This is a genomic window from Dyella subtropica, from assembly GCF_026283965.1.
GTDB lineage: Bacteria > Pseudomonadota > Gammaproteobacteria > Xanthomonadales > Rhodanobacteraceae > Dyella_D > Dyella_D subtropica.
On the sequence record NZ_JAPDPD010000012.1, the window covers coordinates 57,066 to 114,736 of the forward strand.

48 protein-coding genes (2 of these 48 cut by a window edge) are annotated in these 57,671 nt (G+C 63.1%); 24 read left to right on the forward strand and 24 right to left on the reverse strand.

The genetic code is table 11. The annotated features are described in order from the left end of the window. Together OUZ45_RS11890 and OUZ45_RS11895 are read right to left on the reverse strand one after the other, a co-directional pair. A protein-coding gene (locus OUZ45_RS11890) for an ABC transporter permease (RefSeq protein WP_266170316.1) crosses the window boundary here: on the reverse strand, positions 1–195 show its 5' end (the start). 582 nt of this gene lie to the left of the window's left edge; only the first 195 of its 777 coding nucleotides appear in the window; the start codon lies at positions 193–195; its stop codon lies beyond the left edge, outside the window. After that, positions 192–1,187 (reverse strand): ABC transporter ATP-binding protein, encoded by a 996-nt coding sequence (locus OUZ45_RS11895; RefSeq protein WP_266170317.1) that lies wholly within the window; start codon positions 1,185–1,187, stop codon positions 192–194. Before OUZ45_RS11895 ends, OUZ45_RS11890 begins: the two co-directional genes overlap by 4 nt. Positions 1,188–1,280: 93 nt before the next feature. On the opposite strand from OUZ45_RS11895, the gene OUZ45_RS11900 reads away from it, so the two are divergent. The 3 genes from OUZ45_RS11900 to OUZ45_RS11910 all read left to right on the forward strand — a co-directional run bounded on the left by OUZ45_RS11900 (position 1,281) and on the right by OUZ45_RS11910 (position 3,438). After that, positions 1,281–2,027 (forward strand): ferredoxin--NADP reductase, encoded by a 747-nt coding sequence (locus tag OUZ45_RS11900; protein ID WP_266170318.1) that lies wholly within the window; start codon positions 1,281–1,283, stop codon positions 2,025–2,027. A gap of 285 nt (positions 2,028–2,312) precedes the next feature. After that, complete coding sequence (locus tag OUZ45_RS11905; RefSeq protein ID WP_266170319.1) at positions 2,313–2,663, forward strand: hypothetical protein; 351 nt, start codon at positions 2,313–2,315, stop codon at positions 2,661–2,663. Between the two features lie 481 nt (positions 2,664–3,144). Further along, positions 3,145–3,438: a hypothetical protein gene (locus OUZ45_RS11910; protein ID WP_266170320.1), complete on the forward strand. Its 294-nt coding sequence runs from the start codon at positions 3,145–3,147 to the stop codon at positions 3,436–3,438. A gap of 19 nt (positions 3,439–3,457) precedes the next feature. On the opposite strand, the gene OUZ45_RS11915 is transcribed toward OUZ45_RS11910, so the two are convergent. The 4 genes from OUZ45_RS11915 to OUZ45_RS11930 form a co-directional block, all read right to left on the reverse strand. Continuing rightward, the gene (locus OUZ45_RS11915) at positions 3,458–4,402 is read right to left on the reverse strand and encodes a fimbrial protein (RefSeq protein WP_266170321.1); all 945 of its coding nucleotides are present in this window, start codon (positions 4,400–4,402) and stop codon (positions 3,458–3,460) included. After that, the gene (locus tag OUZ45_RS11920) at positions 4,399–7,179 is read right to left on the reverse strand and encodes a fimbria/pilus outer membrane usher protein (protein ID WP_266170323.1); all 2,781 of its coding nucleotides are present in this window, start codon (positions 7,177–7,179) and stop codon (positions 4,399–4,401) included. The genes OUZ45_RS11915 and OUZ45_RS11920 overlap by 4 nt, the downstream gene beginning before the upstream one ends. Continuing rightward, positions 7,176–7,919 carry a fimbrial biogenesis chaperone gene (locus OUZ45_RS11925; RefSeq protein WP_266170324.1) on the reverse strand — a complete coding sequence of 248 codons (744 nt, stop codon included), beginning with the start codon at positions 7,917–7,919 and terminating at the stop codon, positions 7,176–7,178. Before OUZ45_RS11925 ends, OUZ45_RS11920 begins: the two co-directional genes overlap by 4 nt. Positions 7,920–8,034: 115 nt before the next feature. Next, positions 8,035–8,568, reverse strand: a complete 534-nt coding sequence (locus OUZ45_RS11930) for a fimbrial protein (RefSeq protein ID WP_266170325.1) — start codon at positions 8,566–8,568, stop codon at positions 8,035–8,037. A 477-nt stretch (positions 8,569–9,045) separates the two neighbouring features. Between OUZ45_RS11930 and OUZ45_RS11935 the strand changes: the two genes are divergently transcribed. Genes OUZ45_RS11935 through OUZ45_RS11960 form a run of 6 tightly spaced genes read left to right on the forward strand, consistent with a single transcriptional unit; the run spans position 9,046 to position 15,193 of the window. After that, positions 9,046–9,651: a hypothetical protein gene (locus tag OUZ45_RS11935; RefSeq protein ID WP_266170326.1), complete on the forward strand. Its 606-nt coding sequence runs from the start codon at positions 9,046–9,048 to the stop codon at positions 9,649–9,651. Positions 9,652–9,667: 16 nt separating this feature from the next. After that, positions 9,668–9,886, forward strand: coding sequence for a helix-turn-helix transcriptional regulator (locus OUZ45_RS11940; protein ID WP_266170327.1), 219 nt, complete (start codon positions 9,668–9,670; stop codon positions 9,884–9,886). A gap of 13 nt (positions 9,887–9,899) precedes the next feature. Then, complete coding sequence (locus OUZ45_RS11945) at positions 9,900–11,483, forward strand: alpha/beta hydrolase (RefSeq protein ID WP_266170328.1); 1,584 nt, start codon at positions 9,900–9,902, stop codon at positions 11,481–11,483. Next, positions 11,480–12,214, forward strand: a complete 735-nt coding sequence (locus OUZ45_RS11950; RefSeq protein WP_266170329.1) for an ABC transporter ATP-binding protein — start codon at positions 11,480–11,482, stop codon at positions 12,212–12,214. The genes OUZ45_RS11945 and OUZ45_RS11950 overlap by 4 nt, the downstream gene beginning before the upstream one ends. Next, the gene (locus OUZ45_RS11955) at positions 12,211–13,416 is read left to right on the forward strand and encodes an ABC transporter permease (RefSeq protein ID WP_266170330.1); all 1,206 of its coding nucleotides are present in this window, start codon (positions 12,211–12,213) and stop codon (positions 13,414–13,416) included. Before OUZ45_RS11950 ends, OUZ45_RS11955 begins: the two co-directional genes overlap by 4 nt. 58 nt (positions 13,417–13,474) lie before the next feature. After that, positions 13,475–15,193 (forward strand): dipeptidyl-peptidase 3 family protein, encoded by a 1,719-nt coding sequence (locus OUZ45_RS11960; protein ID WP_266170331.1) that lies wholly within the window; start codon positions 13,475–13,477, stop codon positions 15,191–15,193. Positions 15,194–15,657: 464 nt separating this feature from the next. Here the strand turns inward: OUZ45_RS11960 and OUZ45_RS11965 are convergent, their stop codons facing one another. The 4 genes from OUZ45_RS11965 to OUZ45_RS11980 all read right to left on the reverse strand — a co-directional run bounded on the left by OUZ45_RS11965 (position 15,658) and on the right by OUZ45_RS11980 (position 19,284). Further along, positions 15,658–17,541 (reverse strand): aspartyl protease family protein, encoded by a 1,884-nt coding sequence (locus OUZ45_RS11965; protein ID WP_266170332.1) that lies wholly within the window; start codon positions 17,539–17,541, stop codon positions 15,658–15,660. Positions 17,542–17,614: 73 nt separating this feature from the next. Further along, on the reverse strand, positions 17,615–18,421 hold the full coding sequence (locus tag OUZ45_RS11970; RefSeq protein WP_266170333.1) for a helix-turn-helix domain-containing protein: 807 nt from the start codon (positions 18,419–18,421) through the stop codon (positions 17,615–17,617). Positions 18,422–18,531: 110 nt separating this feature from the next. After that, positions 18,532–18,777, reverse strand: coding sequence for a helix-turn-helix domain-containing protein (locus OUZ45_RS11975; protein ID WP_266170334.1), 246 nt, complete (start codon positions 18,775–18,777; stop codon positions 18,532–18,534). Further along, positions 18,778–19,284, reverse strand: a complete 507-nt coding sequence (locus OUZ45_RS11980; RefSeq protein ID WP_266170336.1) for a DUF2975 domain-containing protein — start codon at positions 19,282–19,284, stop codon at positions 18,778–18,780. A gap of 143 nt (positions 19,285–19,427) precedes the next feature. Here OUZ45_RS11980 and OUZ45_RS11985 point away from each other — a divergent pair, with 143 nt between their 5' ends. Next, positions 19,428–20,333 (forward strand): ABC transporter ATP-binding protein, encoded by a 906-nt coding sequence (locus OUZ45_RS11985; RefSeq protein ID WP_266170337.1) that lies wholly within the window; start codon positions 19,428–19,430, stop codon positions 20,331–20,333. 4 nt (positions 20,334–20,337) lie between these two features. Continuing rightward, a complete protein-coding gene (locus OUZ45_RS11990; RefSeq protein WP_266170338.1) occupies positions 20,338–21,123 on the forward strand; it encodes an ABC transporter permease in 786 nt (261 codons plus the stop codon). 59 nt (positions 21,124–21,182) lie between these two features. Here OUZ45_RS11990 and OUZ45_RS11995 read toward each other — a convergent pair whose 3' ends face one another. Together OUZ45_RS11995 and hemH are read right to left on the reverse strand one after the other, a co-directional pair. Continuing rightward, positions 21,183–22,034, reverse strand: a complete 852-nt coding sequence (locus OUZ45_RS11995; protein WP_266170339.1) for an alpha/beta fold hydrolase — start codon at positions 22,032–22,034, stop codon at positions 21,183–21,185. Then, positions 22,031–23,095 (reverse strand): ferrochelatase, encoded by a 1,065-nt coding sequence (gene hemH / locus OUZ45_RS12000; protein ID WP_266170340.1) that lies wholly within the window; start codon positions 23,093–23,095, stop codon positions 22,031–22,033. The genes OUZ45_RS11995 and hemH overlap by 4 nt, the downstream gene beginning before the upstream one ends. A gap of 123 nt (positions 23,096–23,218) precedes the next feature. Here hemH and OUZ45_RS12005 point away from each other — a divergent pair, with 123 nt between their 5' ends. From OUZ45_RS12005 to OUZ45_RS12025, 5 genes are all read left to right on the forward strand, one after another. Further along, a complete protein-coding gene (locus tag OUZ45_RS12005) occupies positions 23,219–23,908 on the forward strand; it encodes a lipid-binding SYLF domain-containing protein (protein WP_266170341.1) in 690 nt (229 codons plus the stop codon). A 67-nt stretch (positions 23,909–23,975) separates the two neighbouring features. Next, the gene (gene tatA / locus OUZ45_RS12010) at positions 23,976–24,200 is read left to right on the forward strand and encodes a twin-arginine translocase TatA/TatE family subunit (RefSeq protein WP_266170342.1); all 225 of its coding nucleotides are present in this window, start codon (positions 23,976–23,978) and stop codon (positions 24,198–24,200) included. Positions 24,201–24,219: 19 nt separating this feature from the next. Beyond that, positions 24,220–24,582 carry a Sec-independent protein translocase protein TatB gene (gene tatB, locus OUZ45_RS12015; RefSeq protein ID WP_266170343.1) on the forward strand — a complete coding sequence of 121 codons (363 nt, stop codon included), beginning with the start codon at positions 24,220–24,222 and terminating at the stop codon, positions 24,580–24,582. Next, positions 24,569–25,336, forward strand: coding sequence for a twin-arginine translocase subunit TatC (tatC, locus tag OUZ45_RS12020; RefSeq protein ID WP_266170345.1), 768 nt, complete (start codon positions 24,569–24,571; stop codon positions 25,334–25,336). Before tatB ends, tatC begins: the two co-directional genes overlap by 14 nt. A gap of 11 nt (positions 25,337–25,347) precedes the next feature. Next, positions 25,348–25,806 carry a cupin domain-containing protein gene (locus OUZ45_RS12025; protein WP_266170421.1) on the forward strand — a complete coding sequence of 153 codons (459 nt, stop codon included), beginning with the start codon at positions 25,348–25,350 and terminating at the stop codon, positions 25,804–25,806. Positions 25,807–26,287: 481 nt separating this feature from the next. Here OUZ45_RS12025 and OUZ45_RS12030 read toward each other — a convergent pair whose 3' ends face one another. Continuing rightward, a complete protein-coding gene (locus OUZ45_RS12030; protein WP_266170347.1) occupies positions 26,288–28,387 on the reverse strand; it encodes a TonB-dependent receptor in 2,100 nt (699 codons plus the stop codon). A gap of 366 nt (positions 28,388–28,753) precedes the next feature. Between OUZ45_RS12030 and OUZ45_RS12035 the strand changes: the two genes are divergently transcribed. After that, on the forward strand, positions 28,754–29,956 hold the full coding sequence (locus tag OUZ45_RS12035) for a murein hydrolase activator EnvC family protein (protein ID WP_425601689.1): 1,203 nt from the start codon (positions 28,754–28,756) through the stop codon (positions 29,954–29,956). A gap of 123 nt (positions 29,957–30,079) precedes the next feature. Further along, positions 30,080–31,444, forward strand: coding sequence for a S41 family peptidase (locus OUZ45_RS12040; protein ID WP_266170348.1), 1,365 nt, complete (start codon positions 30,080–30,082; stop codon positions 31,442–31,444). A 555-nt stretch (positions 31,445–31,999) separates the two neighbouring features. Here OUZ45_RS12040 and OUZ45_RS12045 read toward each other — a convergent pair. Together OUZ45_RS12045 and OUZ45_RS12050 are read right to left on the reverse strand one after the other, a co-directional pair. Further along, complete coding sequence (locus OUZ45_RS12045; RefSeq protein ID WP_266170350.1) at positions 32,000–32,761, reverse strand: phosphatase PAP2 family protein; 762 nt, start codon at positions 32,759–32,761, stop codon at positions 32,000–32,002. A gap of 18 nt (positions 32,762–32,779) precedes the next feature. Continuing rightward, positions 32,780–35,068 (reverse strand): TonB-dependent receptor, encoded by a 2,289-nt coding sequence (locus tag OUZ45_RS12050; RefSeq protein WP_266170351.1) that lies wholly within the window; start codon positions 35,066–35,068, stop codon positions 32,780–32,782. A gap of 389 nt (positions 35,069–35,457) precedes the next feature. Between OUZ45_RS12050 and gltB the strand changes: the two genes are divergently transcribed. The 6 genes from gltB (at position 35,458) to OUZ45_RS12080 (ending at position 47,881) form a co-directional block, all read left to right on the forward strand. After that, positions 35,458–39,903 carry a glutamate synthase large subunit gene (gltB, locus tag OUZ45_RS12055; protein WP_266170352.1) on the forward strand — a complete coding sequence of 1,482 codons (4,446 nt, stop codon included), beginning with the start codon at positions 35,458–35,460 and terminating at the stop codon, positions 39,901–39,903. Next, positions 39,900–41,312, forward strand: a complete 1,413-nt coding sequence (locus OUZ45_RS12060; RefSeq protein ID WP_266170353.1) for an FAD-dependent oxidoreductase — start codon at positions 39,900–39,902, stop codon at positions 41,310–41,312. Before gltB ends, OUZ45_RS12060 begins: the two co-directional genes overlap by 4 nt. Positions 41,313–41,963: 651 nt before the next feature. Further along, positions 41,964–44,789 carry a TonB-dependent receptor domain-containing protein gene (locus OUZ45_RS12065; RefSeq protein ID WP_266170354.1) on the forward strand — a complete coding sequence of 942 codons (2,826 nt, stop codon included), beginning with the start codon at positions 41,964–41,966 and terminating at the stop codon, positions 44,787–44,789. A 196-nt stretch (positions 44,790–44,985) separates the two neighbouring features. Continuing rightward, positions 44,986–46,215: a nucleoside recognition domain-containing protein gene (locus OUZ45_RS12070; protein WP_266170355.1), complete on the forward strand. Its 1,230-nt coding sequence runs from the start codon at positions 44,986–44,988 to the stop codon at positions 46,213–46,215. 23 nt (positions 46,216–46,238) lie between these two features. Continuing rightward, a complete protein-coding gene (locus OUZ45_RS12075; protein ID WP_266170356.1) occupies positions 46,239–47,123 on the forward strand; it encodes a methylglyoxal synthase in 885 nt (294 codons plus the stop codon). After that, entirely contained in the window at positions 47,114–47,881 is a 768-nt protein-coding gene (locus OUZ45_RS12080; RefSeq protein WP_266170357.1) for an NRDE family protein, read from the forward strand. Before OUZ45_RS12075 ends, OUZ45_RS12080 begins: the two co-directional genes overlap by 10 nt. 12 nt (positions 47,882–47,893) lie before the next feature. Here OUZ45_RS12080 and OUZ45_RS12085 read toward each other — a convergent pair whose 3' ends face one another. The 9 genes from OUZ45_RS12085 to OUZ45_RS12125 all read right to left on the reverse strand — a co-directional run. Beyond that, positions 47,894–48,304: a YchJ family protein gene (locus tag OUZ45_RS12085; protein WP_266170358.1), complete on the reverse strand. Its 411-nt coding sequence runs from the start codon at positions 48,302–48,304 to the stop codon at positions 47,894–47,896. A gap of 108 nt (positions 48,305–48,412) precedes the next feature. Continuing rightward, positions 48,413–49,003: a DUF938 domain-containing protein gene (locus OUZ45_RS12090; RefSeq protein ID WP_266170359.1), complete on the reverse strand. Its 591-nt coding sequence runs from the start codon at positions 49,001–49,003 to the stop codon at positions 48,413–48,415. A gap of 6 nt (positions 49,004–49,009) precedes the next feature. Beyond that, positions 49,010–49,207, reverse strand: a complete 198-nt coding sequence (locus OUZ45_RS12095; protein WP_266170360.1) for a hypothetical protein — start codon at positions 49,205–49,207, stop codon at positions 49,010–49,012. Positions 49,208–49,295: 88 nt separating this feature from the next. Continuing rightward, entirely contained in the window at positions 49,296–49,871 is a 576-nt protein-coding gene (locus tag OUZ45_RS12100) for an NnrU family protein (protein WP_266170361.1), read from the reverse strand. A gap of 265 nt (positions 49,872–50,136) precedes the next feature. Further along, entirely contained in the window at positions 50,137–50,706 is a 570-nt protein-coding gene (locus OUZ45_RS12105) for a HutD/Ves family protein (RefSeq protein WP_266170362.1), read from the reverse strand. After that, complete coding sequence (gene dinG / locus OUZ45_RS12110) at positions 50,703–52,805, reverse strand: ATP-dependent DNA helicase DinG (protein WP_266170363.1); 2,103 nt, start codon at positions 52,803–52,805, stop codon at positions 50,703–50,705. The genes OUZ45_RS12105 and dinG overlap by 4 nt, the downstream gene beginning before the upstream one ends. Positions 52,806–52,925: 120 nt before the next feature. Beyond that, the gene (locus tag OUZ45_RS12115; protein ID WP_266170364.1) at positions 52,926–53,579 is read right to left on the reverse strand and encodes a DsbA family oxidoreductase; all 654 of its coding nucleotides are present in this window, start codon (positions 53,577–53,579) and stop codon (positions 52,926–52,928) included. Positions 53,580–53,731: 152 nt separating this feature from the next. Next, complete coding sequence (locus OUZ45_RS12120; RefSeq protein WP_266170366.1) at positions 53,732–56,521, reverse strand: TonB-dependent receptor domain-containing protein; 2,790 nt, start codon at positions 56,519–56,521, stop codon at positions 53,732–53,734. A 438-nt stretch (positions 56,522–56,959) separates the two neighbouring features. Next, a protein-coding gene (locus OUZ45_RS12125) for a TonB-dependent receptor (protein ID WP_425601691.1) crosses the window boundary here: on the reverse strand, positions 56,960–57,671 show its final stretch. Its footprint extends 2,321 nt past the window's final position; the window shows 712 of its 3,033 coding nt (coding positions 2,322–3,033); its start codon lies off the right edge, out of view — the gene reads right to left on this strand; the stop codon is at positions 56,960–56,962.

The following is a 57,671-nucleotide window of genomic DNA, read 5'->3' on the forward strand; positions in this document are numbered from 1 at the left end:
CACGATGTACTGCATATAGGTGAAACCGCCCTCGATGGTGCCGATGCGGCCGCCGATGAGCTTGCCGAAGATCACGAAGTACAGCGTCATCGTGATCGCAGGCGGAATCAGCGTCTGCGTCCAGATGCGCATGATGCGCATGATCTCGCGGCGAACAATGGTGTGGAGTGCGACGAGGTTGCCGGCAGCGTTCATGCGACTTTCTCCACGGCCTTGCCGGTGGGGCCTTGGTTGTTGCGGCCCTGCTCTTGTCGACCATTCTCGACCAGGCGGACGAACAGTTCTTCCAAACGATTGGTCTTGTTGCGCATCGAAGTGACCGTGATGCCATGCGCGGACAGCGCCGTGAACAGCGAGTTGAGATCGTGGGCGCGGGACATTTCCGCTTCCAGGGTGTGGTCGTCGATGCGGCGCAGGGAAACGCCCGGCAGGTTGGGCAATTCGCCCGGCACGCTGCCGACATCGAGCACGAAGGTTTCCACGTCCAGCGTGGAGAGCAGCCGCTTCATCGTGGTGTTTTCGATGATGGTGCCGCGATCGATGATCGCGATGTTGCGGCACAGCTGCTCGGCCTCTTCCAGGTAATGCGTGGTGAGGATGACCGTGGTGCCGGCGGCATTGATGCCACTGATGAACTGCCACATGGAACGGCGGATTTCGATGTCCACGCCCGCGGTAGGCTCGTCGAGGATCAGCAGCTTCGGCTCGTTCATCATGGCGCGGGCGATCATCAGGCGGCGTTTCATGCCGCCGGAAAGCATGCGGGCCTGGTCCTGGGCCTTGTCCCACAGGCGCAGTTCCTTGAGGTACTTCTCCGCGCGCTCGATCGCGATCTTGCGGGGGATACCGTAGAAACCTGCCTCGTTCACGCAGATGTCGAACGGCTTCTCGAACTGATTGAAATTGATCTCCTGGGGCACCAAGCCGATCAGCTGCATGGCCTTGCCGCGCTGCTTGTGGACCGAGACGCCGAAGATCTGCGCGTCGCCGCCGCTGGCGTTCACCAGCGAGGACAAGATGCCGATCAGGGTGGATTTGCCGGCGCCATTGGGGCCGAGCAGGGCAAAGAAGTCGCCGGGCTGCACGGTCAGGCTGATGCCTTTGAGGGCTTCAACGCCGTTTCCGTAGGTTTTGCGCAGGTTGTCGACGACCAGGGCGGGGACAGTAGAGGAAGGCTGGGTGGGCATGGGCTGCACCGAGGGGGCTAGCCTCTTATTATAGCGGGCTCGTTCCCGCCGGCCGGTTCTGCCGGGCGCACTCACTGTTTCCCCCGGATTCCCATGGCCGACTACTTCACGCTCCGTCTCGTCGACAGCTACATGCTTGCGCCCGCAGTGCGCCATCTCGTGTTCGAGCGGGCCGACGGCCAGCCGCTGGCCTTCGTGCCAGGGCAGTTCCTGCAGGTGCATTTCCACTACGACGACGGCACCGCCACCAAGCGCAGCTATTCGGTGGGGACGGTGGGCGATGGCAGCTCGCCGGTGCAGCGCATCGAAATCGCGGTGAGCTATGTGGAGGGCGGCGCGGCCACCAAGCTACTCGGCGACCTGCAGCATGGCGAAACCATCGAGGCCAGCGGTCCTTACGGCCGTTTCTGCCTGCAGGCCGGCGATACCCACCCGCGCTACCTGCTGATCGCCACCGGCACCGGCGTCACGCCTTACCGCGCCATGCTGCCGCAGCTCCAGGCACTGCTGGCCAAGGGCGATCGCGAAGTGGTGCTGCTCTACGGTGCCCGCAACGAAGGCGAGCTGCTGTACGGCGAAGAATTCGAAGCGTTCGCCCAAGCCAACCCTGGCTTCACCTTCCACGGCTGCCTCAGCCGGGAGGCCCGTGCCGTGCCGCGTCCGAACGACCGCAACGGCCACGTTCAAGGCGTGCTGGCCGAGCTGGCACCTAGTGCGGAGCGTGACATCGCCTACCTGTGCGGCAACCCGAACATGGTCGATGCCGCCTTTGCCGCACTGAAGGAATACGGCCTGCCGGTGCCGCAGATCCGCCGCGAGAAGTACATCTCGTCTCGCTGAACCGACGGGCCGGATGTTCGTCCCGGCCCATCGCTGCCCGCCCGCTGCCCGGCGCCTTTTCGATATCCCGGCGCGGGCCAAGCGGAGACATTAAGGCGGTGCTAAGTCACTGATCTGGCGGGGCGGCTAAAGGGTATAGCTACGCACAAGGGCGACCGCCGTCTCCTATCTTTGTGATGCAAATCACATCTCGGCCACATGCCCGGGATTCCGGCTAAAGGCCGGCAAACAGCTGCCGACAGTACCTGAAAGCGCTCATCCGTCATGGGGGCGCGGGAGGGCGGTATGCGGTGCTTGATTCGCAAGACGCTGGCGGGTTGTGTGGTCGTTGCGGCGCTGTTGGCGTCGTCTTCCGCGTTTGCGGACGGCGGTGTCGTCGTTTTCTCCGGGGCCATCACCGAGCCCACATGTTCAGTGGGGCAGCAGCGCATCAGCGCAGCTGAGGCGTCGGCTAACACCGCCCAGCGATACAACTGCACCGAACGGGCCGATGCCAGCCCGGGGCAGGCCGCGCAATCCTACGCGCTGTCGGTGACGGCGCTGACCGAAACGCCGCTGGCCTCAGATCACTTAATCGTCTACTTCGCCCATTACTTGAGCGCGCAGCCCAAATTGGTGACTCAGACCTATGAGTGACCGGGGTTTGGGGGACGGCGGATGCTCGCCATAGCGCTCCTGTCCCTGGCAGCGATCGTGCCAAGCACACGCCGTCCCGCATGGCAAAGACACGGCTGCGTCCAAACGTGATGAGGGCCGCATTCGCATATCACTCGCACTACGTGCGTAGCGTGATCGAATTCAAAATTTCTGCACACTGACGCGCAACGACACGGGGCGTGATGGAAGTCGCGCTTAGTCGCCCAATCTGTTTAGCGAAGTTCGTGATCACTTGCAAAGCATCAACGTGCTGAGCCGTTATCGCAGGCAAGCGTGATGAAAACCTCGCTTTCTCGCCTGACAAAACACATTTTGTAGACACGCCCTAGCGTCTGATAGAAAACCCCCAAAAGCTAAACCCGCAGAGCCCAAAGCCGTCCATCTGTGCGTGGACGTGGGAGGCGATATGCGAGGTTTGAATCGAAAGACTCTGGCGGCTTGTGCCGTCGCTCTGACGCTCATGACGCGCGCCGTACATGCCGATGGCGGGCAGCTGGTTTTCTCCGGCGCCATCGTGGAGCCCACATGCTCTGTCGGGCTGCAGCGTGTGCATGCCGCCGAGGCCGAGGCGGTCACTCCCCGGCGTTACAACTGCACCGAGCAGGCTGGGGCAGGTTCAGGGCGGGCCGCGCAAGCCTATGCGTTATCCGTGGTCAGCGTGGCAGGAACGCCGCTGGCCTCGGATCGGTTAATCACCTACTTCGCCGATTACTCGAGCGCGCCGCCCAAGTTGGTGACGCAGACTTATGAGTGATCACGCTTTTGCAGCGCGATTATTGGTAGGTGAGGGTGAAGGTAGCTGTGGCGTTGACCGTGCCTGCGGAAACCGGGCTGGCGGTCTGGTAATAGCGCGCATAGTAGGAAAGGTTTAACGGCCCGTTCGGTGTGGCGCCGACCACCGCAGGAGTACCGAACGTGATCGGTGCGAAGCTCTGATTGATCAGCTGTACGCCGATGTTCTGCGCTCGGCCGGCGCCGGAGGCGGGTGCGATGACGCCGGGGGCGCCGCCGAACGGTGCCGCGGTGTCGAACTGGATGGACATGGTGCTGCCGGCGGAACAGTTCAGCGAAATGGCGAATGCGGTGGCGCCCGCCACCGAGCCCACGCCGTTGAAGCCGGTGTTGGACACGGTCGGCAAGACCACGTTGATCGCGCTGTTGTTCACCGTGCACGAGGGGTAGACGAAGGTCAGCGAGCTGGCCAGATTGAAATCCTCGGCCTCCAGGCCGCCATAGTTCCAATAGGACAAAGTGCCCGCATTGAGTACGGCGCCATTGGCGATGGTGCCGGTCTTGACCAGCTCGAAGGCAGAGGCCACCGACAGGGTGTAGGTGCCGGCGGGAATCGAATTGCCGGGGTAGGGCGTCAAGTAATTGGACGAATCGGGATGGGCTATGCGGTAGCCCAGGCCGGGAACGTTGGTGGGATAGATCGTCGAGCCGGCCGAAGGATTAGCGCCGACCAGATTCTGGACGCCGTAACTAGTGGTCCTGGTGCAGTTGAGGTCATCGACCGGCGATGGAACGACGGGCGAGGAGGTGGCCAGCGTGGTACCGATCGCGGCCGTGGGATTGATCGTGATGGTGGAGCTGGCGAAGGAGATGTTCACCGCCAGCGTGCTGCCGTTGGTGAGCGAACATCGGGCGCCGGCTAGCTGCGGCAGCAGGGATAGCGCCACCAGCAGTAACAAAGCGGTGGCGTGGCGGATGCGCGTCATGAGTCGTTCCTGGCGATGGCGGTCGGGCTGCAGGTGGCCTCGATCTGCTCGTAGGCAGCCTGGCCCTTGGCGGGCGCCGGCAAGCGGTACGGGAAAGAACAAGTCATTGGCTTGTCGTCCTCAGTCTTCCATTGCACGGTGAGCTGGCCGCTGTCCTTGGCGCCGCGCACCAGAATACGTCCGGCCTGACCAACCACACCCAGGGCATGGTTCTGTTCGTCCACCACTTCGGCGCCGAACGGCACGACCTTGCCGTCGCTCTGACGCACCCGAGCGATTACCGAGCGGCCGCTGGTGGTCTTGAACTTCACCATCACGACGGAACCTGCGTGCGGTGCCACCTGAGCGCTGGTTGATTCGAGCTGTACAGACAGCGGCAGACCCTTGGGATCGATCTCCAGGGTGTTGAGGTTGTAAGGCGTGAGGTAAGGCACCAGGGCATAGCCGGAGCGGCTGATGCGCACGCCGGAGGCGTTGATCACGCGCGCGCCGGCTGCGTCAGGCGCAGCCACGATCGCCACGGTGTCACCCATCGGCTCGCCGAAGGTGATGCCGCCCGCATGAGCCACGATCGCGCCCGCAACGCTCAGCGAACCTTGCGAATAACCCTTGCCCGAGCCATAGCTGGCATTGAGCTGCGCATACGGGCTGCGATAACCGCCATAGACCGTGCCGGAGTTGCCGGTGCTACCGCCATTGCTGGTGCCGCTGTCATGCGACGCGGTGGCGCCGTAACTGAACTGGTTGTCGACACCGGCGGTGCCGCTCAGCGTGGCCTGTTCCAGCGTGCGCCCGGAGCTGTCGCGATTGATGTTCGCGCCGATCATCGGTGCATGCAGGCTGTCGCCCAGCGGCAAGGTGAAGCTGGCGAAAAACTGGTTGCTGTAACGGCCGTAGCTATCGCGCACGCGGGTGGTCGACAGGTTGTAGCTCAGGCGGTGGAAGGTGTTGTTGTAGCCGAGCTGAAACTGCACGTCGGTGCCGCTGCGATTCCAGTAATCCACCGTCGAGCCAGTGGCGTAGATCGAGCCGCCGCGCTCGCCCAGGCGCTGGCTCAGATTGATGTCGAAACGGCTGCGTTGCCGGTCGAGCTGGCTGGTGTAGGCGGTGAAGTTGTTGGCGTTGGCGCCCGTCAGCGCCTTGCGCTGGTCCGCTGTCAGCACGTTGTTCACAGTCACGCCGTCGATGGTGGTCACCGTCGTCGGGTCCACATAGCGATAGCCGCGGGCAAGGTCGCGCGCCAGCATGGCGTCGCGCAGGCTCAGGTAGCCGCTGGTGGAATAGCGGTACGTTGCAAGCGTGAACGAGGTATCGCTGCTGGGCAGAATCTTGCTGTAGCTCAGGCGCACGCTCTGTCCGTTCTGCGTCGTCTGCCCGGGGATTTCCGTGCGCGCCTCCGTGATGTCCATGGCGAGCGCGCCGTAGCGCGTGTTGAGCGCGCTGCCGAGCAGCACAGCGCCATAACCGGACGAAGCCACCATGCCGGCATAGCCGGTCAGCAGGTTGCTGAAACCACGCTGGATCGTGGCCTGCGCCAGCGCGGGGTGAGAGCGCAGCGAAGCATCGTGCAATTCGCCGGCCGCCACCGAGAAGCGAGTGACGCCTGGACGCAGCAGCTGCTGCACCGAGGCGTAGGGTACGGAGAACGTGCGCACGCGGCCATCGGCTTCGGTCACGCTCACATTGAGGTCGCCGCCGTAGCCGGTGGCATAGAGATCGGAGATGGTGAACGGACCCGGCGACACCGTCGTTTCGTACAGCACGACGCCGTTCTGGCGGACAGTGACTTTGGCATTGGTTTCGGCCACGCCGCGTACTGTCGGGGCATAACCGCGCAGCGAGTCGGGCAGCATGCGGTCGTCGGTAGTTACCTGCACGCCGCGAATGCTCACGCTGTCGAACAGCTCGCCGCTGGTATAGGAATCGCCCACAGTCATCTGCGCGTGCAGCGAGGGCAGGTCGCGGCGCAGATAGGTATCGATGTTGTGCCAATGCTTGTGCGAAGGTGTGCCCGCCGCGCCGGACTGCATCAGCAAGGTGGAGTCATGGCGCAACTGCCAGCCACCCAGGTTGAGGCCCGCATTGAGGCCCAGGAACGACGAAGTCTGGCTGACGCCGTTGCTGCGGCTGCGGTAGCTGTTGAAGCTGTAGTTCAGCAGGCCGGCGTTGATGCCGCGGTCCCAGTTTTCCGGGCTGACATAGCCGCGCGCGCGTGTGCCGAGCCAGGCCTGCGGAATGCTCACGTCCAGTCGCAGGTTGGGCTGGTCGAACGTCATCGTCGCTGCCGGGATCACGCTGCCGATATCCAGACAGCCTTGCGCGTCGGCCAGCTTGGTCTGCTGCTCGGCAGAGAGTTTCTGCAGCGGCAGGCCAAGCTGGTCGAACATCGCCTTGGTCAGGCAGGGGATGGCGTTGGCATCCGGCGTGGGCGAAGCGAAGCGCACATCGGTGTGGCCTACCCAGGCGCCATTGAGAAAGATGTCCGTGCGATAGATGCCCGGCACGATGACGGCGCCGCGCTCAAAACGGGACAAGTCACCGGTGTTGCGGCCAGCACCCGAAAGCAGGCTGCGGTCGAAGCTGGCTTCCAATGCCGCTGACGCATCAGCACCTGACGGCGCGGAAGCGCCGGACGCAGCGGCATTGGCTGCCGCTGCGAGTGCGGATGCATTCCAGCTGCCGAGCGCACCGGCAATTGCCACGCACAGCGACACCCGGCGGCAAACGGCATGGCCGTTGACGCGAGCGCGGCCATGACTGGCGCGCTCGACGTTCACGGTGCGATGGTGCTCTTGAAGGCGTTAGCGGCGCCGTAGTCGTTGATCGTAGTGAAGCTGACCGCGCTGCCAGTAGCCGGCTGCTGCGTCATGTCGTGCAGTGGCAAGCGCAGGTCGGACAGCGGTGCGACCATACCGATCTCGGCCGCTACGGTTTTGCTGCCGGCGCTCAGCGAAAGCTCGGTGATGGTGATGTGGAACGGGGTGGGGTTATGCGCCACCAGGGTGTAACCCTTGCCGTCGGGCACCGCTTTCCAGGTCAGCGCAGCCGGAGCTTTGAGCGGATCGCCTTGAAGGCCAGCGGGACGGTAGAACAGTTTCAGTCGCGAGCGCAGGGCCAGCTGCAGCAGGTTCTGGCCCTCGGCCTGCGGGCCAGTGGGCTTCGGTGGCACTTCCAGCACGTTCAGCCAGAACAGCGACTCGCGGTCGGCCGGCAACTGCTCGTGGGTATAGACGATGCGCAGGCTCTGTTCCTTCTTCGCTTCCATACGGAATAGCGGAGGGGTGATGAGAAACGGCACATCGACGGATTCGGGGGTGGAATGCACATCGCCGCGGTCGATCCATGATTCCACCAGGACCGGACGGTCGTTGTCGTTGGTAAGACGGACGGTGACTTCGCCATCCTTTGCGGGAAAGACCACACGGGTGCCGCCGATCAGCACATTGGCCTGCGCTTGTGGAGCGCCAAGGCATAAGGCCAACAGGCCCGCGCCAAGGGCGCAGACAAACTTCCTCATGGGATTTCCTCGCTATCACCAGGGTCGCTGCCGTGCCGCAGCGGTGCGCCGGAACCATTCCGGTTCCGGCGCTGCTTGCCACTTACTACTTACGACTTGCCAAAAACTTCGGGTCTTACTGGTACAGCATGGTGAACTGCACGGAAGTCGTCACGTTACCGGCGCCCGCAGCAGCGGTTGCGTAGTACTGGGCGTAGTAATTGACGGTGCCGGCGCCGCTCGTCAGAGCGAACTGCGGCTGCGAGGCGGAGTTGGTGAAGAGGTTGATGGCGGTGAAGCTGGAATCCAGCAGCTGCACTTCCACGCCGGTGGCGCTGCCACCGTTATTCTTCAGATTGCCGTCGGCCAAGATCGTCGGACCCGGCTCGAAGAACGTCTGAGCCTTGGTCAGCGCGCCGCAACCGGTCAGCGCGATGCTGAAGGGGGTGCGGCCAGCCGTGGCGGCGACGGCATTCAGCGCATTGGTCGATACGGTCGGCAGCGTCACGGCGATAGAAGCCGGGCTGTTGGCACCGTTGATCTTGCAGGTGGAGCTGTTGATGGTGCCGGTGACGGTGATGGTGCCGTCAGCAGCAGAAGCCGAGTTCGGGGCCAGGGCAGCGAAGCCGAGGGCGGCGATCAGGGCGGTGGTGACAAGAGTCTTCGTCATATGGGCCTTTGTCCTTCTGTGTCTTTTTATGGATGGGTTACAGCGGATGCGACGCAATCATCTGGACGCGGGCTCGTGCTATTTCCCCCTGCGTCTTGTCGGCTCTTTGAGGATACGGACACTGCCCGTGACACCCCTCAGATCGCTTGAGGGGGTTATAAGCAGAAGTCATGCCAAGCCGAAACAAACCATGATCTCCCTCATAGCTTGTGGTGAGAACTATCTCACAGAATTATTTGACGGTTTGTTGCTCGGCGTCAAAAAACCGACGATGCCGAAATCGGGTCCAAAAGTGACTATTTTTTGCCAAGCCCTTGCAAATACTTAGGAAAATTCCCCTTGATGGGTCTTGTCGGGTTTTTGATGTAAAGCACGCTTGACAAAATGGCGTGCACCTCCCTAGGCTTGATGTCAAGCAAGCTTGACACGAGCCCCTCCTGGGGCGACATGGCCGGGGGAACGGGGATGGAAAGAGTCATGGAAAGTCTGACCAGGCGCATGGCCCGATGGCCGGCCTGGCAGCGCTGGGTCCTGATGCTGATAGTGCTAAGTGGGTTGTGGGGAGCGCTGATGCTGTCCGCCCGGACCACCAGTGTGACCCTGCGCTTGCTGTATCTCGCCGTAGCGGTCGCAACGATGCCCTTGATGATCCATGTGGGTCGTGCGGTGACCTGCGAGGGCCGCGACCCCATGCGCCGCGAAGATCGCCGCTACGTGCGCGAGTTCACTCTGGGCATGGTGACCTATGTGCTGACCATGATGTTCGTGTGGCCGCTGCTCAGACAGGTTGAGCCGGTCTGGCTCAAGGGCGTGATTGCATTCACGCCGGCCATTCCGGTCGCGCTGGTGATCCTGGCCATGGTGCGCTACGTGCTCGGCAGCGACGAGTTCATGCAACGGATGCATCTCCAGGCGCTCGCGGTCGCGGCCGGCGTGGTGGGCTTTGCCAGCATGGCCGTGGGGTTCCTGGTGGCCGCGGAAGTGCTTGCACTGGACGGCAGCATGCTGCTGTACGTCTACCCCGCGCTGTGCGTGGTGTATGGCGTGGCGTTTGCCTGGTCCAAGCGCCGCTATCGCGACTGATGGAGAGCGGCGACTGATGGAGAACCGGGTCCGCGAATTACGTGGTGAGTGCAGCTGGTCGCAGGCCGACCTGGCCGAGCGGTTGGACGTGTCGCGGCAAACCGTCAATGCCATCGAAACGGGCAAATACGACCCGAGTTTGCCGCTGGCTTTCAAGATCGCACGGCTGTTCGGCCTGCCGATCGAAACGATCTTCCAGCCCGATAAAACCGCGGATAAAACCGAAACCGAGTGAGGAAAGACGAGACATGACCATCAAGGGACGAACCGCTATGCGGATCGGGGCCGTCGTCATCGGGCTCAGCGCATTGGCGTGGAATCAGTTTCATCCGCGAGAACACACCGACGACACGTCCAAGGACACGGCGGCGCAGAGCGTGTCGGCATCAACACCAAAGACGCCAGCCAAACCTGAGACCTGGAAGCTCGGCTCGCTCACGTTGACGCCGTGCGAACTGGGTCAGCCGAACAGCGGGCTCTCCACCGCGGCGTGGTGCGCACCGTTCGAGGTGCCGGAAAACCGCGACGATCCGCACAGCCGCAAGATCAAACTCAGGCTGGGTGTGATCCGCAGCAGCGCGCAGTTGGCCAGCCAGGACATGCTGGTGCTGCTTGCCGGCGGCCCCGGCCAGGCGGCCACAGAAACGTGGCCTGGCGTGGCGGGCGCATTGCAGCCGCTGCTGGCGCATCGCCACGTGCTGCTGCTCGACCAGCGCGGCACCGGCGGTTCGAATCCGCTGACCTGCAAACCGGCAGAGCAAAAGGCCGGCAATCATGATGACGAAGGTCCCTTCGACGCCGACAAGCTGAGCGATGAGGCCACGCATTGCCTCAAGCAACTCGAAGGCAAGGCGGACCCGCGCTACTACACCACCACCGTCGCGGTGCAGGATCTGGAAGACGTACGCCAGGCACTCGGCGCGCCGACTTTCGATCTGGTCGGCATTTCCTACGGCACACGCATGGCGCAGCAGTATCTGATGCGCCACCCCGCCGCCGTGCGCAGTGTCGTCCTCGATGGTGTCGTGCCCAACGAGTTGGTACTCGGCGAGGACTTCGCGCAGAATCTGGACGCCGCCCTCAAGGCGCAGTTCGCGCATTGCACCGCGGACCCAGCCTGCAAGCAACGCTTCGGCGATCCGTATCAGACGCTGTACCAGTTGCGCGATGCGTTGCGCGCGAATCCGCACAAGGTGAGCTTCCGCGATCCGCAGAACTACCAGACCGTGCAGCGCATATTGAGCGAGTATTCGCTGGCCAGCGTGGTGCGCATGTTCGCCTACTCGCCGATCACCACCGCGCTGCTACCGATGTCGATCGACGCCGCCGCGCATGGTGACGTCGGCCCGCTGCTGGGCCAGGCCAAGCTGCTGTCGGGTGACCTCTCCGACACGATGAACGGCGGCATGCAGTCCTCGGTGATCTGTGGCGAGGACGCCGACCTGCTCACGCCGCGCCCGCAAGACGCCCATACCATCCTTGGCACGCGCATGATCGACGCGCTGCAGGCGGTGTGTGCGGTGTGGCCCAAGGGCACTCGGCCGGACGATTTTCACCAGCCGATCAAGAGCGACAAGCCGGTGCTGCTGCTCTCCGGCGAATACGATCCCGTGACACCACCGCGCTACGGCGACGACATAGTCAAAGGGCTCAGCAACGGGCGTCACCTGGTGCTTAAGGGTCAGGGCCACAACGTGATCGCGGCTGGTTGTGCGCCTGATCTGGTCAAGCGCTTCGTGGAAGACACCGCGCCCGCCAAACTGGACGTGAAGTGTCTGGACCGGCTGCAAGCCACACCCCCATTCATTGATTTCAACGGAGCCGCGCCATGATCGAAGTGAAGGATCTGCACAAGGCGTTCGGCACAGTGAAGGCCGTGGATGGTGTCAGCTTCAAGGCGCGCGATGGCGAGATTACCGGCCTGCTCGGCCCCAACGGCGCCGGCAAGACCACCACGCTGCGCATGCTCTATACCTTGATGACACCGGACCGCGGCCAGGTGCTGGTGGACGGCATCGACGCGAGCGCCGATGCGCTCGCCGTGCGCCGACAACTTGGCGTGCTTCCCGATGCGCGGGGTTTGTACAAGCGACTGACCGCACGCGAAAATATCGACTATTTCGCGCGTCTGCACGGCCTGCCGGAAGGCGAGTTGGCCGCGCGTCGCGAAGCGCTGATCCAGGCGCTGGAGATGGAAGACATCGGCGACCGCCGCACCGAGGGCTTCTCGCAAGGTCAGCGCGTGAAGACCGCCATTGCCCGCGCGCTGATCCACGACCCGCGCAATGTGATCCTCGACGAACCGACCAACGGCCTCGACGTGATGGCCACGCGTGCGCTGCGCCAATTCATGCAGAAGTTGAAAGCGGAAGGCCGCTGCGTGCTGTTCTCCAGCCACATCATGCAGGAGGTGGCTGCGCTGTGCGATCGCATCGTGGTGATCGCGCACGGTCGTGTGGTCGCCGATGAATCGCCGCAAGCGCTGCGTGAGCAGACCGGTGAGAACAACCTGGAGGATGCGTTCGTGAAAATCATCGGTAGCGAGGAGGGCCTCGCCGCATGAATGCCGTGACTGCCAAAGCAAAGCGCGCGAATGCGTTCCTCACTGTGTTCCTCAAGGAGGTGAAGGAAAACCTGCGTGACCGCCGCACGCTCATCAGCGCCTTCCTTACCGGCCCGCTGTTGGCGCCGATGATGTTCGTGATGATGATCAACATCAGCCTCAACCGCGAACTGGACAAAGCGGAGCAGTTGTTGAAGGTACCGGTGATCGGCGCCGAATACGCGCCCAATCTGGTGAGTGCATTGAAGGCCGGCGGCGTGCTGCCGCAACCCGCCATCGCGAATCCCGAGCTGTCCGTGCGCAAGCAGGAGGCGGACGTGGTGCTGCGCATCGCCGAGGCTTATCCCAAGGCCTGGCGCAAAGGCGAGCCGGTGCAGGTGGAGCTGATCTTCGATTCCTCGCAGCGCGATACCCACACGGCGGTGGAGCGTGTCACCAAGCTCGTGGAAGGCTATGCGCGCCAGCAGGGGGCGATGCGCCTGGTGGCGCGCGGGCTTTCGCCCGGCACGGCGTGGCCCATCGGTGTGGCCCAGCGCGATCAGGCCACCGCGCAATCGCGGGCCGTGCTGATGTTCAGCATGTTGCCGTACTTCTTCGTGTTGACCATCTTTCTTGGCGGCATGTATCTGGCGATCGACCTCACCGCCGGTGAACGCGAGCGGCAATCGCTGGAGCCGCTGTTCGCCAACCCGGTGCCGCGCTGGAAGATCCTGGCCGGCAAGCTGGCGGCCATTTGCACCTTCTCCGCGGCGAGCCTGTTGATCAGCCTCGCCGCGTTCGGTGTGGTTGGCCGTTTCATTCCCACCGAAAAGCTGGGCATGGAGGTGAACCTCGGCCTGCACTTTGCGACTCACGTCTTGCTGCTGATGCTGCCGTTGATCGCCTTGCTTGCCGCTTTGCAGTCGATGGTGGCGGCGTTCGCCAAGAGCTACCGCGAGGCGCAGACCTACCTGTCGCTGCTGATGTTCGTGCCGATCGTGCCCAGCGCCATCCTGATGATGCTGCCGATCAAGCCGCAGGACTGGATGTATGCCGTGCCGCTGCTCGGTCAGCACCTGGGCATCATGGAGTTGTTGCGCGGTGATGGCCTGCACTTGTACCAGCTCGGGCTGTGCCTGGCGGGCAGCCTCGTCACGGCCTTGCTCGCCGTGCTGGTGACGGCGCAGCTGTACCGCTCCGAGCGGTTGGCGATTTCGGCCTGACGGCCGGCAAACCCATACCCGGGATAACATGGGGTTTTCCATCTGCGAGGAAGACCCCATGCGTCGCCACCTGCTTGCCCTGAGTCTCGTCGCCGCCCTGGCCGGCTGCAGTTCGTCCCATCAGGAGGCCGCCGCGCCGGCTGGCGAGGCCAAGCCCGCACCGGCGAGCACCGCAGCGGCGGAACCGCCGCCGGCATCGACCGATGCGGAACTGGCGAAGAAGCGCATGGCCGACTACGCCTCGGTCAAGCTCACCGTCGATCTGTCGGGCTTCGATGCGCAGCAGAAGCAGATGATCGCGCTACTGATCCAGGCCGCCGACATCACCAACAGCCTCTACTGGCAGCAGGCCTGGGGCGACAAGGCCGCGCTGATGCAGCGTATTCCCGACGAAGACACCCGCCGTTTCGCCGAGATCAACTACGGCCCATGGGACCGTCTCGCCAACGATCAGCCCTTCGTCGCCGGCGTGGGTCCGCGCCCACTGGGTGTGCAGTTCTATCCGGCCGACATGAGCAAGGACGAGTTCGAGAAGGCCGACCTCAAGGACAAGACCTCGCTCTACACCGTGTTGCGCCGCGACGCTCAGGGCAAGCTGGTAACGATGCCTTTCCATGAAGCCTATAAAGCCGACCTCGAAAAGGCGGCCGGCTTGCTGCGCGATGCGGCCAAGCTCTCCGCCGACAAGGACTTTGCGCGCTACCTCAAGCTGCGTGCCGATGCGCTGCTGAGCGACGACTATCGCCCCAGTGATTTCGCCTGGATGGCGATGAAGAACAACCCGGTCGACATCGTGATCGGTCCCATCGAAACCTACGAAGACCAGCTGTTCGGCTACAAGGCTAGTTATGAGAGCTATGTGCTGCTGAAGGACCAGGCGTGGAGCGCCAAGCTCGCGCGCTTCGTGAAGTACCTGCCTGAGCTGCAGCGCGAGCTGCCGGTGGAGGCGAAGTACAAGGCCGAGAAGCCCGGTTCGGATGCCGACCTCAACGCCTATTTCGCCGTGTACTACGCCGGTGACGCCAACGTCGGCGCCAAGACTATCGCCATCAACCTGCCCAACGACGAAGAGGTGCAGCTGAAGAAGGGCACGCGCCGGCTGCAGCTGGAAAACGTCATGCAGGCGAAGTTCGACAAGATCATGCTGCCGATCGCAAAGGAACTGATTGCGGATGACCAGCAGTCGCATCTCACGTTCGACGCATTCTTCGAGAACACCATGTTCCATGAAGTGGCGCACGGCCTGGGTATCAAGCAGACACTCACCGGCAAGGGTATGGTGCGCGGCGCGCTGAAGGATCAGGCATCGAGTTTCGAGGAAGGCAAGGCCGACATCCTCGGCCTGTACATGGTCACCAAGCTCGCCGAGAAGGGTGAACTGGACAAGGCGAAGTTGATGGACAACTACGTCACCTTCCTTGCCGGCATTCTGCGCTCAGTGCGCTTCGGCGCCAGCGATGCACATGCCAAGGCGAACATGGTGCGCTTTAACTTCTTCAAGCAGCAGGGCGCGTTCAGTCGCGACCCGGCGAGCGGGCGCTATCGCGTTGACTTCGACAAGATGACGGCGGCGATGAATGCGCTGTCCGCGAAGTTGCTGACCATCCAGGGGGATGGCGATTACGAGGCGGCGAAGCAGCTCACCGACGGTATGGGCAATGTGGATGCGGAGTTGGCTGGCGATCTGAAACGCTTGCAGAGCGCGAAGATTCCGGTGGATATCACGTTTGAGCAGGGGTTGGATGTGTTGGGCCTGTCGGGCGCGACTACGCCTTGAATCATTCTCCCTCTCCCCTTTTGGGGAGAGGGTTGGGGTGAGGGGCGGGTGCTTGGTTCACCGTCGCTACTTCGTCATTCCGGCGTAGGCCGGAATCCAGTGGCGTTGCCGTTCGATATTCGCGCTATCGCATCCTGGCTCGCCTGCGGCGGGCTTTCGAACCGCTGCCGCGGTCCGAGTCACTTTTCTCTGTTTGGCCAGAGAAAAGTAACCAAAAGAGAGGCCACCCCGGTTACGCGCCCTCCGGCTTCGCCTGCGGGTCCGTGAGGTCTGGCCGGGCTTTTCGACACGACGTCCCTGTCGTGTCGAAAAGGCGCAGGCATCCGTGCCTGCGCCCCCTTCGGGGCCTGATCGTCCAGCCCTCACCGCTGCACAGGGGACCCGAAGATCAAGAGCGATAAGCAAAGCTGCTTCGTAGGGTGAGCGCATGCGAACCCCAACATCATTGCATCGCTAACGAATGCTTACTTCGGCGCCATGTCCCGCAACTTCATATCCAGCGTCCGCCCATCGCTCAGCGTCAGCTTCAGCGGCGTTCCTTCCGGTAGCAGCATGTTTGCGTCGCGCAGTTCGCCTAGGCCGATGGTTTTCGCTGCTTTGCCGTTGACTGCGGTAATCGCATCGTCCTTCTTCAGCCCGGCTTGCTCGGCGGGGCTGCCGGGTATGACCCAGCTGATCACGTAGCGGTCGGGTTGCTCTTGCGGTTTGTCGGCGCGGAAGCCGGCCATGGCGTAGTGCCGGGTGATGGTTTCGGTGCGGGGCATCAACACCATCTGTTGGCGGCGGTAGTCGAAGTGGACGTTGTAGCGGGAGAGCACGTCCTGGCCGATGTTGCCGGCTTCGCTGGGGTTGCCGGTGGCGGCGGCGTCGGCGCGGGTGAGCATGGCGACGACGTTGTCGAGTTTCTGTTCGCCGAGTTTCAGTGAACGTGTATGGGAGAAGTGTGCGGTGAACTGGCCGCCGACGCCGCCGGTGGGTGCGGGGGTGCCTTTCGTGTAGCGATCGGCGATACCTGTGCGTTCGGCCCATTGCGGGAACAGCAAGACCAGGCCGGAGTTGCCGGTGTCGATGCCAAAGGTGCCGCGATGGTCGTCGAGCTCTGCATCGGTCAGCGGCATGTCGTCGGTGAAGCGCAGCGGCAGCACGTTGCCCTGGCGTGCCGCTGGCGCTTGTCCTTGGTCGTAGGGCTGCAGGATGAGTTGCTGATGGTCGTAGTCGAAGGTGACGGCGAAGCGCTCGAAGATTTCCAGGCCGAGAATGCCGGCGACGGGTTCGCGTCCTTCGCCGCGTTCGCACATGGCATAGGGATACGGCATCACCAGGAAGGTCTGGTCGCGGATGTCGGCGTCGCCCATGCCGAGGTGGTCGACGTGCGTATACGCCGTCGTCATCGAACCGGGGCCGGAGCCGGTGCTGACGCCCTGACCCTGCGTGCTGAAGCCGAGCTTCTTCGCGGCCTCGATGGTGAGGATGGCGTGGCCGCCGGTATCGAGGATGAAGGGCAGCGGCCCTTTGCCGTTGATGCTCACATCGACCAGCAGGAAGCCGCCTTCGAGATGCATGGGCACGACAGCCTGGCTGGCGCCGTGGGCCATCGTCACGTCGCGCACCTTGCCGTCCGGGCGCTGCAACGCTGCGGTGGGGGCGGTATCCAGCCACTGGTAGCGACTGACGATGTCCGTGCTCGCGTTGTCGAGGCCGCCGGCCGCAGTGGCCGCGCCGCTGCTGATGCGAAAGGGAAGTTGCACGCCGTTCACCGCGCGGTAGTCGCTGTATTGCTGGGTGAACGTAAGGAAGGAGCTTTGCCAGGAGACGTGATCCAGACGATGCGTGGTGGGGTCGATCCACAGTGTCATCGCGCGTCCACCGGCAGGCGTCGCTTCGAGCCGTGCAAAGCGGTGGCCTTTTTCCTCGGCATCCGGCAGGCGGCGATAGTTCACGTCGTCCGTCCCGGTCGACAGGAAGCCGAAGCGGCGTAGCCAGTTCTCGCTGATGGCGACCGTGGTGGCTTCGTCGGAGTCGTTGGGATGGATAAGGCCGGAGATGTCCTGATGCCAGCGGCCTTGCGCGTCGTAGCCGTCCGCGCCGGTGAAAACGGGGTTGCGCGCATGCTCGGCGAAATGGCCGTTGCGCAGGTCCACGGTGAGGTTCCAGCTGCCGCTGAGGCCGTCGGACTCCTCCTTGCCCTCTGCAACGAGGGCGGCATGGTGCTGCAGGGCCGCAGCGCCATGCGCCTGCTGCAACTGGCGCAGCAGGTCATGCGCGTCGTCCGCGCTGGCGAACGTGGGCAGCAGCAAGCTGCCGATCAACAGGAGACGGGAAAGAGGGCGGAGCTTGAGCTTGATCATGCCGGCGATTCCTTGGGAGGCGATCGCATGCTGCCCGAGTGCTCCCTGGCCGGTCTAGGACGAGATTGATGCTTTAGGACGCGTGTTGCAGTTTGTGCCGAAAGTCACGTGGTGTTTGTCCCGTGACCCGTTTGAATACCCGCGCGAAATGGCTCTGGTCGGTAAAGCCGGCTTCGACGGCGACATCGGCGATGGAGCGCTCATCGCATGCCAGTGTTCGGCAGGCCAGCTTGATACGCAGCGCGCGGCGGTATTCGCCCACCGACATCCCCTGCGCCTGCTGGAAGCGGCGCGCAAGATGCGCGGGATGCACGCCGGCCAGGGCGCCCAGTTCCTGCAGCGACAAGCTGGCCAGCGGGTCGTCCTGCAGGCGCTCGAGCACCTTGCTCAGCCAGGCGGGTTGGCGCTCGCCCTGGTCGCTCCGGCAAGCCAGCGCGACCAGTTCGAAAATCGCCGATTGCAACGCCAGCGGTGCGGCGTCGTCGGTGGCGGCCAGCTCGCGTTCGATACGCGCCAGCAGGCGTGGCGCGTCGGGCAGGTTCAAGGCGCGATGGTCGCCAAGCAGGCGTTGCATGCTGTCGCTGGCGGTGAATTCATGCGAGGGGAAGATGCTCAAACAGCGCGCGCCCAGCGGCGAAAAGCGATTGGCGTGGCGGTGCCCTTCGGGGTGCACCAGCAGCAGGCCGGATTCGCAGGCGGTATCGCGTCCGCTCGCCTGCTGCACATACGCGCCGTCCGCGACCAGGCAGAGGTAAGCCTCGTCATGCTCGTGCAGGGGCAGGGAGGCATCGCCTTCATAGCGCGTGGCGTATACCAGCATGCCGCCGATCGAGCGAAGCTGTTGCGGGGAACCGTAGTTGGCGCGGCCGAGGTGTTGCATGACTGCAGTTTACGCAGTACCGGCAGGGTGCCACGTGCCGTAGGTCAGGGGCTGGTTTGGTCGGGGCCCCATTCCGTGGAGGACTGCTTTGCTCGCGCCCTCGGAGCGGATCAGGCCTCGTCTCCGGATTCGGACGCTGCCAGATCCGTATCCGAGAAGTCGTAGGCCATCAAGTCGCCCGGCTGGCATTCGAGGATTGCGCACAGCTTGGCCAGTGTGGAAAAGCGCACTCCGCGCACCTTGCCCGATCGGAACAGCGATAGATGTGTTTCGCTGACGCCGATGATCGCAGCCACCTGTTTCGCTTTCATGTTTCTCGCCGCGAGCATGTCATCGAGCGTGATTCGAATCGGCATTCAGAAGATCTCGTCTATTTCCGCTTGCAGTTCGGAAGCGCGCTGCAATACGCGCCCGATGATGTGGAGCGACAGTCCGACCGCCCCGAGCACCAGGCCGGAAACGTCAAAGGCCACCCAGTATCCCGGCCCGAATCCCAACATGTAAGTCGCGGCGGGAACCAGGAAGACGCTAATGAAAGCGCCCGCAGCCAGCATCGCACCGACACGGCCGAGCATCTTCGTGATGGTGGACGTATAGAGCTCACCTCGCGCAAATGCGGCCAGTGCTTGTCGAATCCACCAGAGCGACAGCAGATAGAAAACCTCCGGGCAGGCGGCAACCAACTGATCCGCCAAGCGCCGCAACGGTTCTCCGTCAAAACCATGGGTAGAAAGCTGGATCGCGACCGCGCCGAAGCGTTCGAGCATCAGCAAGACCCACAACGCCGCCAATAGGCAGGTCACAAACTGCCGCAGGCGCGCGCTGCGACGCCGGATGTCCGCCACCGTGGATTTGCCGACCATGTGCACCTCAATAATTTAAGTTTTACTTAAATTTCTTTCGTGATAGTTTAACTCTTACACCAAGTTTGGCAAGAGTGTCGGTCCAGCCCGACCGGGGGCCCATACGCCTCGCCAGCAAGCCTCCACTCGGCCGGACATGCCGTATGCATTGCCTCGAAACGACCCATCTCTTTCATCGTTACTCCAATGGCGATATCGCCCTGGAGGACATCAATCTCCAGGTGCCCGAAGGCGCCATCTATGGCTTGCTTGGGCCGAACGGCGCAGGAAAAACCACCACGTTACGCTTGGTCCTGGGGCTACTGCGAAAGCAACAAGGTGTGATCTCCATCTTCGGCAAGCCGTTCGACACGCATCGGGTCGAGATTCTGAGAGGCGTTGGTTCGCTGATCGAAAGCCCATCGCTCTACGACCATCTCACGGCCACTGAAAACCTGGCGCTGCTGCAGAAAATCTACCGGGTCACTAAGACGAGAATCGGCGAGGTGCTGGCGTTGGTCGGGCTAGCCGACACCGGGGGCAAGAAGGTCAGCCAGTTTTCCCTTGGCATGAAGCAGCGGCTGAGCATCGCCATCGCGATGCTGCATCGTCCCGCGCTGCTGATTCTGGATGAGCCAACCAATGGGCTCGATCCCCATGGCATGGTCGAGATCCGCGACCTATTGATGAAGCTCAATCGAGAGGATGGCATCACTATCGTGATTTCCAGCCACCTGCTATCCGAGATAGCGCGGCTGGTTACGCATGTAGGCATTGTTTGCAAGGGCAGGATGTTGTTTCAGGGCACGCTGGGAGTGCTGCTGCAACAGCGCCGGCAGGCAGGAGCTGTGGGGCTTTGCACAAGTGACGATGAGCGGGCGCTGCGCATTCTCTCAGCTGACGTTCCAGACGCTCATATCGTCGACGGAAAGATCGTGATGCCGGCGATGTCCAACGAACGCATTGCTAGCATCAATCGACGTCTGGTCGGGGAAGGCGTGGGCGTTCATGCGCTTGGCGCTTTAGGGGGCGACCTCGAAGCCATCTTCATGGACATGGTCGGGGGCTGAAAACATGACGATCGATTTCATCCATGCACTTCATGGCGAATGGATCAAGAAAAAGCGTAGCCTCGCTTCGTGGCTGATTGTGATCGGTGCTTTTTTTACACCACTGATTGTCATCGTTGCCCGGCTGGTGAATCACAACAAGCTCCAGGCGTTGTATTCGGCGGATACCTTCTGGAATGCATTGTGGAAGAGTTCCTGGGAATCGATGGCGATCTTCTTTCTGCCGTTGAGTGCGATTCTGGCGACCAGCCTGATGACGCAGCTCGAGTACAAGAACAACGCATGGAAGCAGGTGCACACGCTTCCGCTGAGCGTGACCGTTATTTTCTTTGCGAAACTCACGGTCATCCTTTTGATGATCGTGCAGTTCTTCATCTTGTTTAATGTCGGCATCTATCTTTCGGCCCTCATTCCCTATCTGTTGGTCTCTGGGACGCCCTACCCGAGTGAGCCGTTGCCGCTGCGCTCCTTTCTTGCGCAGAACGCGCTGTACTTCATCGACTGTCTGCCGATTGTGGCCATCCAGTATCTCTTGAGTCTGAGGTTCAAGAATTTCCTGGTGCCCATCGGCTTCGGCTTTCTGACCTGGGTGGGCGCGCTGGCCGCGCTGTCGTGGAAATTCGGATATGTCGTGCCATATGCGTACAGCATGCTGAACTATTTGAAAGACAGCCCATCAGCGCGGGTGGCCGCGGGCACGGCAAACCTTCACTGGCTGGCGCTCGGCTATTTCCTCCTGTCGATGGTCGCGGGCTACTGGCTCTTCATTACGAAAACGCAGAAGGGCTAAGGCACATCGCGTACCCGCGACGCGCATCGCCGGCAATGACAACATCGATGCAGGACGGGTCAGGAGTCGCCGAGGTGCTGACTCGCCCAGCCCGCCACGGACTGGGGATGTTCCAGATGCAGATGGTGTCCGCCGTCCATGTGGCTCACGACGATGTCGTCCACGCAGGCCGCGCGCCGTTCCATCGGATGGCTGGGTAGATAGGAGGTGGCGGGTTGGGCCAGCAGCAACGCCGTGGATGCGCGAATGCCTCGCAGCAGCGCGTGGATCTGGCTCTCGGCGAGCCGCAGCGGCGAGGTGCGGGTGAGGCGCGGGTCGCTCCGCCAGCACCAGCCGTCGGCGACTTCCATCAGGCCGCGCTCCACGATCGGTCGCGCCAGCTCGGCGGGCAATCCGCCCGCGATGGCGCGCGCCGCCGTGGCCTGCTCGACGTTGCGGAATATCCGCAGTCCTTTGTTGTTGATGGGTGCCGCGATGCCATCGCGGAAGCGCTGCAGCGTGTGCGAACCATCGTCACCGAGCGGACCGAGCCCTTCGATCAGCAGCAGTTTTTCGATGCGCTCCGGTACCGCGGCTGCCGACAGCGCGGCGATACCGGCCCCCAGCGAATGGCCGAGCAAGGCGAAACGTTCCAGACCCAAAGCATCGGCGGCACCGAGCACGTGCCGCACGTAATCGACGAAGTGATAGTGCGTGCCCGCCGGCAGGTGGTCGGAATGTCCGTGGCCCGGCAGTTCCAGGGCGATCACGCGCCAGCGGTCGGCGAGCAGCGGTGCGAGCCGGGCATAGCTGCCGGCGTTGTCCAGCCAGCCATGCAGGGTGAGCAGGGGCGGTAAGTCGTCCGCACCCCAGATCTGTGCGTGCAGGGTGAGTTGCGGCAGTTCGATGGAGCGTTCGGCCGGCGTGCTCATGCAAGGCTCGCCGCTGTGCCGTCGCGTTCCGGCCAGCCCTGCATGTGGCGCAGGGCCAGATCGGCGAGGCTGGTGATCTGGTCGCGGCTGTCGTTCAGAGCGGGGATGTAGCGCAGCTCCTGGCCGCCGGCTTCGACGAAGAAGTCGCGATTTTGCATGGCGATCTCCTCCAGTGTTTCCAGGCAGTCCACGGCGAAGCCGGGGCAGGCCACGTCGAGACGCTTCACACCCTGCGCCGCCAGTTCGCGCACGGTAGCGTCGGTATACGGGTGCAGCCAGCGTTCGCGGCCCACGCGCGACTGGAAGCTCAGCAGCAGCTGCGTTTCATCCAAGCCCAGCCGTTCGCGCAGCAGCTGCACGGTGGTTCGGCATTGCTGGAAATAGGGATCCCCGGCCGCCACGTAGCGTTCCGGAATGCCGTGGAACGACAGCAGCAATTTGTCACCACGGCCGTTCGCCGCCCACCAGCGTTCGATGCTTTGCGCCAACGCTTCGATGTGGCCCGGGTCGTCGTGGTAGTCGTTGACCACGCGCAGTTCCGGCGGCCAGCGCAGGGTCTTGAAGCTGTCCGCCACGGCGTCGATCACCGAGCCGGTGGAGGTGGCGGAATATTGCGGATACAGCGGCAGTACTAATAAGCGGCGGACGCCGTCGCGCTGCAATTGCTCGATCTGATGCGCTACGGATGGCTGGCCGTAGCGCATCGCCAGGGCTACACGGACCGGGCTGGGCGCGCGTTGATCCAATTCCGCCTGCAGGCCCGCGGCCAGCGCTTCGCTGCCGACGCGCAGCGGAGAACCTTGCGGCGTCCAGATGCGTCCATACGCATGCGCCGAGCGTGGCGGCCGGATACGAAGGATCACGCCATGCAGGATCAGCAGCCACAACCAGCGCGGATACTCGATGACCCGAGGATCGCTAAGGAACTCCGCAAGATAAGGACGCAGCGCTTTCGCCGTTGGAGCTTCGGGTGTGCCCAGGTTGACCAGGAGTACGCCAGTCTTAACCGGACGGTCATCGGAAACGCCGGCCAGGCCGGTATAGTGGCTGCTGCGTGGCATGGTGACCGTCGTGGCGAGAGTTAACGTCAGAGAAGCGCGATGAAGTCTGCCACAAGCCGTCCGGGGCACTGCATGACCCGCTGTCGCAGGCCGCCCTATCGAACTCGGTTACAGGAGTCATCCATGATCAAAGCATCGCTGCACCGACTGTTGCTCGCCGCCCTGGTTCTGTTGCTGCCGGCCATGTCCGTTCACGCCGAAGATCCGCCGCTGGTGCGCGCGCAGAACTCCGTGCGCGTGCTGAAGGAAATCATGGAGGCGCCGGACAAATCGATTCCGTCGGATCTGCTGAAAGAGGCCCACGCGATCGCAGTGATTCCGGACATGATCAAGGCCGGTTTCATTTTCGGCGGCCGTCGCGGTGAAGGTCTGATCTCGGTCAAGAGCCCGGACGGCACCTGGTCCAACCCCAGCTTCGTGACCCTGACTGGCGGCAGCGTCGGCTTCCAGGCCGGCGTGTCGTCCACCGACGTGATCCTGGTGTTCCGCACCCAGCGCGGTGTGGATTCCATCGTCAACGGCAAATTTACCCTGGGCGCGGACGCCGCCGCCGCGGCCGGCCCGGTCGGGCGCACCGCCACCGCCTCCACCGACAGCCAGTTCAAGGCCGAGATCTACTCGTATTCGCGCTCGCGCGGCCTGTTTGCCGGCGTGTCGCTGGACGGCTCGGCCATGCGCATCGACTATGACGCCAACGCCGAGATCTATGGCGCCGGCATCACGCCCCGCCGCATCTTCGAGGGTGGTGTGAGCAAGGTTCCGGGACCGGTCGTCGATTTCCGCGACCGCCTGGAGGAGTACACTCAGCGCTGAGTCGGAAAGGCCGGCGCACGGCGCGTGCGAACGTTTTCCGGTCCACTTCCGCTTTTGAGGCAACCCTATGAGCATTACCCATCTCATTCTTCTATTGGTTGTTGTGGTGCTGATCTTCGGCACCAAGAAGCTGCGCAACATCGGTGGCGACCTCGGTGGCGCCGTGCGCGATTTCAAGAAAGGCCTGGACGGCGGCGACAGCAAGCCCAAGGATGAGGAGCGCCTGCAGGCGGACCCACCGGCCTCCGGCAGCAACAGCACGCAGAACCAGCACAACACCGAAACCAAATAAGCAGCGCGGATAGCAGGCGATGATCGAGATCAGCTTCGGCAAGCTGGTGCTGCTCGCGCTTATTGCGTTGATCGTGCTCGGCCCGGAAAAGCTGCCGGGCGCGGCGCGCACCGCCGGTGCGCTGCTGCGCCGGGTACGCACCGGCTGGGACAGCGTGCGGGCCGAGGTGGAGCGCGAGCTGCAGGTCGAAGAGATCAAGCGCCAGGCCCGCGAGGCCGCCGCGCACGCCGAGGCGGCGCAGTCCGAACTGGACGCCACCTTGCGCAAGGTTCGCGAGACCGGCGGCGACGTGATGCAGCCCAAGCCGCTCCAGGCACCGGACGAGACCACAGCGGCAAACTCCGCCACGCCACCCAGGGAAACACCGCATGGCGGCGCCTGAGCACGACCCCTCCGAAAGCGACAGCCTGCAGGAAGGCCTGTTCTCGCATCTGATCGAACTGCGCTCGCGCCTGGTCAAGGCGGTAGTGGCTGTGGTCGTGGTGCTGCTGGCCCTGGTGCCGTTCGCCAACCGCTTGTATTCCGAGCTGGCCGCACCGCTGGTGGCGCGCCTGCCGCAGGGCGCGCACCTGATCGCCACCGAGGTGGCCAGCCCGTTCGTAACGCCGTTGAAGCTGGCGTTCTACACGGCGCTGTTCATCAGCATGCCGGTGATCCTCTATCAGCTGTGGGCCTTCGTCAGCCCCGGCCTGTACAAGCACGAAAAACGTCTGGCGCGACCGCTGCTCGCGGCGGCCTTGCTGCTGTTCTATACAGGCTGCGCGTTCGCCTATTTCCTGGTGCTGCCGGCGGCCTTCCGTTTCCTCACCGCGGTGACCCCGCAGGGTGTGGAGATGATGACCGACATCACGCATTACCTGGATTTCGTGATGCTGATGTTCTTCGCTTTCGGCCTGTGTTTCGAGGTTCCGGTGGCGGTGGTCATCCTCGCGGCGATCGGTGTGGTCAGCCTCGAACAGCTGCGCGACGGCAGGCGCTACGCCATCGTTGGCGCTTTCGCCATTGCCGCTTTCATCACACCGCCGGATATCACGTCGATGGTGATGCTGGCGATCCCGATGTGTTTTCTCTACGAATTGGGCATGTTGGCGGTGCGCTGGCTGGTCAAGCCGCAACCCGACGCAGCGACCGACTGAGACCTATGCCCATCCACCCACGCGCGGCGACTCTGATTTCCACGCTTCAGTTGCAGCCGCATGTGGAAGGCGGCCATTACCGGCGCTTCCATACGGCTGTTTCGCCTGATGGCGTCCGGCCATCGTTTAGTGCGATCCACTTTTTGCTTGCGGCTGACGAGATCAGTGACTGGCATGTCGTCGATGCGGATGAGGCTTGGCATTATGTCGAGGGTGATCCGTTGGAGTTGCTGATTTACCACCCGAACGAAGAGCGGCTTGAACGTTGTCGTTTGGGGCCTCTCGCTGATGGTGCTTCGGTGGTGCATGTGGTGCCTGCGCACGCGTGGCAGGCGGCGCGGCCGTTGGGGGATTACACGTTGGTGACTTGTTTGGTGGCGCCGGCGTTCGAGTTCGCAGGGTTTCGGTTGTTGGGGGATGGGGATTCGTTTGCGGGGCGGTTGCGGTCGTTGTTAGTTGCGACGGATTAATGCCGTTCCTACTTCGTCATTCCGGCGAAGGCCGGAATCTAGTGGCGTTATCGCTCGATTGTCGCGTTATCGCGACCGGGCTCGCCTGCCGCGGGCTTCCGTCTCGCTGCCGCGAGCCGGGTCACTTTTCTCTGCTTGGCCAGAGAAAAGTAACCAAAAGAGAGGCCACCCCGGTTACGCGCTCTCCGGCTTCGCCCGCGAGTTCGTGAGGTCTGGCCGGGCTTTTCGACACGACGTCCCTGTCGTGTCGAAAAGGCATCGACGTCCTGTCGATGCCCCCCCTTGGGGCCTGATCGTCCAGCCCTCACCGCTGCGCAGGGGACCCCAAGATCAAGAGCATGTCGGCTCGCTTGCGCATCGCTTTTGCTCCCTCTCCCCCGTTCACCGATTTGTGTACGGGGGAGAGGGTTGGGGTGAGGGGTGGGTGCTCGCGATGACCCTTCATGTTCGTCACGCCCGGAAGCAGGGTTCGAAAGCGGGTTTAGAGTTCTAGTTGCGCGCCAAACATCACGCTGCGTCCCGGCGCCGGTTCGTAGAACCGGCCGTTGCTTTCGTTGACGATCACCGAGCCTATGGCACGCCGGTCAAACACATTGTCGATGCGCGCACTCAGGTGCAAGCGCGTCGCACCTAGCGCCAGGCCATAGCCCAGGTCTATGCCGGTCAACAGATAGCCTGGTGCATGTGAGCTGTCGCGGTCGTCTACCGATACGGCGCTGACACCTTGCAGTTCGATGCCCATCCGCCAACCGAGTGTGGCGCCGCGTTCAATCCGCAATGAGCCGTAGTTTTCCGGAACGCCTGGTATGCGTGTGCCGGCCGGTATGGTGATGGCTGGTGTGCCGCTGCTGAAGGCGCTGAGGAAGCGTGCTTGCACGTGGGTCAAGCCGAGCGCTAGTCGCCATCCATCGCCGAGTTCGCCGCGCAACGAAGCTTCTGCGCCTTGGCGCCGGCTGCGTCCGATGGTGCGGTAGCGCGCGCGTCCGCCGGTGTTGTTGGCTACCGCCAGTTCGTTGCGGGTGTCGGCGCGGAACCAGGCGGTGTCGAGTTCCCAGTCTGTCGCTGGCTGCCATTTCGCGCCGAATTCGCCTTGCCGGCTACGTGATGGGCGCAGGTTGAAGGCGAGTCCGGCGCCACCATCGGCGCGGTAACTCAGTTCGTTGAAGGTGGGTGTTTCGAAGCCCTCGCCATAACTGGCGTAGAAGCGCAGCTTGTCGTTGGGACGGTACTGCAAACCCGCTACGGGTGTGGTCGCGCCGTAGCGGATACGTCCGCTGTCGTTCGGGTTGCCGGGAGCGATGTAACGGTCGTTCGAGCGGAAGTGCACCTCGCTATGCCGCAACCCGGCCAGGAGGGACCACTGCGTGGCGAAACGCCAGTACAGCTGGGCGTATGGATCGAGATTCCACACGCGGTCATCCTCATCGCGGCGCAATCGGCCAGTGATGCCCAACGTGTTGCCGACGAAGTTTTCGTAGCCGCGACGGTGTTGATCCTGATCGTCGTAGCTGAGGCCAAGCACTAGCTCCAGTGGGCGGCCAACGAGATCGGCTCGTCGAGTCCAGCGCGCGTCGATCCCGCCGTAGTTGCTGTCCAGATCGACCACGCCGCCGGCGCTGAGCGGATCGCGTTGTGCGGCGACCGGCACGGCCAACACCTGTTGCACGCCGCGCTGGCCGTAGTAGGCCATCAGACGCCACTGCGTATCCGCATCTGGCGCCAGCTCATAGATCGCGCCGCCCTGGGTCTGGTGCACGCTCTTGCGGGTGTCGAACTGATAGGCGACGGCGGGCGCCTGCTGCGGGTTGGCTTCGGCTTGCGCACGGGTCAGACCGAGCGGGTCCTGCGCCTGCGGCAGGGCCAGTGTGTTGAATACCAGGGTGAGGTGCCCGCTTTTGCCCAGGTCGAAACCGAGCCGTGCGTTGCCGGACTCGCGCTGGGCCCGGCTGTGGTCGCGATAGCCAGCGGTCTGGAAATGTGCCAAGGCCAGGTTGTAGTCGAGCGCGCCGTCGATGCCGCGCGTCGACAGGCCAAGCCGCATGCTGGCATCGCTACCGGCGAACAGGCCTATCCGTGTCTGTGACGGCACCGTTCCTTCCGCGCTCCACAATTGCACCACGCCGCCGGAAGCATTGCCGTACAGCGCGGAGAATGGCCCGCGCAGCACTTCTACCCGCTCCGCCGCATCGAGACTGAAATGCGAGAGCTGCCCCTGTCCGTCCGGCATGGTCGCGGGAATGCCGTCGGCATACAGCCGCACGCCGCGCACGCCGAAGGTGGAGCGCGCGCCGAAGCCGCGCAGCGACAACTGTTCGTCCTGTGCGTAATTCTGCCGATCGCGTGCCAGCACGCCCGGCACGCCAATCAATGCCTCGGAGAGATTCACGCCCGGTTTGCCACTGTCGCCGGGCGCCACCGTAACCACGCTTAGCGAGGCAGGGAGGTCGAACGGAGGAACGTCCAGCCGTACGGCATTGACCTGCACCGCTGGCAAGGTGGTATCGGTTGCCCATCCAGGAGCAGCGAGCAGCATGCATGCGATGCCTGTGCCGGCGATCGTCTTGCTTCTTGCGACCCGCATGACGCTCCGTCCCTCCTGTCATCGATCCGACGATGGTAGCGCGGCGGCGTTTGTCCAAGAGCCTGTTCAAGGTCTCCGCGTGGCCCGCGCCGGGATCTGTTTGCACGCAAGACCAGGAAGAACGAGGGCGTGTATGTCGATACACAACCGAGTGATGACGCAGGATTGCGTGCAAACAGACCCGGCCCGGAGGGTTGATGAGCTATGGGCGCCATGCGGCGGCGCGCGGCTTGGCCTGACAGCCAGTCAGGCGCTGCGCCACGCTCCACCACTTGGCGCCCATAGCTCGTCAACGCGGGCCACGCGGAGACCTTGAACAGGCTCTAACGTCTCGCCGGGATCGCTCTGCTCAGGGATAATCGGCCGATGCCAAAACACCATTGCTCCGCCCGTCGTTGCGCTCGCGGCCTCATCGGTGCCGCGATCCTTCTCGCCGGCTTCGCCACCATGCCCGCGATGGCACAGGATGCCAAGACCAAGGCGGAACAGGCCGAGGCGCAAAAGAAGCTCGCCGATGTGCGCAGCAAGATGGAGGCGTTGGCCAAGGAGCAGGCGGAGACCGCCGCCAAGCGCGACAGCGCCAACGCCGAGTTGGCCAAGCAGGCCAATGCCGTGGCTGGTGCCGCGAAGGCGGTGCGCCAGACGGACAGCGAACTGGCCGCCAAGCAGCGCGAGCTGGAAAAATTGCAGCAGCAGCGCACTGAATTGCAGAAAAGCCTGGACGGCCAGCGCGCCGCCATCGCCGATCTGTTGCGCGCCACTTACACCTTGGGGCGTGGTTCCGATCTACGCCTGCTGTTGGGTGACGAAGATGTCGCCCGGGTGGCTCGCGCTTTGGCCTATTCCAAGTACTTCCAGGAAGACCGCGTGCAGCGCGTGGAAAAGCTGATGGGCGACCTGGCTCATCTGCAGGACCTGGAGGCCAGCATCACCACCGAGCAACAAGCCCTGCAGGCCGCGCGCAGCCAGCGCGAACAGCAGGCGAAGACGCTGGAGCAGCAGCGTGCCGCGCAGGCCAAGCTGGCCGCCCAGACCGACGCGCAATACAAGGACCAGGGCGAACGGCTCGCGGCGCTGAAGCAGAACGCGCAATCACTCAACAACCTGGTCGACAAGCTGCAGAAAGCCATCGACGAAGCAGCCCGTGCCGCCGCCCTCGCCGCCAAGGCGAATCCGGCCGCGCCCAGCGTGTCGCCGGGCAAGGGCAGCGCAAATATCCGCGGCAACCTGCCGTGGCCGGCCAACGGTGTGGTCAATACCTACGGCAACGGCGTGCTGATCAAGGCTGGCGGTGGCAGCGAAGTGCGCGCCGTGGCGCGTGGCCGGGTGGTTTACGCGGCCTTCCTGCGCGGCTACGGCATGTTGCTGATCCTCAGCCACGGCAGCGGCTGGATGAGCATGTACGGCAACAACGAAAGCCTGCTGCACGGCGTGGGCGACGAGGTTGAGGCCGGCCAGGCCGTCGGCACGGCGGCGGCGCCCACCGGCGTCAATACGGGCGTCTACTTCGAGCTGCGCCAGAACAACAAACCGGTCGATCCACGCAGCTGGCTGAGCCGCCAGCGTTGACGTAGAACTTACGGCGACGCAGGCTAGCTAATACAAGTACTGAATTCCGGCGCGTTCCGGCGGTCCAAGCAGCCTGGCGCTGCACCGCATCGCGGCGCGCCCCTCGCTTTTCCGGAGTACGTCATGCGGTTTCCCACCCTGAGTCTGATCGCCTTGTTGATGGCAGCGCCCATGCTGCAGGCCCAGACGGCCCCCGCCCATGGCAACAAGCAGGCGGAAGCCGCGCCGGCTAAGGCCGCGTCCAGCGAGACGCCGGACCCCGTCGACCTCAATGACATCCGTAACTTCAGCCGGGTCTACGAGATCGTGCGCCAGGCTTATGTGGAAAAAGTCGACAACAAGACCCTGATGAAGGCCGCCATCAGCGGCATGCTCACCGGCCTGGACCCGCACAGCGAATACCTCGACAAGGAAGGCCTGGCCGAGCTCAGCGAAGACACCACCGGCCAATACGGCGGCCTGGGCATCGAAGTGCTGCAGGTGGACGGCACGCTGCGCATCATCTCGCCCATCGACGATACGCCGGCCTCGCGTGCCGGCATCAAGCCTGGCGACACCATCATCAAGGTCGACGGCAAGGCGGTCGGTACGGAGAACATCGAGGAGATGTTCAAGAAGTTGCGCGGCGAGCCGGGCAGCAAGGTCGTCCTCACCATCCTGCATGAGAAGAGCGACAAGCCGATCGACATGCCGCTGGTGCGCGAGCGCATTTCGATTACCAGCGTGAAAACGCGTGAGCTGGAGCCTGGCTATGCCTACATCCGCGTCAGCCAGTTTCAGAACGACACCGCAGCGGATCTCGAAAAGAAGCTCGGCGAGCTGATCAAGAAGAGCGGCGCGCAGCGCGGCGCCATCCTCGACCTGCGCTCCAATCCCGGCGGCCTGCTCACCGCCGCCGTGGGTGTCAGTGACGACTTCCTCGACACGGGCACCATCGTCACCACGAAGGGCCGTCTGCAGGATGCCAACCTCAACTTTGCCGCGCACCCTGGCGACCTGCTCAATGGTGCGCCGATGGTGGTGTTGGTCGACAACGGCACAGCCTCCGCCGCCGAGATCGTGTCCGGCGCGCTGAAAGACAACCATCGCGCGCTGATCGTCGGCCGCCGCACGTTCGGCAAGGGCGTGGTGCAGACGGTGTTGCCGCTGGATGCGGACCATGCGGTGAAGATCACTACGGCGCGTTACTACACGCCTAACGGTACATCGATCCAGGCCGAAGGCATCAAGCCGGATATCGCGCTGGCCGATCTGGCGGTGAACAAGGCGGATAGCTCGGCCACGCTGATCGGCTCCGAGGCGGATTTGCGCAATCACCTTGCCAATGAGGATGGCGGCAAGGGCAAGGACATCGACAACGATGGCAGTGCGGAGAATGCGAAGTTGGCGACGCAGGATTATGCGTTGTCGCAGGCGCTGAATGTGTTGAAGGGATTGGTGTTGAATCGCGGTGTTGCTGCGCCGGCGGATGCTGCCACCAAGCACTGACGCTTCAGCTCCCTCTCCCTCTCGGGGAGAGGGTTGGGGTGAGGGGGCGGGTGCTCGCGACACCGTTTCTACTTCGTCGTCCCGGCGTAGGCCGGGACCCAGTGACATATCGCTCGATTGTCGTGTCTGCGTGTTCTGGCTCGCCTGCCGCGGGCTTTCGAACCGCTGCCGCGGTCCGAGTCACTTTTCTCTGTTTGGCCAGAGAAAAGTAACCAAAAGAGAGGCCACCCCGGTTCCGCGCCCTCCGGCTTCGCCTGCGGGTCCGTGAGGGCTGGCCGGGCTTTTCGACACGACGTCCCTGTCGTGTCGAAAAGGCATCGACGTCCTGTCGATGCCCCCTTCGGGGCCTGATCGTCCAGCCCTCACCGCTGCACAGGGGACCCGTCACGGGCTCGCTTCGCATCGCTTTGCTTTTGCTCCCTCCCTTGCTTGCGACGCAAAGCTAGTCCCGTGGGACAGGGGAGGGTTGGGGAGGGGTGGTGGGTGCTCGGGATGTCGTTGCTACGGAGAGCTGTAGGCCGGAGTGAGCATCAGCAAACCCCAGTCCCGCCGCACTCAATGCACCATCGCTGCCTTCGTCTCACTCATCGGCGCAGTCAAACCCGCCGCAGTAAGTTCCGCTTCCGCCTCTTCCATATCCTTCTGCAACACCGGATTCGCCAAGAACGCCGCTGCCAACGCTTGTCCAAACACCCGCCCGGCATAAATGTCCTGCGGCGTATGCGCGCCACGCACTACGCGACGCCAACCCACATCGCGTGCATAACCGGCGAGGTCGTCGGTGCGCTGGGGCATGAGTTTGCCGAGGAGGACGGCGAAGACGGTGGCGCGGGTGCTGTGGCCGCTGGGATAGCCGTAGCTTTTCTTCTTGAGGTTCTTTTCGTCGCCTTCGGGGTCTTTGTGGCAGGCGTCGAGGGGGCAAGGGCGGGCGCGCTGCCAGTGGTTCTTGGCTTCTTTGACGGCCGCTGCGGTTTCTTTCTGGACTTCGGTGAACAGGGTGGCGGTGTGGGGCAGTTTGCTGGTGTCGAAGTTGGGGCCGATGACGCGGGAGAAGGCGAAGACGTCGAAGGCTTCTTCCTTCTTGGCGAGCGTGGCTTCGTCTTTGCCGCGCGCGGCGGCGTAGGCGCGGTCGGTGACTGCACGGTCGGCGCGATCCTCGGGCGAGCCGGGGACGGAGGGCGGGGCGATGATCGCTTGCAGTTCGTGCAGTTTGGCGTCGTCGAGATAGTGCGGGGTGTCGTCAGCGTGGGCTGCACCGGAGAGGAGCAGGGTCAGGCCGAGCAGGGCGCTTTTCAGGCGGAGCGAGGTCGTCTGCATGATGGGTTCCTGTCGGCGTCAGAGGGCCAGGGAAACGGAGGCGAACCAGCTGCGGCCGGGTAGCACGAGGTAGTACGGCGTGGTGCCCTTGATGGAGTCGATGACCTGTTTGTGTTCGTCGAGCAGGTTGTCGACTTGCAGGCGGATCTTGTAGCTCTTGATCACCGAGCCGGTGAGGTTCTGGCCATAGCCGAGGCTGAGCGCGGCCTGCCACCAGCCGGTGGTGTGGCCGCTGGCGTTCACCGAGGATGCGACATCCGGGTTGAAGTCGCCGTTGTAGACGCGCTGGCCGCCCACGTACTTCTCGGTGAGCGAGCCGAAGAAACCGTTCCCGTCGTAGAGGAAACCGAGCGCAGCCGTGCCGGACGGCACGGTGGGCATGCGCAGGTTGGAGTTCTTGAACTTGGCGTCGATCAGCGAGCCGTTGGCGTACAAACTCACGCCTTCGCCCACGTAGTACGTCGCTTCCGCTTCGCCGCCGCGCATGGTGGCGCCCTTGGCCATCGCAAAGATGGGATCGTGGGTGACCGGATCGAGCGCGGTCAGCGGGAAGTTCTGGTAGTCGATGTAGAACACGTCGGCGTCGGCGTTGAAGCGGTCGGTCTTGTAGACCGTGCCGAACTGGTAGTTCATCGTCTTCTGCGGCTTGGCCTTGTTCTCGGCCGGATTCGGCACATAGAACTGGTTGAGGTTGGGCGTGAGGAAGCCTTGCGCGGCCTGGCCGTACACGCTCCAGTCGCTGGTGAGCATGTAGTTGGCGGTCAGCGAGCCCAGCGGCTTGTCCCAGGTCTGGTGGTCGTACAGCGGCAGCTTGGTGGTCTGGTTGATCGGTGCGCTGATATAGCGCGTGGCGCGGTCGTACTTCACGCCCGGCGTCAGGGTGAACGCATCGGTGACGCGCCAGGCGTATTCGGCGTACAGCTGCGTGGTGCGCAGGCGATCGATCATCGTGTACTTGTAGGCGCTGCTGTCGGGCTTGCCTTTCTTCACGTCATGGATGCCACCCAGGCCGTAGTCCAGCGCCACGCTGTAGCGGGTGTTGTCGATGTATTCGTACCAGCCACCCAAGCGCAGCTGCCCGTGCTCGTCGGTGCGCGTGGTTTCCAGCGTGTCGCCCCAGGCGCGGTAGTCGTTGATCTTGTTGAAGCCGCCCAGGTTGGTCTTGGACGCGCCCGTGCCAACGTAGGGGCTCTCGTGGCTGTCGTTGTGATAGGCGTAGGTGTAGAGCTTGTTGTCCAGCTGCCAGGTATCGCTCAGCGCGCTGCTTACACCAATGTATTCCAGATCGGTTTCCTTGGTCTGGTAGTTGTAGCAATAGCAGTCGGTGCTGGTGCGGTCGCGGTTGAGGCCGAAGTTGCGGCCCAGCGTGTCGATCTGCTGCTGGGTCAGGTCGGTCTTATCCGGGTTGTTGAAGGTGATGTAGTTGTAGTTGCTGAGGACCGTGACTTCCGTACTGCTGCCTACCGGCTGCACGTACTTGAGGTAGGCGGTCTTGCGGTTCATCGGCGAGTTGGTGCGGTAGGTATCGGTGTCGTTGTACTGCGCGCTGAAGATCAGCTTGCCGCCGCCCAGCTTGTCGATGCGGCCGCTGTTGAGCTCCAGGTGGGTCAGGGTGGTGTCGTAGCTGCCGTAGCTCACCGTGGGAATGAACGAGAACTCGTCGCGCGCATCCTTGGAGCGCAGCGCCACGGTGCCGCCGAAGGTGGCCTGGCCGATCTGGCTGGCGCCGCCGGGGCCGCGGTCCACCGTGACCTGGCCGATCATCTTGGCCGGGAAATAGCTGCTGGTGTGGTGGCTGAAGTCGTTGGTGTCGCCGAACGGGATGCCGTCGTAGGTGACGTTGTACTGGTTGTCGTTGAAGCCGCGGATGGTCATCTGCTTGGCTTCGCCCAGGCCGGGGCCGCTGACACCGATGGTGGAGACGCCGGGCGCGATGCCGGCGATGGCGGCGTAGTCGGCGGTGGGGGCCACGTGGTTGCTGATGTAGTCCAGGCCGATCACTGACTGCGGCTGGGTGATGTTGAGTTCCGCCTGGGTCGGCGCCTGGGTGATGGCGGAGGTGGTGGTGTTGGCGCGTACTTCGACTTCTTCAAGCTGCTTTGTCGCGACAGGAGCTGTCACTGGCGCAGTCACCGGCGTATCGGTGGCGGCGGCCGCGCCAGCGATGCAGAAGCCTGTGGCCATCAACATCGCCGGCAAAAGCAGCGCCGGCAGTCGGCGACGGCGGATGCCGGCGGTCAGCGGGTGCAGAGCGGGAAGGTCCATCTTGCCAAGAGCAGTGCGAGGCGTGCTGATCGGGGTGGGCATGTCGGTCGCCGGTTAGTTTGGTTTGGGTTAAACCGAGGCATGCTGAGGAGACTTGTTGACCGTTCCGTGGCAGTGGCGTGACGGTACGTGTTTTGGAATGGACGTCTATCCGCCCAAATCGGCGGTTTGGAAATTTTTTCGCAACATCTCTTCCGAGCTTTCGACAAAGTGGTTTGCCTCGCTGCGTGAGTCGCCATCGCAAAGCGACGCGACTGGTATGGTCGAGCTGCCCCAATCCGCTGCGTATGACCGTTATTTGGCCGTCTGCATGGCTTTGACGCGGCGCAACAACTGTGTTTTAGTCGAACCCACACCCGCGTGCGTGGCAGCGGTGCCTTCGGCACCGGTGGGCGTGCGCGTCCCGCAAATCCATCGGCCGGGGAGGCAAGATGGCGCAGTCAGGTACACCGGCGCTGTACGACGCCGCGTTTGAACACGACAGCTGCGGCTTCGGTCTGGTCGCACAGATCGATGGCCGTCCCAGCACCTGGGTCGTCGACACCGCGTTCGCGGCGCTGGCCAAGCTCTCCCATCGCGGCGGCGTGAACGCCGACGGCGTCAGTGGCGATGGCTGCGGCGTGCTGGTGCACAAGCCGCAGGCGTGGCTTGCGGCGATGGCGGCCGAGGCGGGGCTGACTCTGGGCAAACGTTTTGCGGCGGGGCTGGTGTTCCTCGATCCCGAGGGCGGCGAGCATGCAGTCGCCACACTGGAAACCTTTCTGCGCCAAGAGGGCCTGCACGTGGCCGGCTGGCGCGATGTGGCGGTGAATCCCGAAGCCTGCGGCCCACTGGCCGCTGCCGCGTGCCCGCGCGTGCGCCAGGTATTCGTGGAAGCGGCGGAAGGCAGCGACGATGACGATTTCGAGCGCGCGCTGTTCCGCGCCCGCCGCCGCACCGAAACCGCGCTGGCCGACGAAGCGCATTTCTATGTAGTGACGCTGTCCGCTGCGGTGATTGGCTACAAGGCCATGGCCGCGCCGGGCCAGTTGCGCAACGTGTATCCCGATCTGCAGCATCCGGCACTGGTGGCGGACGCGATGGTGTTCCACCAGCGTTTCTCCACCAACACCACGCCGCAGTGGAGGTTGGCCCAGCCCTTCCGGTTGCTGGCACACAACGGTGAGATCAACACCATCCGCGCCAACCGGCGCTGGATGCAGGCGCGCGAATCCATCCTGCGCTCGCCGCTGGTGGATCTGTCGGACATCGGTCCGATGGTGCGCCAGACCGGCTCCGACTCCGAGAGTCTCGATAACGCGCTGGAAGTGCTGATCGCCGGCGGCCTGGACCTGATCGCCGCGATGCGCGTGCTGGTGCCGCCGGCTTTTGCCGCGCGCGAAGGCATCGATGAAGACCTCGCCGCGTTCTACGAGTACTACGCCCTGCATAGCGAACCCTGGGACGGCCCCGCCGGCCTGGTGATGTGCGACGGCCATTACGCGGCCTGCACCCTGGACCGCAACGGCTTGCGTCCCGCGCGCTGGGCACTGTCGGACGACAACCATCTGATCGTCGCTTCCGAAGCTGGTTTGTGGGACGTGCCTTCCGCGCGAGTCATCGCCAAGGGCCGCCTGGCACCAGGCGAGATGATCGCGGTGGATTTCGCCAATCAGCGTTTGCTGCGCGATGCCGATATCGACGACATCAACCGCCGTCGCGCGCCGTATCGCGATTGGCTGCGCGCTGGTGTCAGCTATCTCGAATCCGACCTGATCGACCCCACGCTGGCGGCCGAACCGCTGCCGACGGACCAGCTGCGTTGCTACCAGAAGCTCTACGGTCTCTCGCGCGAAGAGCGCGAGTCGGTGCTGAAAGCGCTGGCGGAACTGGAGATGGAAGCCACCGGTTCGATGGGCGACGACACACCCATCGCAGCGATGTCGCGCCAGGTGCGTCCGTTGTTCGACCGCTTCCGCCAGGGCTTCGCCCAGGTCACCAACCCGCCGATCGATCCATTGCGCGAGAAGCTGGTGATGTCGCTGGTCACGCAGATCGGCGCGGAAGGCAATGTGTTCGATCTGCGCGCGGAGAACGCGAAGCAGATCTTGATCAACTCACCCATCCTGTCCCAGCGCAAGTTGCGCCAGCTGCTGGCGATGCCGCAGTTCATCAGCACGCCGCGATTCGATCTGATGTATGCGCCGGAAGAAGGTCTGGAAGCGGCGTTGCGCCGCCTGTGTCGCGACGTGGCCCAGGCCGTGCGCGAGGGTTGCGCGCTGGTCTTCCTCAGCGATCGTTATCCCGAGCGCGGCTTGCTGCCGATTCATTCGCTGCTCGCGGTGGGCGCGGTGCATGCGCACCTGATCGACGAAGGTCTGCGTTGTCAGTGCAACATTTTGGTCGAGACCGCCACGCCGCGCGATCCGCATCAGTTCGCCTGTCTGATCGGCTTTGGCGCCACTGCGATCTATCCGTGGTTGGCGTATCAGAGCCTGTTCGAGCTGGGGCGTGAAGGGCATATCGCCGACGACCGCTTTGAGATTGGCCGCAGTTACCGTCGCGGTATTCGCAAGGGTCTGTTGAAGATCCTATCGAAGATGGGCATCTCCACCGTGGCTGGCTATCGCGGTGCGCAGTTGTTCGAGATCGTGGGGCTGGCGCCGGAGGTGGTGGAGCTGTGTTTCCCCGGCACGCCTTCGCGCATCGGTGGCGCCGGCTTCGCCGAGCTGGAGCACGATCAGCGGCTGCTCGCCGCCGAGGCGTGGAACGAAGCGCAGCCATTGCGCGCCGGCGGCCTCTATAAATATGTGCACGGTGGCGAGTACCACATGTACAACCCCGATGTGATCGGGAGTCTGCAAAAGGCCGTGCGCACCGGCAGCGCGGCGGACTATAGGGTGTATGCCGATGTCGTGGACCATCGGCCGCCTTCAGCGCTGCGCGATCTGCTCAGTCCGAAGGCGAGTGCCGCGGAGTTGCCGCTGGATCAGGTCGAGTCGGTGGAAAGCATCCTGCGCCGCTTCGACTCCGCCGGCATGTCGCTGGGCGCGCTGTCGCCGGAAGCGCATGAGGCGCTGGCGATCGGCATGAATCGCCTGGGTGCACGCAGCAATTCCGGCGAAGGCGGTGAAGACCCCGCGCGCTACGGCACCGAGAAAACCTCCAAGATCAAACAGGTCGCGTCGGGCCGTTTCGGCGTGACGCCTGCCTATCTGGTCAACGCCGAAGTGCTGCAGATCAAGATCGCGCAGGGTGCCAAGCCGGGCGAGGGCGGTCAGCTGCCGGGCCACAAGGTGGACGCCACCATCGCGCGCCTGCGCTATGCCAAGCCGGGCATCGGCCTGATCTCGCCGCCACCGCATCACGACATCTATTCCATCGAAGATCTGGCCGAGCTGATCCACGACCTCAAGGAGGTTAATCCGCAGGCGCTGGTGTCGGTGAAGCTGGTGAGCCATGCCGGTGTCGGCACGGTGGCGGCGGGTGTGGTGAAGGCCGGTGCGGATCTGATCACGGTCAGCGGCCATGATGGCGGCACCGGCGCGAGCCCGCTTACTTCGATCAAATACGCCGGCACGCCGTGGGAGCTGGGTCTTGCCGAAACGCAACAGACCCTGCGCCGCAACGACTTGCGTGGCCGCGTGCGCTTGCAGACCGATGGTGGTTTGAAGACGGGCCTCGACGTGATCAAGGCGGCGCTGCTCGGTGCCGAGAGCTTCGGATTCGGCACCGGCCCGATGGTGGCGCTGGGCTGCAAATACCTGCGTATCTGCCATCTCAACAATTGCGCCACCGGCGTGGCGACTCAGCATCCCGTGCTGCGCCAAGAGCACTTTGTCGGCCTGCCCGAGATGGTGATGAACTACTTCCGCTTTGTGGCGGAAGACGTACGCGCGCATCTGGCGCGGTTGGGCGTGCACAGCCTGGCCGAGATCATCGGCCGCACCGATCTGCTGGAGCAGGTGGAAGGTTCCACACCGGTGCAGCACAAGCTGGATCTACAACCGCTGATCGATGGCCGCGGCCTGGGTACAAGCGTGGACTTTGCGTGCACCTCGCCGCGCAATCCGATGCGCGATGAAGCCGCCCTGGCTACGCGCATCGAGTGCGATACACGCGGAGCCGTGGCGACCGGCAGTGGCGGCACCTTCAACTATCCCATCGCCAACACCGACCGCGCGATCGGCGCGCGTCTCTCCGGTGACGTGGCGCGCCGTCACGGCGATCACGGTATGGATGCGCATCCCATCGTGCTGCGGCTGGAAGGTGCGGCCGGCCAGAGCCTGGGCGCATGGAATGCCGGCGGCGTGCATATCGACCTCACCGGTGAAGCGAACGACGGCGTCGGCAAGGGCATGGCCGGTGGCCGCATCGTGGTGCGTCCGCCGCTGGATTCGCCGTTCGCCACGCAGGATGCCGCGATCATCGGCAACACCTGTTTGTATGGCGCCACCGATGGCGAGCTGTTCGCCGCCGGTCGCGCAGGCGAGCGCTTTGCCGTGCGCAACTCCGGTGCGCTCGCGGTGGTGGAAGGTGCCGGCGATCACTGCTGCGAGTACATGACCGGCGGCGTGGTCGCCGTGCTCGGCAAGGTCGGCCTCAACTTCGGTGCCGGCATGACGGGCGGCTTCGCTTATGTGCTCGATCTCGAGCGCGATTTCGTCGACTGCTACAACCACGAGCTGGTCGACATCCTGCGTATCTCTCCCGAAGGGATGGAGCACTACATGCAACACCTGCGCGGCCTGGTGGCGCGTCATGTGGAACTCACCGGCAGCGATTGGGGACGGCAGATCCTGCGCGACTTCCGCGGCTTGCAATACAAGTTCTGGCTGGTGAAGCCGAAGGCGGCCAGCCTTTCCGCGCTGGCGGAAGAGCTGAGGAGTGCAGCATGAGCGACAAGGCCTTCCAGTTCCTCAACGTCGAGCGACAAACCCCGCGCACGGTGCCGGTGGCGATTCGTGTGCTGGGTTATGGCGAGATCGCCGGTGACTTTGGCACGACCCAGGCCGGCACGCAGGCGGAGCGCTGCATCGATTGCGGCAACCCGTACTGCGAACACGCCTGCCCGGTGCACAACTACATTCCGAACTGGCTGAAGCTGGTGCAGGACGGCCGCATCATGGAAGCGGCCACCTTGATGCACGAGACCAACCCGCTACCGGAAATCTGCGGCCGCGTGTGTCCGCAGGACCGTCTGTGCGAAGGCGCCTGCACCTTGGAGCAGACCGCGTTCGGCTCGGTGACCATCGGCAGCATCGAGCGTTGGGTTACTGACGAAGCATTGCGTCAGGGCTGGCGCCCGGATCTGTCGGCGGTGCGCGAGACCGGCAAGCGCGTGGCTATCGTCGGTGCTGGCCCGGCTGGCTTGGCCTGCGCGGATCGCCTGCGCCGCGCCGGCATTGCCGCGGATGTCTACGACCGTCAAGAAGAGATCGGCGGCCTGCTGACCTTCGGCATTCCGCCGTTCAAGCTGGACAAGGGCGTGGTGCGCACGCGTCGCGACGTGCTCGAAGGCATGGGCGTGCGCTTCCTGCTCGGTCATGAAGTGGGGCGCGACGTTGAATTCGGTCAGTTGCTGGACGACTACGACGCCGTGTTCGTCGGCACCGGCGCCTATACCTATGTCGACGCGCAACTGCCAGGCCGCGAGCTGCACGGCGTGCATGACGCGTTGCCGTTCCTGATCGCCAACACTGAGCGTTTGTTGCGCGACGAGCAGGTGCCCCACGCCTTCGACTTCCGCGGCAAGCGCGTCGTGGTGCTCGGCGGCGGCGACACCGGCATGGACTGCAATCGCACCGCTATTCGCCTCGGCGCATCCTCCGTCACCTGTGTGTATCGCCGCGACGAGGCGAACATGCCGGGCTCAGCACGCGAGGTGAAGTACAGCCGTGAAGAAGGTGTCGAGTTCCTGTTCCAGCGGCAGCCGCTGGACATCCTTGGCGATGCGGATGGCAGGGTGCGTGCGGTGCGTGTCGTCGAGACCGCGCTGGTCGACAGCGGCGACGGTCGTGCGCGTCCGCAGAACGTGGAAGGCAGTGAATACGAGATCGAGGCCGATGTGGTGATCCAGTCGTTCGGTTTTCTACCCAGCCCACCGGACTGGTTGCGCTCGCACGGCGTGACGTTGGAGCACTCCGGCAAGGTCGCCACCGGTGTCGATGGCATGCTGTCGCACCAGACCAGTCACCCGCGCATCTTCGCCGGGGGCGACAACGTGCGCGGTGCCGATTTAGTAGTGCGCGCGGTCTACGACGGCCGTGAGGCTGCCGGCTCCATCGCGCGCATGCTGCTGGGCTGACCGCAGACACTCCCAGCGCTGCGGTTCCGCTCGCTAAGCGATCGTCGATCGTTCCTGGTTCGGCCGGAGACGATCGTCGATCGTTCCTGGTTCGGCCGGAGACGATCGACGGTCGCTGTCGGACACCCTGGGCTTGTAAAGAACATGTGGATGCACGCCGGCCGGTAAGCCCTCTGCGGCGCTGCTCGCTTTTCTCTTTTTAACATCCCAATTAGCAATTTCTTGCGCTTTCGCGAGGTGGTTTAGCTGGGCTTTATGCATCGTGCGCTGAAACGCGACGAACGGCAAAGGCATTACTTTCACGTTGCATTTGCCTCTGTGAATTTCAGGTGATTATTTTTGGATCGTTATAAGTAGCCCATTAATTAAGGCGAAGATCTATTTTCAACCATGGCCCCGTGGACTCTTAGCCTGATTATCAACGCGCTTTGAAATGACTTACGGAGGTACGGCCCGTGCTTATGCGGCATCGCGCAAAATATTACGCACAGCAATGAGTTACGGCTAATGTCATGGAACTTGTGAAGCTAACCTTAAAGTGGAAGACTCCGCCTGCCAGCATTCAGCGGCGCAGCTTTGTTAGCGCATCCCCCACATCGCTGAAAGGATCGTCTGGCGTATTGCGGATCAATACAAAGAGAGGCTAACCACATGAAGCGCAACAAGCTCGCCCTGACATTGGCCGGACTGATGCTCGCTCCTGCCGGAACTGTATTTGCTCAAAGCACTGCTCCCGCCCAGACGTCCAATCCGCCGCCACAAGAACAACAGGCGAAACAACTTCAGACCATCACGGTGACCGGCTCGGCTATTCCACGTGTCGACGTGGAAACGCCATCTCCGGTTACCGTTATCTCGGCCACCCAGATTCAGCGCAGCGGTCTGACCACGGTGTCCGATGTCGTTCGCGCGGTCTCGGCCGACAACAGCGGCTCCATCCCCAACGCGTTCTCCAACGGTTTTGCGGCCGGTTCCTCCGGCGTGGCGTTGCGCGGCTTGACCGTCAACTCCACTCTGGTGCTGATCGACGGCCATCGCAGCGCGACCTACGCCGTGTCGGATGACGGCGTTCGCTCCTTCGTCGACTTGAACACCATTCCGCTCGCTGCGGTGGATCGCATCGAAGTGCTGAAAGATGGCGCATCGTCGCTGTACGGCGCCGATGCGATCGGTGGCGTGGTCAACATCATCCTCAAGCCGAACTTCCACGGCGTGGAAGGTACGGCCGATGTCGGTACCTCGCAGCATGGCGGCGGCTTCACCCGCAAGGCCACCTTGATGGCCGGCGGTGGCGACCTTCAGACCGACCGCTATAACGGCTACGTCAGCGTGCAGTACCAGCGGGACAACCCGATCAACATCAGCCAGCGCGGTTTCCCGTTCAATACGGCCGACTTGCGTCGGATCGGCGGCCAGAACAATAACGGCGGCCAGCCGGCAGCAAGCTCGGGCTCGATTTACGGCTCGGTGACGCCCGGCACGCTGACCCCGGGAGGCAGTGGCAGCTTTGTCGACGGCGTAGGAGCTACTGGCGGGCCCACGCAGGTGCTGGCGCCGGGTGGATGCGGCCCCAAGGGCATACTCGTCACCAATGATCCGAACACCCCAGGCAGCTACTGCCAGCAAAATTTCGTGGGCCAGTACGGTCAGGTGCAGCCCAAGATGGAGCAGGGCGGTATCTATGGTCGCTTCACTGTCAAGCTAAACGACACCACCACGGCCTACATGTCGGCCAGCTTCTTCGAAGCCAAGACCTGGACTGTGGCGCCGCCGGCGCAGATCGAGAACGGCATTCCGCACAACACCAACGGCATCGCCTTGCCGCCTACCTTGCCGGGTGGCGCTCTGAACCCAAATAATCCGTACGCTGCACAGGGCCAGTACGCGCTGATCAACTATGCCTTCGGCGACATTCCTGCCGGCACCAATTACAACAATCACAACGCGCGCATGGTGGGCGGCGTCAATGGCACCTTCAGCGACTGGAACTGGGATGCGACTGTGGTACTCAACCACACCTGGCTGGGTACCAACCGCTTCGGCGCGATAAGCTTTAGCGGTTTGGTCAACGCCATTACCAATGGCACCTACAACTTCCTCAATCCCAGCGCCAACACCGGTGCCGCGCGCAACCTGGTGGCTCCGCCCTACAGCAAGACCTCCACCTCCGACCTGGATTCGCTCGACCTTGCCGCCAACCGCCAGCTATGGGATCTGTCGGGCGGTGCGCTTGGCGTCGCTGTTGGCGCCCAGTTCCGGCATGAGGCGCAAAACGATCCGACCCTCAATCCAGGCAATGACACGCTGGGCCTCGGTAACGCGATCACAAGGGGTAGCCGCGATGTCAGCGCTGCCTATGTCGAGTTCGATGCGCCCTTGTTGCAGTCATTGGAAGTCGATGTATCGGGTCGCTTCGACCACTACACCGACGTAGGCAATCATTTCACGCCGAAGGTCGGCATCAAGTACAAGCCTTTCGATTGGGTCGCGCTTCGCGGTACCTACTCCAAGGGGCTCCGTGCGCCGAGCTTCTCGGAGAACGGCTCCAGTTCAAGCACCGGCTTCGTGACCGAGCAGATCACCGATCCCGCGTTCCTTGCAGCGCATGGCGGCGGCAATGGCTACACCCTGCCTTATGCCATCGCACTGGGGACGATCGCCAACAAGAACATCAAGCCGGAGAAGGCGACCAACTACACGCTCGGCGTGGTGGTACAACCCACCGATTGGCTGAACGCCTCGATCGACTACTACAACATCAAGAAAGAGAATGTCATCGTTCCTGGCGACTCTGGCTCTGCGCTGGACAACTACTTTGCCGGCCGCCCCCAGAATCCCGGTGTGACGGTTATCCCCGACCTGCCCGATCCGGCCTTCCCGAATGCGCAGCCGCGCCCGATCGAAATCGACACGCAGTTCGTCAACGGACAATCGCTGAAGACCACCGGCATGGACTTGGACATCCAGGCCCACTTCGACTTCAGCGGTAATCTTCACTACGTCACGCAGCTGTCCGGTACGCAGATCTTCAACTGGAAGCTCACCTTGCCCAATGGCACGAAGCAGCAGTTCGTCGGTACGCATGGTCCCTACATCCTGTCGTCGGGTGCAGGTACGCCGCGTACTCGCGGCTCGTGGGCGAACACGATCATCTGGGGGCCGCTGACGGTCACGGGTACGCTGTACTACACCAGCGGCATGAAGAACACCGCTCTGGATTTCCATTCCAGCGGCTCGTGCATCTCCTTCCTTCCCCTCAGCTGCAAGGTGGGGTCCTTCACCGACTTTGACCTGACGGGTAGCTATGAGATCAACGACCACATCAGCATCACCGGTTCGGTGATGAATGTGTTCGACAAGAAGCCCCCGCTCGATCAGGCCGACTATGCCGGTGCTGGCGCCAACTACAACCCGACCTGGGCGCAATCGGGTCTGGTGGGTCGCTTCTACAACCTTGGTGTGAAGTTCAAGCTGTAATGACGGCCAAGCGCCGTACTTGAGTGAGCAGATGAAGCGGCGCCCCTTGGTTGGGGCGCCGCTTTCTTTTGGGGGGCTTCGTTTGAACCCGCTCAAAGACGCGGTGTTGCGCCAGCGACATGACCGGTGTGCCACGCACGGCTCCATCACGCACAATGGCGGCCATGGTGACCGCCGACTACGCCCTGCACGCCGCATGCTGAATCGACTCTGGTTCGGTTTCTTCCTGACGGCGGCCATCGCTGCGCTGGCGCGTTGGCTAGTGGGTGATGACGCGGGGGTATTCGCCGCCATCGTGGCTTCGCTGTTCGACATGGCGGAGTTGTCGGTAAAGGTGATGGTGTTGCTGTTCGGCACCTTGACCTTGTGGCTGGGTTTTCTGCGTATTGCCGAGCAAGCCGGGGTGGTGGACGGTCTGGCGCGGCTGTTCGGTCCCTTGTTCGAGCGGTTGATGCCTGGTGTACCGCGTGGGCATCCGGCGATCGGCCTGATCACGCTCAACTTCACTGCGAATGCGCTGGGTCTGGATAACGCCGCCACACCGATTGGCCTGCGCGCGATGCGCGAGTTGCAAACGCTCAATGCGTCGCAGGATACGGCGAGCAATGCGCAGATCCTGTTCCTGGTACTCAACGCGTCGTCGCTGACGCTGTTGCCGGTGACGGTTTTCATGTATCGCGCACAGGCCGGTGCGCACGATCCCACCTTGGTGTTTCTGCCGATCCTGCTGGCGCATTTCGCGGCCAACCTCACTGGCTTGCTGTCGGTCGCCGTCATGCAGCGGCTGCGCCTATGGGACCCGGTGGTGCTGGTTTGGCTGGGTGGCGGCGGTTTGCTGTTGAGTGCCTTCCTTGCCTTCTTGTTTTCGTTGTCGGCGGTAGCGCTGGCCTCGCTTTCGTCGCTGCTTGGCAATCTGGTGTTGTTCGGCGTGATCGTCGCGTTTCTCTGCGTGGGCATGTGGAAGCGGATACCGCTGTTCGAGAGCTTTATCGATGGGGCGAAGCAGGGCTTCGACGTGGCCAAGGATCTGCTGCCGTATCTGATCGCCATGTTGTGCGCCGTCGGCGTGCTGCGCGCGTCAGGTGCGTTGGGCTACGCGCTGGACGGTGTGCGTTGGCTGGCGCAGCACGCCGGGCTGGATACGCGTTTTGTCGATGCGTTGCCGACGGCTCTGGTCAAGCCGCTCTCCGGCAGTGCGGCGCGCGCCATGCTGATCGAGACGATGAACCACTCCGGCGTCGACAGCTTTCCGGCACTGCTTGCCGCCACCATCCAGGGCAGCACCGAGACGACGTTCTACGTGATTGCCGTGTACTTCGGCGCGGTAGGCATTCGGCGTGTGCGACACGCGGTAGGCTGTGCGCTGCTAGCCGACCTGGCCGGCGTACTGGCATCGATTGCAGTCTGCTATTGGTTTTTTGGGTGAATCGTCTTTCCAGGGGGAACCGCATGCGCATAGGCTTGGCCGCCAACCATCTCCACCACAGCCATGACGAGGCCGCGCTGTTCCGCTGGCTGCGGGCTTGTGGGCCGGGTATTCGCGAGCTGGGTATGAGCCTGCATGCGGTCGGCCGGACTTATGACGCCATCGTTCGTGATGGACAGCTTGCGGGCTATGCAGGACTGTTGCGCTACCCCTATGGCCGCGAGGGTGGCCTGATGAAACTGGTGGCGGAGGTGGTGGGTCTGCCGGAATCCGGCCGCGTGTTGGATGGCGCCATCTACCTGATGCATCCGGTGAACCCTTCCTCGATCTTCCCCGAGGCGGTGGCGCTCAAGCGCCAGTGCGTGATCCACCATAAGCCGTTTATTTCCACGGTGGCCTCGGCCTGCGACTGGGTGGAGCTGGAGCGCATTCATGCCGGCCTCGCTCCCGATCCGAACGCCGATGGCTTCCACGCTCTGGAGGCGCAGACGCTCGCGTTGATCGCGCATGACGCCATGAAGCCGCAGATGCTGGCCTACGCGGCGGACCATTTCGAGCTGCTGTCGCGCTTTGCCCGCCGCGTCGCCACCGGCACCACTGGCCTGCAGTTGAACGAGCTGGCCTGGAGCCGCGGCTGGCCCGCCAACAAGGCGTGGGTGCATCGTTACCAAAGCGGCCCGATGGGTGGCGATGCGCAGATCGCCGACCTGGTGCTGGAGCGACGCTGCCATCGCGTGCTGTTCTTCGAAGACCCGCATGTGGCACGGCAGCACGAAGCCGACATCCAACTGCTGGAGCGCGCCGTGACCACCGTCACCGACGATGCGGTGTGCATCACCTCGCCGGTGGTGGCGAGGCGCTGGGCGGAAGCTGCGAACAAACGTGCGGCCTTGCGGCCATGTGCCTGATCGCCTTCGGCTGGCAGGCGCATCCGCGCTGGCGGTTGTTGTTGGCGGGCAACCGCGACGAATTCCACGCGCGGCCGAGTGCGGCGCTGGCACGCTGGCCGGACTCCCCCGTGGTCGGCGGTCGCGACCTGGAAGCCGGTGGCACCTGGCTCGGCGTGACCGATGCGGGGCGTTGTTGCGTGGTGACCAATGTGCGCGATCCTGGCGATCCACAACGGGGTGTTTCCCGCGGCCTGCTGGCGACCGACTATCTACGCGGCGAGGCCGGCGCGGCGGCGCATGCGCCATCGCTGCTGCAAACCGCGGCGGACTATCGGCCGTTCAACCTGCTTACCTTCGACGCCGCCGATGCGTTCTATCTCGGCAATCGGCCGATGCCGAAGGCGCAGCCGGTGTCGCCGGGTGTGCATGGCTTGTCGAACGCCGATTTCAATACGCCCTGGCCGAAGGCCCGGGCCCTTATGCAGCAGGTGCAGGCGTGGCTGGTGTCGGCTGACGATAGCGAGGACTTCGCGCCGTTGTTCACTGCGCTGGCCGACGAACATCGGGCGCCGGACGACGAGTTGCCGGATACCGGCGTGGGGTTGGAGCGCGAGCGATGGCTGTCGTCGGCCTTCATTCGCGGCGAGCACTACGGCACGCGCGCAAGCACCGTGGTGGCGATCGGGCACGATGGCCGTGGCGTCATGATCGAGCGGCGCTTTGGGCCGTTTGGCCATTTCGAAGGTGAAACGGCGTTGAGCTTTGGCAGTGTTTAGGTGCTCGCCGACCTACGGTGCGGCGGCGTCCGGAAAGCTGCCGTCGACGTAGTACCAACGTCCCGCCTCGCGCACGAAATGGCTGATTTCATGCATGCGCTGGGCTTTGCCGCCGCCGTAGCGCAGGCGTGCCACGAATTCGACCACGGCATGGTCGTCTTGGCTCTCGTGGCGTTTCACGGTCAGGCCGAGCCAGGTGGGTGCGGGTTGCTGGGCGCCGAGCTTGAGCGTGGTCGGGCGGGTGCTGGCATGCCAGGTGGCGAGCAGATAATCCTCGCGCTTGAGCACGTAGGCGCTATAGCGCGAACGCATCAGCCGCTCAGCCGTCGCCGCCACCGCACCATCATGCAGCGGCCCGCAGCAGCGCGCGTAACCATCAGCGTTGCCGCAAGGGCAGGGAATAAAGGTGTCGATAGCTTGCACTGGAGCGCGATCGGGACTGGGCTTGGGACGTCGCGGTCATGATGCCACTGCCGGACGCGCATATCACCCGGCGTATGCCAGCGGAGACGTTGAGCAGGCGCTTGCCGATCAGCGGCGTTGCCAGACACGGCAGCGGTTGTTGGCCGGCATCGTGATGTCGTCGATCAGATGAAAGCCCGCTGCCAGCGCCAGCGCGTCGACGGCTTCTGCATCGCGGATGCCCATGTGTTCGCCGCGCGCTTTCAGCCACTGATCGAAAGCTGCGTTGCTGTCGCTGGTGTAATGGCCCTGCTTGTTGAAGGGGCCGTAGATCGCCAGCAGGGCGTTGTCCGTGGTCACTTGCGGCAGTCGCGCAAACAACGTTTCGACCTCATCCCACGCCATGATGTGCAGCGTGTTGGCGCTGAACACGGCGTCATAGCGTTGTGCGGGCCAGTGGCCGCCGACATCCAGCACCAGGGGTGCGGGTGTGTTCGGTAGCGCTGCTTCATCCAGCCAGAGACGGATGCCCGGCAGGCTTTCCGCGCGATCCGAACACTGCCAGTTCAGTTGCGGCAATGCCGCGGCGAAATACACCGCATGCTGCCCCGTGCCACTGCCGATCTCCAGCACCTGGTGCCGGTCGGCGAAGTGCTTGCGGAGTACCGCGAGGATCGGTTCGCGATTGCGTTTGCAGGCGGGAGCGTTGGGTTTCTCCACCCGGGCTCAGACAGGTTTGCCGCGCAGCACGCGAGCCGGGAGCATCAACAAGGCGCCAAGGAAGGCGAACACCGCAGTCACCGTGATGCCGGCCAGGCGCAGCGGCAGCGTGATCAGCCACACGATGGGGTAGAGCACCAGGGCCAGCAAGGCCAGTGGCCAGCAGAACACCAGCAGCAACAGCCAAAGCAGAAAGGCGGCCATATCGGGCCCTCGCAGTCAGGTTGCCGGTGACTTTAGCGCGCACCGGCAGGGCGCGTGTAGATGACTCCCGTCACCCCTACCATGGCGATTACATAGGTTTCACGCCGATCCACCACGCGTGCAGTGCAAAGGCGAAGATCGCCCAGCCTGCTACGCCAGCCAGCACCGTGATGACATCGCCCTTGGCGGTGCCGGCCGGGTAAACCGTCCCGGCCAGGCGGTCGCGTCGGCGCGACACCACGAAATCCGCCACCGCCCACACGAGGAAGGCGCCGAACAGCACGACGTCGTGCAGCATGCCGGTGGCCAGCAGGTGACCAAAGGCCCAGGTCTTCACACCGGCCAGCATGGGGTGGCCCAGCCGCGCCTTGAAGTGGTTGTTCGGCACATAGGCCGCCACCACCAGGATGAAGGCGACCAAGGTGAAAAGCCCGTTCAAGTGACGCAGCCACATCGGCGGCACATACAGCAGCACGGGTTGCAGGCGCGCTTGGCCGAAGCCGTAAATCAGCAGCACGAAGGCGATGATGGAGATGAGGGAATAGAGCCCCTTCCACTTCTTCTCGCCGAGGCGCGCGAACTGTTGCGTGCGCCAATCATTGGCGAAAATGCGCACGGAATGTACGCCAAGGAACAACACCAGACCGAGGATCAGCAAGAGCATGACGGGTCGTCTCCGTGGTGGGTGCGGGGAGTATAGGCGGCTTGGGTGGATGGGGTGTTTCAGGGCTGAGACTGGTGGGAGAGGGTGTCGCAAGGGCTTACCCCTCCCCAGCCCTCCCCTGCGAGCAAGGGAGGGGGCAGGTCGCCGAAAGCACGGAGCTCTTTGCTCCTCCCCTTGCTTGCAGGGGGAGGCTGGGAGGGGGTGAGCCCTTGCGCCGCCGCCGCACTCTCGAGCTCTTCCGTCCAACAACGGCACGGGCCGAAATTCAGACCTTCGCCAACTCGATGAAGACCGCCAACGCCACGGTATCGCCCTGCCAAAACATGGTCTCGCCTACCGGAGGTGGATACAACCACGCATCCCCCGCCCGCAACAAACCATCCGGCGTTTCCACCTCACCCCGCGCGACATAAACCAGCGAAACGCCATCGAGCGGATGGCGCACCCCAGCCCTCCACACGTCTACCCGTCCTCGCGCTTTCCCTCGGCGCAGCATCAGGTTGAAGTCGCGCGTTGGCCCATTGGCCAGCGCAACGTCCACCGACGCTTCTCCGGGAAAGGCGAAGGGCATAAAGGGCTCATGCAGCCGATGTTCGCTGGAGCCGCCATCGAGCGTCATGGTGAAGCCCGCCCCTTCCAGCAGGGCGATATGACGATCGACGCCGGGAAAGGTGGAGAACGGTGCGGCGCTATCCACTTCGGCCACGCTAACGCGCCACAAAAAGCTCGCAATGTCGGCCCCCGGCGGAAACACGGCGATCTCGCGCGTCCGGCCCATGCCGTTCTTCCACGGCTGCGGCGGGCAATCCTGCGCGCGGATAATGCGCGAACTCACGCCGCGCGCTCGATCACGCGTGCGAATGGCGGCAAGGCATTGAGCATGCGTTGCCCGTAATGCTTGAGCACCACGCGGCGATCCAGCAGCACGATGCGGCCATGGTCGGTTTCGGTGCGGATCAAGCGGCCGCAATACTGCGTAAGCACGCGCGTCGCTTCCGGCACGGTGACTTCGATGAAGGGATTGCGGCCGCGCGATTCCAGCCATTCCGCGTAAGTGGCACCCACCGGGTCGGTAGGTACGGCGAACGGCAACTGCGTGATCACCACCGTTTCGCACAGCTTGCCCGGCAGATCGAGACCTTCGCCGAACGAAGCCAGCCCGAACAGCGTGCTGCCTTTACCGGCCTCGATAGCGGCGATGTGTTCGGCGACCAGTTGTGCCTTGCCCAGCGAACCCTGCGCGCGCACTCGGCGCACGTGTTCGATCGGCAGTTTCTGCAGAACGCGATCAAGTTTGGCGCGAGAGGTGAACAACACCAGGTTGCCGGCATCCCAGTCCAGGTTGGCGGCGAGCCAGTCGGTGATCTCTTGTGCGTGTGCCTCGCGTGCATCAGGCAGCGCGTTCAGTGCGGGCACTTCCAGTCGCGCCTGGGCGGCGAGATTGAAGGGCGAAGGCAAGCTGAGGGTGACCGCTTCATCTGGCAGACCCACAGCATCGGCGAAGCCGCGGAAGTTGCCGCCCGCGCTGAGCGTGGCCGAGGTCATCACCACCGCGCTCGCATTGCCCCACAGCACGCTGCTAAGTAGACCGGCGGCGGAGACGGACGAGGCGTGGCAGACCAGTTGCTGGTCGGCGCTGAGGGTGACCCAGCGCGCGAGCGGCGGGGCGCCTTCGCGATCTTCGCTGGACCACGCGCGCCACGTGCGCAGCTGGCGGTCGATGCGCTCGAGTGCCATGCCGAGTTCGCGCGACAGCGCTTCGTTGGTGGGGCCGCCTTCGGTCATTTCCAGCACGGCGCGGCGCACGGCGCTGATCCAGCGTTCGATCTCGCCGGTGAACACGTACAACACGCGCGCATGCTCCACCCACGACTCCGGCAGCTGGCCCAGCGAGCCGCGATACATCGGCTCGTCGTCATCGGGCGAGGGCAGCCAGGCAAGGCGGATGTCTTTCTCCAGTTCTTCCAGCGCGTCGCTCAGCTCCTGCAGCTTTTCGTCGCCGGCATCCAGCGTGAGCTTGCCGATCACTTGCTTGTCGGTGAGCGAGTAGGCGGCATGGATCTGCCGGCACAGGCGACTGAGCTGGCGCACGGCCACGCTCATGTGCACCTCGGCAGCACCGCGATCGATCGCCTTGGACGGCACGTGGTGCCCTTCGTCGAAGATGTAGAGCACTTCGTCCGGCTTGGGCAGGATCACACCGCCGAAACCGTCTTCCTCGCGCGGCATAGTGAGATCGGCCAGCACCAGATCCTGATTGGCGACGATGATTTCCGCATCGCTCACCGCGCGTCGGGCGGCGAAGAACGGACACGCCATGAACTGTCCGCACTTGCGGCCGGTGCAGCCTCCCGCGCTGGTGGTAATCAATGCGCGCAACATATCGCCGGGCGCTTCGGGGGCGTTGTCCATGTCGCCGTCCCATTCGTTGCGATCGAACGCGCCGGCCAATTTGGACAGTGCCTGCTTGTCGCGCTCGGCGGGCGGCTTGGACCACAGCGCCAGGTCGGCGTCGAAACCGAGCCCCATCTGCCCAGCATCCTGCACGCTGTTGCGTGCCATCGCCAGATTGCGCGGGCACAAGTAACGACCGCGGCCTTTGGCCAGCGCCACTTTGGCTTCGCGCCCGTTGAGCTTGAGATACAGCGGAATGTCGCGCTGCACCAGCTGCTCTTGCAGGGCCACAGTGGCGGTGGCGATCAGCAGCTTCTTCTTCTGTGCGCGCGCCACTTCCACGCCCGCAATGAGATACGCCATCGACTTGCCGGTGCCGGTGGGCGCCTCAATCACCGCGGCGCCGCCTTCCTGCGCCAGTGCCTTGGCCACCTCCGCAATCATCTTTCCCTGCGAAGCGCGCGCACGGAAGCCCGGCAGGCCTTCTTTCAGGCGCGCATAGGCAGCGCGGATGGATTCCTTGGTGTCGTCGGTGAGCATGCGGCCGGCGGAAGAGCGAATCGGGGTTTGCGCTGGATCGCCTGTGGGGCGGGGCGCTGACCGGCCATTGTAAGGGGATGAGCGGGATCGCGCCCGGGTAGGGGCGCGATCCTTGCTGGGTCAGGCTTCCGCGGCGATCCGGCGTAGCGTTTGCTCGAATACTTCCGGCGGCTGGCCGCCTTGAATCAAGTAGCGATCGTTCACAATGACAGACGGTACGGAATGGATGCCTTGCGCCTGGTAGAAGCGTTCCTGCTCGCGCACTTCATCGGCGTAGCGACTTTCAGCGAGCACCGCACGCGCTCCGTCCGCACCAAGGCCCGCCTGCGCGGCCGCTTGCACTAGCACCTCATGCGAGCTGACATTCTGCCCATCCGTAAAGTAGGCGGAGAGAAGTGCGTGCTTCAGTTCCGCCTGCTTACCCTGTGCTTCGGCCCAATGCAACAGACGATGCGCGTCGAACGTGTTGTAGATGCGGCTTCGCTTGTCCATGTTGAAGGTAAAGCCGACTTCAGCGCCGCGCTGCCGAATCGCCTCGCGGTTCTGCGCCATCTGCTCCGGCGTGCTGCCGTACTTGCGTGCCAGATGCTCGCCGATATCCTCGCCTTCCGGCGCCATCTGCGGATTCAGCTCGAACGGCTGGAAATGCATCTCAACCGCCACTTCGCCATCCAAACGCTGCAGCGCCTGTTCCAGCGAGCTCAGGCCAACGGCGCACCAGGGGCAGACGACGTCGGAGACGAAATCAATTTTGAGCTTGCTGGCATGCGACATGGCTTGGTTCTCGGCGAGGATCGTGAGCGATTGGACAAATCCTAAGTAGGGCCAAAGCCCGCGTAGTCAATATCGTGCTCAGGCTCAAAATCCAGACAAAGAAAAAGAGCCCCACCGATGGTGGGGCTCTTTGGGTTCATTCGGCAAAGCGGCTACTTACCGAGCTTGTAAGTGGCCTGCACATAGAAAGTGCGGCCAAACACGTTGTAGTTCTCATTGTTGTATGGGCTGGTGCTGGTGCCTGGGTAACTGTTGTCCTTGGGGGGCATTTTGTTGAAGAGATTGTTCACCAGGAAGGAGAGGGTCAGATCCGGGGCGGGGTTATACGACACGCTGGCGTTGTACCGAATCCAGGGGGCGAGCTTGCCGGCACCGGGCGTGTTGTAGTCGTTGCTCAACGAAGCGATGTAGTTGGGGGTGCTGCCATACCGGTTCGCATACAGCGTGGTGCTCCACGCATTGCGAAGCCAGGTGATCGATGCGTTGGCCTTGGTCTTGAAGTCAGTGCTGTAGTTGGGCGATCGCAACAGATCGATCGTCGGATCGCCTGGGTAGGGCTGGTACGAGTGCTTAAGCACATTGCTGTAAGACGCGTTCAACGCCAGGCTGCCAAGTTCGCCAATGCCAAAGCTGTAGTCGAAGTTCGCGTTGATGGCGTTTACGGCTTCCTTCGCGACGTTGACCTTGGGTGTGTAGATGCCGGTGATGTTGCCAAGAGCATCGCGTGCCACTTGATCAAGCGCGGCGACACAAGTAGGTAAGTTGATGTCGAGTGCGCCAAGACGACAGAGGGCTTCCTGCTGTGCCAGCTGGTCCGCACTTTGCTGTGCCACCTCGTCCTTGATGCCCCAGTGCAGATAGTCCACCGTAATCGCCATGCGCGAAACCGGTGCCAGCACGAAACCGTAACTCCATACTTTCGCGTTGATCGGCTGCAGGTTCGAATTACCCGATTGTGTGCCGACGTACTGCACGCTGTTGTACTTCGACGGGCATTGAGCCGCTTGGCCTGGGCCGAACCCAAGCAACGCGCAGTTGTAATAGTCGGTGACGGTGCTGTAGTAACCGCTTTCACCCTGGAACTGATCCGACAACGTTGGAGCCTTGAAGGCCGATCCGTACTTCGTGCGAAGCATCAGGAAGTCGGTTGGACGGTATTCGAAGCCTACGCTGTAGGTTGGCTTGCTGACTGTCTGCTTGGCCACGTCGAACGCGTCATAGCGCACGGAGGCATTCATTGTTAGCTGCTCTAGCAGGGGAAGACGGAGCTCCGTAGTCGCTGCATATCGCGTGCGATGGCCCGCGCCCTGTATCGCCGATGTTCCCCATACATCGCCAGTGAGAAGACGCGTATCGGGCGCGTAGTTCCAACCTTGATTGCCGCCCTCGAGCACGACAGCAATGCCGGCATCGCCACCAGGCATCTTTACCAATGAGGCATTGGTGAGCTGGGCACGCCATAAATTGTCCCAGGTCTTGCTACGTGTCGAGGTGTAGCCCGTGAAGCTGCGAAAATCGGCCGTCGAGATCGGCGAGTAGAAGGCCGCATAGTCGGGGGTGAAGATGTCAAGGCCGTTAGGATCGACGCCAAGGCTTGGGCCGAGCACGTGACTGGCGAAGTACGCTTCCATCGGCTTGGTGAAACGCGCAAATTGGCGCTCGTTCAACTTGTCGTCGGAGTGTGTAAAGCTGGCATCGTAGTCCCACTGGGACGAACCCAGCCGGCCCTTGGCGCCCAAGGTGAGCATGTAGGCGTTCTCAATCCGCCTGTTCATGATGGAACGGTAGCCGCCGACTTCTTCTGGTGAGAAGGCGCGCTGCAGATTGACGTAGTCGTCCAGATTCGGATCGTAGAACGCGCCATAGCTCGATCCCGTTCCCCACCAGGTAAAAGAGGGGCCTGGCGTGTCCTTCTGCTCCTGATAGGTGTAAAGCAGGTCGCCATAGAGCTGGACGTGATCGTTCACGTCGAAGGTGACGTGTGTGTACCCCTGGGCACTCTTTACGTCATTGGCCAGGGTGCGGTACCCGGCCGAGTACATCGAACCGCAGTATTCGCCGCTGTTTGGCCGGTTCTGCAGACCTTCGGTGCCCTGATACTGGCCGTTGACCTGGGAGCACTTGTTGGGATCGAGCATGTAGTAACCGTTGCTCGTTTTGGTGGCACTGTAGATCAAGTAATCGCGGGAAGGCACCGGTGCGGAGGTGCCGTTTTGATTCGCTTTGGCGGTGAGTTCGCGGTCAAAACCCCAGATCGGCTGGGTCTTTTCGAACTGCACGCCACCCATGATGTTGAGGCGGCCAATCTGGAAACTGTTGGCCAGGCTGATGCGACGATCCACGCCGCCGCCGTCCTGGCTCCAGCCGTAGCGCACGTCGACCACCGGCGCATCGAGCTTCTTCTTAAGGATGATGTTGATAACGCCTGCAATGGCATCCGAGCCGTACAGGGAAGATTGTCCGCCGGGAAGGATTTCGATGCGCTCAACCAGTTCGGTAGGAATGCCGCTGAGATTGTTGAAGACGTCGCTGCCGTTGTAGAGGCCAGGGAAGTTACCCATGGGCCGTCCATCAATCAGATACTTCACGAAACCCACCGGCAGACCGAACATGCTCAGCGTCTGCGCCCCGGGGGTGAAGCCTCCTGAGGACTGTGATCCTTGCGCACCGCCGGTCGCGAAGGACGATTGCTGAAGGGCATCGGCGACCGTGGCAAAACCCTTGGCCTTGAGGTCGGATGCGGTGATGGTGGTAATAGGTGTTGAGGTTTCGACTTCCGTTTGCGGAATCAGTGAGCCGGTGACCGTAATGCTTTCCAGCGTGGAGGTCTTCTTGCCTTCGCTGCTTATGTTGGCATCGTTGCTTTGGGCCAATGCTGCGAACGGTGGTGTGAACAACACAGCGGCGATGGCGGTGACCAGCAGCTTCCTTTGCTTCTTCAAGGTTTTTTCCCCACGATGGACGTGAAGAAGTAATTAGCCTTGTTGGTTGAGCAGGAGCAATCAGAAGCTTCCCAAATTCGTAACGTATAGCGAATGGCTGACGTGCATTGCGGCAAATGCTGTAGGCGTTGATCAATTTTCTGCGAAATGGAAGGGGCATCGAGTACGGATTTCGCTGACTTGCGCAAAGCCTGCGTCGACTTCGCATATTCCGTCAATGAAGCAGGCCCTGTTGGGCTAGCGCAAAAAAGCCGCCGGAGTTGCCGGCGGCAAGGGGAGTGCTGGAGTCCACTGTGATGGACACCTTCGATGGCCTGTCCCGGTCCATCGAAGATCGCCGGGGTTGCAACTAGGCTCCCACCCCACATCAGCCCATGCGGCGGTTTGCATTGCGCGCCGCCGCATGGTCTGAAGATGAGTCACATCAGGACGGCGCGATCAGAAGTCGTACGTCGCCGAGAGACGTGCATAACGTGGTTGCTGCGTGTACAGCGGGATGCCGTAGGTGTTGGAGACCGTATAGCGATCGGTCTCGTAAAGGGCATCCGTCACGATCGGCTTGCGCTCGTTCAGCACGTTGAAGATGCTGAGATTGAAGGCAAGCTTCTGTCCAGCGAACTGCGGACGGTAGGTCACAGCCAGGTCAAGCTGCTTCGTCCACGGCAAGCGGCCAAGACTTCCAAGCGGCGTTGGCTTGCCAGCGCAGAAGCGGTACCTCGAACCGTAGGCTGAAGGATCGGATTCATCGGTGCCGTAATAGCCCATGCAGGCCTTGGGCGTACCTGATGCGATCTGCAGCGAGCCAGATACCATCCATTCCGGTGAAACCTGGTAGGCGCCACGTGCCTTCAACTGATGGGTACGGTCATTCGACAGCAGGCCATTGCTGTTGGCCATGAGCGAGGCGAAATCCCAGTCCTGGGTCTTGGATATATCGCCCTGGCCGATGGTGGAGAGCACCTGGCCTTCGGAGTTGCCGTAACTGCGCGAGAAGGTGTAGTCGATGCGGCCTTGCCACTTGCCGTCGAACGGATGTTCCAGGAACAGATCCAGTGCGTAGTACTTGCGCTTCGCACCTTGGTCGAAACCCCAATCCTTGGAGGTCATGGTGACTTCGCTGTAGCCATTGCCATCGGCATTCGCCAGCAGG

Coding starts and splice junctions, on each gene's coding strand:
- OUZ45_RS12095 (WP_266170360.1), bottom strand. CDS start 49,207: ATGGCCGCCTTTCTGCTTTGGCTGTTGCTGCTGGTGTTCTGCTGGCCA.
- OUZ45_RS12070 (WP_266170355.1), top strand. CDS start 44,986: ATGCTGAATCGACTCTGGTTCGGTTTCTTCCTGACGGCGGCCATCGCT.
- OUZ45_RS11980 (WP_266170336.1), bottom strand. CDS start 19,284: ATGGTCGGCAAATCCACGGTGGCGGACATCCGGCGTCGCAGCGCGCGC.
- OUZ45_RS11940 (WP_266170327.1), top strand. CDS start 9,668: ATGGAGAACCGGGTCCGCGAATTACGTGGTGAGTGCAGCTGGTCGCAG.
- OUZ45_RS11910 (WP_266170320.1), top strand. CDS start 3,145: ATGACGCGCGCCGTACATGCCGATGGCGGGCAGCTGGTTTTCTCCGGC.
- OUZ45_RS12045 (WP_266170350.1), bottom strand. CDS start 32,761: ATGCAGACGACCTCGCTCCGCCTGAAAAGCGCCCTGCTCGGCCTGACC.
- tatC (WP_266170345.1), top strand. CDS start 24,569: ATGGCGGCGCCTGAGCACGACCCCTCCGAAAGCGACAGCCTGCAGGAA.
- OUZ45_RS11900 (WP_266170318.1), top strand. CDS start 1,281: ATGGCCGACTACTTCACGCTCCGTCTCGTCGACAGCTACATGCTTGCG.
- OUZ45_RS12040 (WP_266170348.1), top strand. CDS start 30,080: ATGCGGTTTCCCACCCTGAGTCTGATCGCCTTGTTGATGGCAGCGCCC.
- OUZ45_RS12080 (WP_266170357.1), top strand. CDS start 47,114: ATGTGCCTGATCGCCTTCGGCTGGCAGGCGCATCCGCGCTGGCGGTTG.
- OUZ45_RS11990 (WP_266170338.1), top strand. CDS start 20,338: ATGACGATCGATTTCATCCATGCACTTCATGGCGAATGGATCAAGAAA.
- OUZ45_RS11915 (WP_266170321.1), bottom strand. CDS start 4,402: ATGACGCGCATCCGCCACGCCACCGCTTTGTTACTGCTGGTGGCGCTA.
- OUZ45_RS11955 (WP_266170330.1), top strand. CDS start 12,211: ATGAATGCCGTGACTGCCAAAGCAAAGCGCGCGAATGCGTTCCTCACT.
- OUZ45_RS11935 (WP_266170326.1), top strand. CDS start 9,046: ATGGAAAGTCTGACCAGGCGCATGGCCCGATGGCCGGCCTGGCAGCGC.
- OUZ45_RS12100 (WP_266170361.1), bottom strand. CDS start 49,871: ATGCTCTTGCTGATCCTCGGTCTGGTGTTGTTCCTTGGCGTACATTCC.
- OUZ45_RS12065 (WP_266170354.1), top strand. CDS start 41,964: ATGAAGCGCAACAAGCTCGCCCTGACATTGGCCGGACTGATGCTCGCT.
- OUZ45_RS11970 (WP_266170333.1), bottom strand. CDS start 18,421: ATGCAACACCTCGGCCGCGCCAACTACGGTTCCCCGCAACAGCTTCGC.
- OUZ45_RS12075 (WP_266170356.1), top strand. CDS start 46,239: ATGCGCATAGGCTTGGCCGCCAACCATCTCCACCACAGCCATGACGAG.
- gltB (WP_266170352.1), top strand. CDS start 35,458: ATGGCGCAGTCAGGTACACCGGCGCTGTACGACGCCGCGTTTGAACAC.
- dinG (WP_266170363.1), bottom strand. CDS start 52,805: ATGCTCACCGACGACACCAAGGAATCCATCCGCGCTGCCTATGCGCGC.
- OUZ45_RS11960 (WP_266170331.1), top strand. CDS start 13,475: ATGCGTCGCCACCTGCTTGCCCTGAGTCTCGTCGCCGCCCTGGCCGGC.
- OUZ45_RS11975 (WP_266170334.1), bottom strand. CDS start 18,777: ATGCCGATTCGAATCACGCTCGATGACATGCTCGCGGCGAGAAACATG.
- OUZ45_RS11930 (WP_266170325.1), bottom strand. CDS start 8,568: ATGACGAAGACTCTTGTCACCACCGCCCTGATCGCCGCCCTCGGCTTC.
- hemH (WP_266170340.1), bottom strand. CDS start 23,095: ATGCCACGCAGCAGCCACTATACCGGCCTGGCCGGCGTTTCCGATGAC.
- tatB (WP_266170343.1), top strand. CDS start 24,220: ATGATCGAGATCAGCTTCGGCAAGCTGGTGCTGCTCGCGCTTATTGCG.
- OUZ45_RS11965 (WP_266170332.1), bottom strand. CDS start 17,541: ATGATCAAGCTCAAGCTCCGCCCTCTTTCCCGTCTCCTGTTGATCGGC.
- OUZ45_RS12030 (WP_266170347.1), bottom strand. CDS start 28,387: ATGCGGGTCGCAAGAAGCAAGACGATCGCCGGCACAGGCATCGCATGC.
- OUZ45_RS11985 (WP_266170337.1), top strand. CDS start 19,428: ATGCATTGCCTCGAAACGACCCATCTCTTTCATCGTTACTCCAATGGC.
- OUZ45_RS12005 (WP_266170341.1), top strand. CDS start 23,219: ATGATCAAAGCATCGCTGCACCGACTGTTGCTCGCCGCCCTGGTTCTG.
- OUZ45_RS11945 (WP_266170328.1), top strand. CDS start 9,900: ATGACCATCAAGGGACGAACCGCTATGCGGATCGGGGCCGTCGTCATC.
- OUZ45_RS12050 (WP_266170351.1), bottom strand. CDS start 35,068: ATGCCCACCCCGATCAGCACGCCTCGCACTGCTCTTGGCAAGATGGAC.
- OUZ45_RS11950 (WP_266170329.1), top strand. CDS start 11,480: ATGATCGAAGTGAAGGATCTGCACAAGGCGTTCGGCACAGTGAAGGCC.
- OUZ45_RS11905 (WP_266170319.1), top strand. CDS start 2,313: ATGCGGTGCTTGATTCGCAAGACGCTGGCGGGTTGTGTGGTCGTTGCG.
- tatA (WP_266170342.1), top strand. CDS start 23,976: ATGAGCATTACCCATCTCATTCTTCTATTGGTTGTTGTGGTGCTGATC.
- OUZ45_RS12115 (WP_266170364.1), bottom strand. CDS start 53,579: ATGTCGCATGCCAGCAAGCTCAAAATTGATTTCGTCTCCGACGTCGTC.
- OUZ45_RS11895 (WP_266170317.1), bottom strand. CDS start 1,187: ATGCCCACCCAGCCTTCCTCTACTGTCCCCGCCCTGGTCGTCGACAAC.
- OUZ45_RS12035 (WP_425601689.1), top strand. CDS start 28,754: ATGCCAAAACACCATTGCTCCGCCCGTCGTTGCGCTCGCGGCCTCATC.
- OUZ45_RS11925 (WP_266170324.1), bottom strand. CDS start 7,919: ATGAGGAAGTTTGTCTGCGCCCTTGGCGCGGGCCTGTTGGCCTTATGC.
- OUZ45_RS12060 (WP_266170353.1), top strand. CDS start 39,900: ATGAGCGACAAGGCCTTCCAGTTCCTCAACGTCGAGCGACAAACCCCG.
- OUZ45_RS11995 (WP_266170339.1), bottom strand. CDS start 22,034: ATGAGCACGCCGGCCGAACGCTCCATCGAACTGCCGCAACTCACCCTG.